General features: G+C 71.4%; 47 protein-coding genes and 2 tRNA genes (1 of these 49 running past the window's edge). 15 read left to right on the top strand and 34 right to left on the bottom strand.

Translation table 11 applies throughout. The features are described from left to right. Nucleotides 1-299, bottom strand: the 5' portion of a protein-coding gene (locus ACIBN2_RS16095; RefSeq protein WP_399134979.1) for a TetR/AcrR family transcriptional regulator. 310 nt of this gene lie to the left of the window's left edge; the window shows 299 of its 609 coding nt (coding positions 1-299); the start codon lies at nt 297-299; its stop codon lies beyond the left edge, outside the window. A 201-nt stretch (nt 300-500) separates the two neighbouring features. On the opposite strand from ACIBN2_RS16095, the gene hisN reads away from it, so the two are divergent. The 3 genes from hisN to ACIBN2_RS16080 all read left to right on the top strand — a co-directional run bounded on the left by hisN (nt 501) and on the right by ACIBN2_RS16080 (nt 2,394). Beyond that, entirely contained in the window at nt 501-1,301 is an 801-nt protein-coding gene (hisN, locus tag ACIBN2_RS16090) for a histidinol-phosphatase (protein WP_399134978.1), read from the top strand. A 178-nt stretch (nt 1,302-1,479) separates the two neighbouring features. After that, the gene (locus ACIBN2_RS16085) at nt 1,480-1,872 is read left to right on the top strand and encodes a cyclic nucleotide-binding/CBS domain-containing protein (protein WP_399134977.1); all 393 of its coding nucleotides are present in this window, start codon (nt 1,480-1,482) and stop codon (nt 1,870-1,872) included. Nucleotides 1,873-1,977: 105 nt separating this feature from the next. Continuing rightward, nucleotides 1,978-2,394 (top strand): Fur family transcriptional regulator, encoded by a 417-nt coding sequence (locus tag ACIBN2_RS16080; RefSeq protein WP_399134976.1) that lies wholly within the window; start codon nt 1,978-1,980, stop codon nt 2,392-2,394. 140 nt (nt 2,395-2,534) lie between these two features. Here ACIBN2_RS16080 and ACIBN2_RS16075 read toward each other — a convergent pair. The 4 genes from ACIBN2_RS16075 to ACIBN2_RS16060 form a co-directional block, all read right to left on the bottom strand. After that, nucleotides 2,535-2,608: transfer RNA gene (locus tag ACIBN2_RS16075), tRNA-Met, on the bottom strand. A gap of 102 nt (nt 2,609-2,710) precedes the next feature. Further along, nucleotides 2,711-4,531: a sel1 repeat family protein gene (locus ACIBN2_RS16070; protein ID WP_399134975.1), complete on the bottom strand. Its 1,821-nt coding sequence runs from the start codon at nt 4,529-4,531 to the stop codon at nt 2,711-2,713. A 204-nt stretch (nt 4,532-4,735) separates the two neighbouring features. Beyond that, a tRNA-Met gene (locus tag ACIBN2_RS16065) sits at nt 4,736-4,809 on the bottom strand. 55 nt (nt 4,810-4,864) lie between these two features. Beyond that, complete coding sequence (locus ACIBN2_RS16060; protein WP_399135264.1) at nt 4,865-7,822, bottom strand: UPF0182 family protein; 2,958 nt, start codon at nt 7,820-7,822, stop codon at nt 4,865-4,867. 164 nt (nt 7,823-7,986) lie between these two features. On the opposite strand from ACIBN2_RS16060, the gene ACIBN2_RS16055 reads away from it, so the two are divergent. Then, nucleotides 7,987-8,529, top strand: a complete 543-nt coding sequence (locus tag ACIBN2_RS16055) for a PPA1309 family protein (protein ID WP_399134974.1) — start codon at nt 7,987-7,989, stop codon at nt 8,527-8,529. Between the two features lie 19 nt (nt 8,530-8,548). Here ACIBN2_RS16055 and ACIBN2_RS16050 read toward each other — a convergent pair whose 3' ends face one another. The 4 genes from ACIBN2_RS16050 to ACIBN2_RS16035 form a co-directional block, all read right to left on the bottom strand. After that, on the bottom strand, nt 8,549-9,643 hold the full coding sequence (locus tag ACIBN2_RS16050; protein ID WP_399134973.1) for a PDZ domain-containing protein: 1,095 nt from the start codon (nt 9,641-9,643) through the stop codon (nt 8,549-8,551). Nucleotides 9,644-9,699: 56 nt separating this feature from the next. Beyond that, nucleotides 9,700-9,864: a hypothetical protein gene (locus tag ACIBN2_RS16045; RefSeq protein WP_399134972.1), complete on the bottom strand. Its 165-nt coding sequence runs from the start codon at nt 9,862-9,864 to the stop codon at nt 9,700-9,702. 121 nt (nt 9,865-9,985) lie between these two features. Next, nucleotides 9,986-10,447 carry a molybdenum cofactor biosynthesis protein MoaE gene (locus tag ACIBN2_RS16040; protein ID WP_399134971.1) on the bottom strand — a complete coding sequence of 154 codons (462 nt, stop codon included), beginning with the start codon at nt 10,445-10,447 and terminating at the stop codon, nt 9,986-9,988. 146 nt (nt 10,448-10,593) lie between these two features. Continuing rightward, nucleotides 10,594-11,706 (bottom strand): SDR family oxidoreductase, encoded by a 1,113-nt coding sequence (locus ACIBN2_RS16035; protein WP_399134969.1) that lies wholly within the window; start codon nt 11,704-11,706, stop codon nt 10,594-10,596. Nucleotides 11,707-11,898: 192 nt separating this feature from the next. Here ACIBN2_RS16035 and ACIBN2_RS16030 point away from each other — a divergent pair, with 192 nt between their 5' ends. Together ACIBN2_RS16030 and ACIBN2_RS16025 are read left to right on the top strand one after the other, a co-directional pair. Further along, complete coding sequence (locus ACIBN2_RS16030) at nt 11,899-13,362, top strand: zinc-dependent metalloprotease (RefSeq protein ID WP_399134968.1); 1,464 nt, start codon at nt 11,899-11,901, stop codon at nt 13,360-13,362. After that, on the top strand, nt 13,359-13,880 hold the full coding sequence (locus tag ACIBN2_RS16025) for an NUDIX hydrolase (RefSeq protein WP_399134967.1): 522 nt from the start codon (nt 13,359-13,361) through the stop codon (nt 13,878-13,880). Before ACIBN2_RS16030 ends, ACIBN2_RS16025 begins: the two co-directional genes overlap by 4 nt. A gap of 65 nt (nt 13,881-13,945) precedes the next feature. Here the strand turns inward: ACIBN2_RS16025 and ACIBN2_RS16020 are convergent, their stop codons facing one another. From ACIBN2_RS16020 to ACIBN2_RS16005, 4 genes are all read right to left on the bottom strand, one after another. Then, complete coding sequence (locus ACIBN2_RS16020) at nt 13,946-14,701, bottom strand: AIM24 family protein (protein WP_399134966.1); 756 nt, start codon at nt 14,699-14,701, stop codon at nt 13,946-13,948. An 18-nt stretch (nt 14,702-14,719) separates the two neighbouring features. Next, nucleotides 14,720-15,400, bottom strand: coding sequence for an AIM24 family protein (locus tag ACIBN2_RS16015; protein WP_266684610.1), 681 nt, complete (start codon nt 15,398-15,400; stop codon nt 14,720-14,722). A gap of 11 nt (nt 15,401-15,411) precedes the next feature. Then, nucleotides 15,412-17,097, bottom strand: coding sequence for a TerD family protein (locus ACIBN2_RS16010; protein ID WP_399134965.1), 1,686 nt, complete (start codon nt 17,095-17,097; stop codon nt 15,412-15,414). Nucleotides 17,098-17,241: 144 nt separating this feature from the next. After that, nucleotides 17,242-17,838, bottom strand: coding sequence for a M48 family metallopeptidase (locus ACIBN2_RS16005; protein WP_399134964.1), 597 nt, complete (start codon nt 17,836-17,838; stop codon nt 17,242-17,244). Between the two features lie 265 nt (nt 17,839-18,103). Between ACIBN2_RS16005 and ACIBN2_RS16000 the strand changes: the two genes are divergently transcribed. Together ACIBN2_RS16000 and ACIBN2_RS15995 are read left to right on the top strand one after the other, a co-directional pair. Beyond that, complete coding sequence (locus ACIBN2_RS16000) at nt 18,104-19,306, top strand: TOMM precursor leader peptide-binding protein (RefSeq protein WP_399134963.1); 1,203 nt, start codon at nt 18,104-18,106, stop codon at nt 19,304-19,306. Next, nucleotides 19,299-20,666, top strand: a complete 1,368-nt coding sequence (locus ACIBN2_RS15995) for an ABC1 kinase family protein (RefSeq protein ID WP_399134962.1) — start codon at nt 19,299-19,301, stop codon at nt 20,664-20,666. Before ACIBN2_RS16000 ends, ACIBN2_RS15995 begins: the two co-directional genes overlap by 8 nt. 110 nt (nt 20,667-20,776) lie before the next feature. Here ACIBN2_RS15995 and ACIBN2_RS15990 read toward each other — a convergent pair whose 3' ends face one another. The 4 genes from ACIBN2_RS15990 to ACIBN2_RS15975 all read right to left on the bottom strand — a co-directional run bounded on the left by ACIBN2_RS15990 (nt 20,777) and on the right by ACIBN2_RS15975 (nt 24,327). Beyond that, entirely contained in the window at nt 20,777-21,100 is a 324-nt protein-coding gene (locus ACIBN2_RS15990) for a hypothetical protein (RefSeq protein WP_399134961.1), read from the bottom strand. Then, nucleotides 21,097-21,465 carry a WhiB family transcriptional regulator gene (locus tag ACIBN2_RS15985; protein WP_399134960.1) on the bottom strand — a complete coding sequence of 123 codons (369 nt, stop codon included), beginning with the start codon at nt 21,463-21,465 and terminating at the stop codon, nt 21,097-21,099. The genes ACIBN2_RS15990 and ACIBN2_RS15985 overlap by 4 nt, the downstream gene beginning before the upstream one ends. A 177-nt stretch (nt 21,466-21,642) precedes the next feature. Then, on the bottom strand, nt 21,643-21,966 hold the full coding sequence (locus tag ACIBN2_RS15980) for a hypothetical protein (protein WP_399134959.1): 324 nt from the start codon (nt 21,964-21,966) through the stop codon (nt 21,643-21,645). Nucleotides 21,967-22,131: 165 nt separating this feature from the next. Further along, the gene (locus tag ACIBN2_RS15975) at nt 22,132-24,327 is read right to left on the bottom strand and encodes an ATP-dependent DNA helicase UvrD2 (protein ID WP_399134958.1); all 2,196 of its coding nucleotides are present in this window, start codon (nt 24,325-24,327) and stop codon (nt 22,132-22,134) included. Nucleotides 24,328-24,511: 184 nt separating this feature from the next. On the opposite strand from ACIBN2_RS15975, the gene ACIBN2_RS15970 reads away from it, so the two are divergent. Further along, nucleotides 24,512-24,754, top strand: coding sequence for a mycoredoxin (locus ACIBN2_RS15970; RefSeq protein ID WP_393865946.1), 243 nt, complete (start codon nt 24,512-24,514; stop codon nt 24,752-24,754). A gap of 97 nt (nt 24,755-24,851) precedes the next feature. On the opposite strand, the gene nudC is transcribed toward ACIBN2_RS15970, so the two are convergent. The 5 genes from nudC to ACIBN2_RS15945 form a co-directional block, all read right to left on the bottom strand. Then, nucleotides 24,852-25,796: an NAD(+) diphosphatase gene (nudC, locus tag ACIBN2_RS15965; protein WP_399134957.1), complete on the bottom strand. Its 945-nt coding sequence runs from the start codon at nt 25,794-25,796 to the stop codon at nt 24,852-24,854. 172 nt (nt 25,797-25,968) lie between these two features. After that, nucleotides 25,969-27,381 (bottom strand): dipeptidase, encoded by a 1,413-nt coding sequence (locus ACIBN2_RS15960; RefSeq protein ID WP_399134956.1) that lies wholly within the window; start codon nt 27,379-27,381, stop codon nt 25,969-25,971. Between the two features lie 10 nt (nt 27,382-27,391). Then, nucleotides 27,392-30,952 (bottom strand): ATP-dependent helicase, encoded by a 3,561-nt coding sequence (locus ACIBN2_RS15955; RefSeq protein ID WP_399134955.1) that lies wholly within the window; start codon nt 30,950-30,952, stop codon nt 27,392-27,394. Between the two features lie 100 nt (nt 30,953-31,052). Further along, complete coding sequence (locus ACIBN2_RS15950) at nt 31,053-34,442, bottom strand: ATP-dependent helicase (protein WP_399134953.1); 3,390 nt, start codon at nt 34,440-34,442, stop codon at nt 31,053-31,055. A gap of 257 nt (nt 34,443-34,699) precedes the next feature. Then, complete coding sequence (locus ACIBN2_RS15945; protein ID WP_399134952.1) at nt 34,700-35,086, bottom strand: MGMT family protein; 387 nt, start codon at nt 35,084-35,086, stop codon at nt 34,700-34,702. A gap of 186 nt (nt 35,087-35,272) precedes the next feature. On the opposite strand from ACIBN2_RS15945, the gene ACIBN2_RS15940 reads away from it, so the two are divergent. From ACIBN2_RS15940 to ACIBN2_RS15930, 3 genes are all read left to right on the top strand, one after another. Continuing rightward, a complete protein-coding gene (locus ACIBN2_RS15940; protein WP_399134951.1) occupies nt 35,273-38,050 on the top strand; it encodes a lysylphosphatidylglycerol synthase domain-containing protein in 2,778 nt (925 codons plus the stop codon). 94 nt (nt 38,051-38,144) lie between these two features. Continuing rightward, nucleotides 38,145-39,695 (top strand): alpha/beta hydrolase, encoded by a 1,551-nt coding sequence (locus tag ACIBN2_RS15935; RefSeq protein WP_399134950.1) that lies wholly within the window; start codon nt 38,145-38,147, stop codon nt 39,693-39,695. Nucleotides 39,696-39,831: 136 nt separating this feature from the next. Next, nucleotides 39,832-41,388, top strand: a complete 1,557-nt coding sequence (locus ACIBN2_RS15930) for an alpha/beta hydrolase (RefSeq protein ID WP_399134949.1) — start codon at nt 39,832-39,834, stop codon at nt 41,386-41,388. Nucleotides 41,389-41,468: 80 nt separating this feature from the next. On the opposite strand, the gene moeZ is transcribed toward ACIBN2_RS15930, so the two are convergent. The 12 genes from moeZ to ACIBN2_RS15870 form a co-directional block, all read right to left on the bottom strand. Beyond that, complete coding sequence (gene moeZ / locus ACIBN2_RS15925) at nt 41,469-42,647, bottom strand: adenylyltransferase/sulfurtransferase MoeZ (protein WP_399134948.1); 1,179 nt, start codon at nt 42,645-42,647, stop codon at nt 41,469-41,471. 63 nt (nt 42,648-42,710) lie between these two features. Continuing rightward, a complete protein-coding gene (locus ACIBN2_RS15920) occupies nt 42,711-43,460 on the bottom strand; it encodes a spherulation-specific family 4 protein (RefSeq protein ID WP_399134946.1) in 750 nt (249 codons plus the stop codon). Then, nucleotides 43,448-44,407 carry an NAD-dependent epimerase/dehydratase family protein gene (locus tag ACIBN2_RS15915; protein ID WP_393865957.1) on the bottom strand — a complete coding sequence of 320 codons (960 nt, stop codon included), beginning with the start codon at nt 44,405-44,407 and terminating at the stop codon, nt 43,448-43,450. Before ACIBN2_RS15915 ends, ACIBN2_RS15920 begins: the two co-directional genes overlap by 13 nt. Nucleotides 44,408-44,582: 175 nt before the next feature. Continuing rightward, the gene (locus ACIBN2_RS15910; RefSeq protein ID WP_399134945.1) at nt 44,583-45,842 is read right to left on the bottom strand and encodes a hypothetical protein; all 1,260 of its coding nucleotides are present in this window, start codon (nt 45,840-45,842) and stop codon (nt 44,583-44,585) included. Further along, the gene (locus tag ACIBN2_RS15905; protein ID WP_399134944.1) at nt 45,839-47,554 is read right to left on the bottom strand and encodes a DUF3492 domain-containing protein; all 1,716 of its coding nucleotides are present in this window, start codon (nt 47,552-47,554) and stop codon (nt 45,839-45,841) included. Before ACIBN2_RS15905 ends, ACIBN2_RS15910 begins: the two co-directional genes overlap by 4 nt. Nucleotides 47,555-47,744: 190 nt before the next feature. Then, on the bottom strand, nt 47,745-49,355 hold the full coding sequence (locus ACIBN2_RS15900; RefSeq protein WP_399134943.1) for a dipeptide ABC transporter ATP-binding protein: 1,611 nt from the start codon (nt 49,353-49,355) through the stop codon (nt 47,745-47,747). Further along, nucleotides 49,352-50,350, bottom strand: coding sequence for an ABC transporter permease (locus ACIBN2_RS15895; RefSeq protein WP_399134942.1), 999 nt, complete (start codon nt 50,348-50,350; stop codon nt 49,352-49,354). Before ACIBN2_RS15895 ends, ACIBN2_RS15900 begins: the two co-directional genes overlap by 4 nt. Further along, on the bottom strand, nt 50,347-51,354 hold the full coding sequence (locus tag ACIBN2_RS15890) for an ABC transporter permease (RefSeq protein WP_399134941.1): 1,008 nt from the start codon (nt 51,352-51,354) through the stop codon (nt 50,347-50,349). The genes ACIBN2_RS15895 and ACIBN2_RS15890 overlap by 4 nt, the downstream gene beginning before the upstream one ends. A gap of 4 nt (nt 51,355-51,358) precedes the next feature. Next, complete coding sequence (locus ACIBN2_RS15885) at nt 51,359-53,077, bottom strand: ABC transporter substrate-binding protein (protein ID WP_399134940.1); 1,719 nt, start codon at nt 53,075-53,077, stop codon at nt 51,359-51,361. Between the two features lie 167 nt (nt 53,078-53,244). Continuing rightward, nucleotides 53,245-53,337 (bottom strand): Ms4533A family Cys-rich leader peptide, encoded by a 93-nt coding sequence (locus ACIBN2_RS15880; protein WP_399134939.1) that lies wholly within the window; start codon nt 53,335-53,337, stop codon nt 53,245-53,247. Between the two features lie 56 nt (nt 53,338-53,393). Continuing rightward, nucleotides 53,394-54,758 carry a DUF3152 domain-containing protein gene (locus tag ACIBN2_RS15875; protein WP_399134938.1) on the bottom strand — a complete coding sequence of 455 codons (1,365 nt, stop codon included), beginning with the start codon at nt 54,756-54,758 and terminating at the stop codon, nt 53,394-53,396. A gap of 8 nt (nt 54,759-54,766) precedes the next feature. Next, nucleotides 54,767-55,792, bottom strand: a complete 1,026-nt coding sequence (locus ACIBN2_RS15870; protein WP_399134937.1) for an alpha/beta fold hydrolase — start codon at nt 55,790-55,792, stop codon at nt 54,767-54,769. A gap of 166 nt (nt 55,793-55,958) precedes the next feature. Here ACIBN2_RS15870 and ACIBN2_RS15865 point away from each other — a divergent pair, with 166 nt between their 5' ends. The 3 genes from ACIBN2_RS15865 (at nt 55,959) to ACIBN2_RS15855 (ending at nt 57,408) form a co-directional block, all read left to right on the top strand. Then, nucleotides 55,959-56,183 (top strand): hypothetical protein, encoded by a 225-nt coding sequence (locus ACIBN2_RS15865; protein ID WP_399134936.1) that lies wholly within the window; start codon nt 55,959-55,961, stop codon nt 56,181-56,183. A 206-nt stretch (nt 56,184-56,389) separates the two neighbouring features. Continuing rightward, nucleotides 56,390-57,034, top strand: coding sequence for a TetR/AcrR family transcriptional regulator (locus ACIBN2_RS15860; RefSeq protein WP_399134934.1), 645 nt, complete (start codon nt 56,390-56,392; stop codon nt 57,032-57,034). A 146-nt stretch (nt 57,035-57,180) separates the two neighbouring features. Beyond that, nucleotides 57,181-57,408, top strand: a complete 228-nt coding sequence (locus tag ACIBN2_RS15855) for a DUF3107 domain-containing protein (protein ID WP_399134933.1) — start codon at nt 57,181-57,183, stop codon at nt 57,406-57,408. Nucleotides 57,409-57,542 lie beyond the last annotated feature (134 nt).

Here is a 57,542-nt window from a genome sequence, read left to right as displayed (position 1 = left end):
ATGGCCCGTACCAGTGCGTTGTCGCGGGCGGTGAAGGCGGTCCACTCGGCGGTCGCGGTCAGCCGCTCCCGGGCGTCACCGTGTGTGGCGAGCGCGCGCTCGACTCCGGCGAGATACGCGTCCGCCTCCCTTCTGACCAGGGCCCGGGCGAGACCTTCCTTGCTGCCGAACTCGTTGTAGAGCGTCTGGCGGGACACTCCCGCCACCGCGGCGACGTCGACCATCCGCACGGCGGACCACGGCCGGCGTGCGAGCGCCGCGTACGCGGCGTCCAGTAGGGATTCCCGCGCTGCAGGCATCTTCGCCTCCCTGGGGCGAGCAGCTCTGCGCCCAGATTTGACGCGCCCGGGGGCACTGTCAAGGGTTCGCGAGCGCGCACGGGGGGCGCCCTTCGGCCACTGTGTGCCCGCGAGATGCCGCGGGGATGCCGACGATGTGCCGCCAAAACGTAAGCGGGGGCCGCTGGCCCCGTCCCAACCTCGGTGGATAGCGTTCGTTCCATGCCGGACTACCTCGACGACCTCCGCTTCGCCCACGTCCTCGCCGACGCCGCGGACGCGACCACCATGAACCGCTTCAAGGCCCTCGACCTCAAGGTCGAGACGAAGCCGGACATGACCCCGGTGAGCGAGGCGGACAAGGCGGCGGAAGAACTCATCCGCGGCCAGCTCCAGCGCGCCCGCCCACGCGACGCGGTCCTCGGCGAGGAGTACGGCCTGGAGGGCACCGGCCCACGCCGGTGGGTGGTCGATCCCATCGACGGCACCAAGAACTACGTCCGCGGTGTGCCGGTGTGGGCCACCCTGATCTCCCTGATGGAGGCGGGCGAGACCGGTTTCCAGCCGGTCGTCGGCGTGGTCTCCGCCCCGGCGCTGGGCCGCCGCTGGTGGGCCGCGAAGGGGCACGGCGCGTTCTCCGGCCGCAGCCTCTCCTCGGCCTCCCGCCTGCACGTCTCCCGCGTCTCGAAGCTGACGGACGCCTCCTTCGCGTACTCCTCCCTGACCGGCTGGGAGGACCAGGGCCGGCTCGGCGGCTTCCTGGACCTGTCCCGCGAGGTGTGGCGCACGCGCGCGTACGGCGACTTCTGGCCCTACATGATGGTCGCCGAGGGCTCGATCGACATCTGCGCCGAACCGGAACTCTCCCTCTGGGACATGGCAGCCAACGCCATCGTCGTCACCGAGGCGGGCGGCACCTTCACCGGCCTCGACGGCCGGCCGGGCCCGCACAGCGGGGACGCGGCAGCATCGAACGGCCTGCTGCACGACGAGTTGCTGGGGCATCTCAACCAGCGCTACTGAGAAGCACGAGGTCACTCCGCGCGCCCTGAACTGGACGCACGCGCCCTCTTGTTGACCCACGCTTTACCTGCGACTCTGAGAGTCCCCACTCTTGTGAACTTGTGAATTCCTGAACTAGCGGACCGGGAGACCGGTATCCGCCGGTCACCGGGGATTCCCTAGGAGGTGGCTCCAGTCCATGCTCGTCCGCGACGCCATGAGCACGGTGGTCCTCACCATCGGCCCTGCCCACACCCTCCGCCAGGCCGCCGCCCTGATGTCCGCCCGTAGGGTCGGCGCGGCCGTGGTCCTCGACCCCGACGCCGGCGGCATCGGGATCCTCACCGAACGGGACATCCTCAACTCCGTCGGCCTCGGCCAGGACCCCGACACCGAACGCGCCCACGCCCACACCACCACCGACGTCGTCTTCGCCGCCCCGTCCTGGACGCTGGAGGAGGCGGCCCGCGCCATGGCCCACGGCGGATTCCGCCACCTCATCGTCCTCGACGGCGGCGAGCCCGCCGGAATCGTCTCCGTCCGCGACATCATCCGCTGCTGGGCACCGGTCCGGCAGCACGTGCCCGCCTGAGCAGGCAGGGGGACCCTCGAACAGGTTGGACTCAGTCCAAGTCGAGCAGAGATCCAAAGTCACACCTGTTCGGAAAATGGTCCCCCTGCTGTTAGGCTGGGCCTCATGAGCGACCTTCTGGATCGGCTGCGCGGACGCGGATGGCGCATGACCGCGCAGCGGCGCGTCGTGGCCGAGGTCCTCGACGGCGATCACGTTCACCTGACGGCCGACGAGGTTCACACCCGGGCCGTCGCCAAGCTGCCCGAGATCTCCAGGGCGACCGTCTACAACACGCTGGGCGAGCTGGTCACCCTCGGCGAGGTCCTCGAGGTCTCCACCGACAAGCGCGCCAAGCGGTACGACCCGAACGCGCACCGGCCGCACCACCACCTGGTCTGCGCCCGCTGCGGCGCGATCCGCGACGTCCACCCCGGCGGCAACCCGCTCGCCGACCTCCCCGACTCGGAGCGCTTCGGCTTCGCGGTCTCGGACGTCGAGGTGACGTACCGCGGCGTCTGCCCGGACTGCGCGGCGGCCTGAGCCCGATCACGGAACTTCACCGGAGCCCCGGCACCCCTTGAGGTGCCGGGGCTCTCCGTTGCCCATGGTGTTGGACGCCGTCGACCACAGACGCACCGAGGGCCGGAATCCATTTCTGGATTCCGGCCCTCGGCCTTCAGTAGCGGGGACAGGATTTGAACCTGCGACCTCTGGGTTATGAGCCCAGCGAGCTACCGAGCTGCTCCACCCCGCGTCGACGAACGCAACGTTACGTCAAGGACGCGACCAGAGGCAAATCCTTTGGACCGCACGCCAAAACCGCACGTCAAGGGGCTGCCCGCAGCACCGGTGAGGGCTACGCCGACAGCTCCTCGCGCAGCGCGTCCCGCAGCCGGGCCGCACGCTGCGACACCTCCGCCGGCCCCAGCGTGACCGCGCGGTCCGCCCAGCGCTGCCCCTCGGCCAGCTCACCCCGACGCGCGTAGACGAGGGCCAGGCGGAGCGCCGCCCGTCCGTGACCGGCGTCGGCGGCCCGGGTCCACCACACGGCGGCCTCGGGCTCGCTGCCCTCGCGGGCCAGCAGCAGGCCCAGGTTGAAGGCGCCGTTGCGGGACCCGGCCTCGGCCGCCTCCCGGTACCAGCGGGCGGCCTCCACCACGTCCCCGCGGGCCGCGGCGAGCATGCCGACCCGCACCTGCGCACGCCGGTGGCCCTGCGAGGCCGCCCGCTCGTACCACTCCTCGCACTCGGTCCGCTCGTGCGCGGGCTCCCCCAGCTCGTGCGCGGGCTCGGGCGGCCGGCGGGCGTCCAGGACCGTCGCCAGCCGGTACGCGGCCTCCGCACTGCCGCCGCCCGCCGCACACCGCAGATGCCGCTCCGCCGCGTGCTCGTCGCCGTCCCGCAGCCGCGCGATGCCGACCTGGAGCGCCGCCTCCGTGTGCCCGGCGGCCGCGGCGCGCTCGTACCACCGGAGCGCGGCCGCGGCGTCCTCCTCGGTGCTGCGCCCGGCGTGCAGGATGCCCAGGTTGAACGCGGCGTCCACGCTCCCGGCCTCGGCGGCCTTGGAGAACCACGGCTCGGCGCCGGCGGTGTCCCCGCCCTGCAGCAGCAGGATCGCGAGCGCGTTGGCCGCCTCGCGGTGCCCGGCGTACGCGGCCCGGCGGTACCACTGCTCGGCCTGCGCGGTCCGCCCCTGGTCGGCGCAGAGCAGCCCGAGGTTGTACGCGCCGTTGTCGTCCCCGGCGTCCATCGCCGCCCGGTACCAGCGCTCGGCGGTCTGCGTCTCGCCGCGCTCGGCGTGCAGCGCGCCGAGCGCGTTGGCGGCGTTGCCGTCGCCGTCCTGGGCGGCCCTGAGCCACCACACGGCGGCGCTCTCGGTGTCGCCGGCGTCCCGCAGCAGGAAGCCGAGCGCGCAGGCGGCGCGCGCCTCGCCGTCCTTGGCGGACGTCAGATACCAGCGGCCGGCCTCCTTGAGCTCGCCGCGTCGCTCCAGGATCGCGCCGAGGTGCAGCGCGGCCCGCCGGTGTCCGCGCGCGGCGGCCTGCCGGTAGAACTGCTCGGCCTCGGCCAGCAGTTCGACACCGTTGTCACCCCCGCTCTCGCCCTCGAGCGCCGCACGGCGATCGATCGCGCGCGCCAGCCGGTACGCCGCCTCACGGTGCCCGTGCTCGGCGGCGGTCCGCATCCACTCCTCGGCCCCGGCGTCCCCGCGGTGCTCCAGCAGATCGGCCAGCGCGTAGGCGCCCAGGGCGTGGCCCTGCTCGGCGGACTGGCGCAGCCAGTACTCGGCGGCCGGCTCGTCCCCGCGCTCACGGTGGTGGCGCCCCAGCGCGTGCGCGGCCGCGGCGGATCCGGCGACGGCGGCGATCCGCCACCAGCCGGCGGCCTCGTCGGCGTACCCGCGCTGGTGGAGGAGGACTCCCAGGTTGTTGGCGGCGGCACGGTCTCCCGCCGCCGTGGCAGCACGCAACTGGGGCTCGGCTCCGTCGAGATCACCGCGGCGCAGCAGCATGGCCCCGAGGACGCTCATCGCCTCGACGTCGCCGGTCTCGGCGGCGAGCCGCCGGCGAAGTTCCTCGACGGCCTCCTCAGCCACCTCCCCGGCTTCGTCCGGTTCGGAAGGCTGCACAAATCGCCCTGTCTCGAACAGAGTTGCCTTGTCCCCCATAACGTCCATCGTCGCACCACCTGCAACCCGGGTACACCTGGTATACCGCAGCCAGTGAGGTCACTTCAGCGTTTTGTCGACATGCCCACAGAGAGACAAGTCAAACACAGATCGCCCAACTCCCCGAGAGGGCACGGCCGTCCCTCGCACCGGCACATGCGTTCGCACACCACGAAGGCCCGGATCCTGATGGATCCGGGCCTTCGACTTCAGTAGCGGGGACAGGATTTGAACCTGCGACCTCTGGGTTATGAGCCCAGCGAGCTACCGAGCTGCTCCACCCCGCGTCGTTGTGTGCCAACCGTACCACGACGCGGGGCGGACTTGATCAGCGGCGGCCGGCTACCCGCTGGGACTGCCGCTCGGTTTCGGGCTGCCGCTCGGCTTGGCGCTGCTGGTGGGCTTGGCGCCGGAGGTCGGCTTGGCGCTGCTGCCACCTGTTGTCTTGTCAGCCTTGGACTGCGCGTCCTCAGCCCTCTGCAGCGCGTCCTGCAGATCCTTCTGCGCCTTCCCGTACGCCTGCCAGTCACCCTTCTTCAGGGCCTCCTGGCCGGCGTCGAACGCCTTCTGGGCGTCGTTCAGCGCTTGCTGGACCGTCGGGTTGCTGGACGTCGGCGGTGGGTTGTTCCCCTGGTCCGACGACGGCGGGGTCGAACTCTCCGCTCCGAAGACCTTGTTGAGGGCCTCGTCGAGGGTGTTCTCGAAGGCCGTCTTGTCGCCGTAGCTGACGAGCACCTTGCGCAGCAGCGGGTACTTCAGTCCACCACCGCGTACGTAGACCGGCTCCACGTAGAGCAGTCCTCCGTCGAGCGGCACCGTCAGCAGGTTGCCGTACTCGATGTCGGAGTCGCCGCCCTTGAGGAGCTTGATGGACTCGGCGATGTCCTGTTCGGAGTTGAACTGGCTCTGGACCTGTTTGGGTCCGTCGACCGTCGTACTCGTCGGCAGTTTCAGGACTCTGATCTTGCCGTAGTCACTGCTTCCCGCCTCGGCGTCGATCGTCATGAACGCGCTGAGGTTGTCCCGGCCGTTGGGTGTGAACGTCGTCGTCAGCGAGAACGCCTGCGACGACTGGTCGGGCATCTTCATGCTCAGGTAGTACGGCGGTACCGCGCTGCCCGACTTGTTGGTCGGGTCGTCCGGCACCTGCCACACCTCGCTGCCGCTGAGGAAGGTGGTCGGGTTGGTGACGTGGTAGCGCGTCAGCAGCTCGCGCTGGACCTTGAACAGGTCCTGCGGATACCGGAGATGGGCCATCAGGTCGGGGGAGATCGCGGTCCTGGGCTTCACCGTGTTCGGGAATGCCTTCATCCAGGTCTTGAGCACCGGGTCCTTGGTGTCCCACTGGTAGAGCTTGACCTCACCGGTGTACGCGTCGACGGTCGCCTTGACCGAGTTGCGGATGTAGTTGACCTGGTTCTGCTGGGCCACCACCGCGCGCGAGTTGTTGTTCGCGGTCAGCGAGTCGGCCGTCGTGTCACCGAGGGTCGTACGGGACGCGTACGGGTAACCGTTCGTCGTCGTGTACGCGTCGACGATCCACTGGATGCGGTGGTTGACCACCGCCGGATAGGCGTCGCCGTCGATGGTCAGCCAGGGCGCCACCGCCTCGACGCGCTCCTTCGGCGTGCGGTTGTACAGGATGCGCGAACCCTCGCCGATCGCACCGGAGTAGAGGATCTGCGGCTCGTTGAACGCCACCGCGTACGCCGCCCGGTTGATCGGGTTGGCGAGGTTGACCCCGCTCTTGCCCCTGTAGCTGGTGGTCTTCTCACCGCTGTCGTCGGAGTAGTCGATCTCCTTCTGGGGACCGCCGACGATCGAGTACGTGGTGGTCTTCTCGCCGTAGTAGACCTGCTGTTCGTAGGTCCCCAGGGTGCCCCTGGACGGCAGGTCGTACTCAGTGAAGACCGGCTGGCCGTTGGCGTCTGCGTCGGTGCCCTTGGCGGCAACCACCCCGTAGCCGTGGGTGTAGCGGAAGTGGTCGTTGATCCAGTTGTTCTTCGGAATGCCGTTGAGGTTCAGCTCGCGCAGACCGATGACCGTGTCCTGGTCCTTGCCGTCCTTGGTGTACCGGTCGACGTCCAGGTTGGTCGGGAACGCGTAGTAGTTCCTGATCTGCTGGAGCTGCTGGAACGTGGGCGAGACGATGTTCGGGTCCAGGATGCGGATGCTCGCCGTGGAGTCGACGTCGTCGCGCAGCGTGGACTTGTCCTTGGTCTTGCTCGTCCCCGAGTAGTCCGTCACCTTGGCGCCGTCGATGCCGTACGCCTCACGCGTCGCCTTGAGGTTCTTCTCGACGTACGGCGCTTCCTTGGCCTGCTCGTTGGGCTGGACCTGGAACTTCTGGACGATCGCCGGGTAGAGCCCGCCGATCAGGATCGCCGAGAGCACCATCAGGCCGAAGCCGATGACGGGCAGCTGCCAGGTGCGCCGCCACAGGGTCGCGAAGAACAGCAGCGCGCAGATGACGGCGATGCAGAACAGGATCGTCTTCGCCGGCAGGTAGGCGTTCGCGTCGACGTATCGCAGGCCCGTCCAGTTGTCCGTCGCCTTGAAGTCGCTGGACTTCACCGCGAGGCCGTACCGGTCGAGCCAGTACGCGACCGCCTTCAGGGCGACGAAGAAGCCGATCAGCACCGACAGATGTCCTGTCGCGGCGGCGGTGGCACGCGCGCCCGGGGAGGTGATCCTGAGCCCGCCGTACAGGTAGTGCGTGACTGCGGCGGCGATCAGGGACAGGATCGCCGCCGCGAAGCCGAAGCCCAGCAGGAAGCGGTACCAGGGCAGGTCGAAGGCGTAGAACGAGACGTCGAGGTGGAACTGCGGGTCCTTCTGGTGGAAGGGCACGCCGTTGACCCACATCAGCCAGGTGCGCCACTGGCTCGATGCCGAGGCACCGGCGATCAGTCCCACCAGGGCGGTGATTCCGAGCAGCAGCCAGGTCTTGTACGGCGCGATGCCCATCCGGTAGCGGTCCAGGCTCTGCTGCTCCATCGACATCGCGCTCAGCGGCGGCCGCATGCGGTGCGCCAGCCAGATGTTGAAGCCGACCGCCAGCGCCATCAGCAGGCCGAAGACGAAGAACAGCCCGATCTTGGTCCACAGCGTGGTGGTGAAGACGGACGAGTACTTCACGGAGCGGTACCAGAGCCATTCGGTCCAGAACCCCGCGAACATGGTGAACGCCATGCCGAGGACGGCCAGCACGCCCAGTGTCATGAGCAGGGTCCGGACACGCCGGGACGGGCGGCCCACTCTGATCCGCGGCCCTGTCGGGCCTCCGCCGCGGTCCGGCATCTGGAAAGCCAAGGTGCGCACCTCGAAGTTCGCTGTCGATACGTCAGGCCCGCGTCTTCACGGGTCTGCCGTGGCCCCCCGTGATCGTGGGCCCACACCTATGCAACTTACTCACCGTTTACTCGGTTCCCGATTCCGGCCATGAACGAGGCAGGATTGTGACCATGTCCAACACTCCCATGGCAGCGAACCCGCTCACCCGGGCCGTCCTCGAGATCGACGAGTACACCTCCGGCCTCGGCTGGGACCAGCCCGCCCGCCTCTTCGCCCTCGTAGACACCGCTCGGCTGCGGTCCCAGGAACCCGCCCTCGCGGCCCAGCTCGGCCTGGAGGACGGCACCGAGGCCGGTGGTCTCACCCCGATCGAGCAGGACGAGATCCCGGCTGGGAAGCCGCTGGACGAGTTCCTCGCCACGATCGCCTGGCCCGACGCGGTGGCCGGCTGCGCGCTCACGGTGGAGCGGCTGATGCTGCCGCCGTCCGCCGAGGCCCAGGTTCCCGAGAACCTCGACGAGGCCGGACTGGCCAAGTGGGTGGCGGACCACCCGGAGCGCCAGGAGGTCCGCATGACGGTCGCGGTGCTGCGCGACGGTGCCCGCGACTCGGCCCTGCGTCTGCGCGAGAAGGACGCACCGACGGAGGTCCTCACGGGCTCCGAGCTGGTGCCGGGTCTGGCGCAGGCCCTGGCGGCGACCTTCGAGGAGTAGCGGACAGCCCGGCGGCGTCCTACTTTGCCGTGCACTTCGGCAGGTCGGACGTCTTGCCCGCGCGGAGGTCCTTCAGCGCGCCGAGGGCATCGTCGATGGTGTTCACCTTGATCAGGGTGAGTCCGCCGGGGGTGTCCTTGGCAGCGGCCGAGCAGTTGTCGGCCGGCGTCAGGAAGTACTGCGCGCCCTTGTCGCGCGCGCCGACCGTCTTCATCTGGATGCCGCCGATCGGGCCGACCTTGCCGTCGTCGTCGATCGTCCCGGTGCCGGCCACGAACTTGCCGCCGGTCAGGCTGCCGGGCGTGAGCTTGTCGTAGAGGCCGAGCGAGAACATCAGGCCGGCGCTCGGCCCGCCGACGTCGGCGAGCTTGATGTCGATGCTGAACGGGAACGTGTGGTCCGTCCCGGCCGAGATCCCGACGATGGCGCGCTTCTTGCCCTTGTCGTCGGAGGTCGTGGTAGTGATCTTGATCTTCCGCGTGCTGGTCGCCGTCTTGTTCTGCTTCTCGGCGGCGGCCTGCTCCTTGGCGGGCACGACGGTGAACACGACGTCCTGGCCGGGCTTGTGCTTGGTCACCAGCTTGGCGACGTCGTCCGGCTGCTTCACGGCCGTGCCGTCCACGGCCTTGACGACGTCACCGGCGTGCAGCTTGCCCTGCGCCGGGGAGCCCTTGACCACCGCCGAGACGATCACCCAGGTCTTCACCGGGACGTGCAGCTCCTTCAGGGCGGCGACCTTGGCGCTCTCCTGGGACTGGCTGAACTCCTCGGCGTTCTCCTGCGTCGACTGCTCCTCGGTCTTGCCGTCCGGGTACAGCGTCTCGTGCGGGACGACCTTGCTGTCGTGGGCGAGCCATCCGTAGACGGCCTCGACGAGGTTCATCCGGTAGTCGGCGCTGGTGACCCGCACGGTGGTCATGTTCAGGTTGCCGCTGGTCGGATAGGTCTTGCGCCCGGAGATCTGCAGCACCGGCTCGCCGTCGTGGTTCCCGAGCGTGTTCACCGTCGGTCCCGGGGACATCTCCGAGTACGGCACGGGGATGAACACTCCCGCGCACAGGAGCGCGATCAGCATCAGGGTGGAGGCGAGCATCGTCGCGGTGCGGCGTGGCATGCCAAGACAGTACGGGACGGCCCTGTCAGCGGACCGTCAGCCCCACCACTGTCGTCTCACGTACCGGAGTCCGACCGCTCCATGGCCTCTCGGAACCGGGCATACCCGGTGAGCTCGGGACCGTCGTTGCGCTGCTTGCGCGTCCGGCCGGCCCAACTGCCCCACAGCCCGGCCCCGATCGCAGCGAACAGCGGGATCAGCAACCAAAGAAGCGCACCCATGCCGACCTCCCAACCCCGGTGAGCGACCGCGCGAACCGACTGATCAGCAGATTAACCATCCGCACTGACAACGCTCACGGCAGGGGTGCGGTTACGCAACCCGAGGACGGCACAAGGGTGTTCAGCAGGCCCCCACCCACTCCTCGGTGCCGTCGGAGAAGGTCTGGTGCTTCCAGATGGGCACCTCGTGCTTGAGGTCGTCGATCAGCTTCCGGCAGGCGTCGAAGGCCTCGGCCCGGTGCGGGCACGACACGGCGACGACGACGGCGAGGTCCCCCACGCCCAGGTCACCGATCCGGTGCACGGCGGCCAGCGCCCGCACCGGGTACTCGGCGACGACCTTCTCGGCGATCCGCCGCATCTCGGCCTCGGCACTGGGGTGGCACGAATAGCCGAGCTGATCTACGTCCGTGCCCCCGTCGTGGTTCCGCACGGTGCCCACGAACAGGGCGATCCCGCCGGCCGCCTCGTCCCCGACGGCCGTGAAGACCTCGTCCAGCGAGAGCGCGGTCTCCCGGACGGCGATCAGCTTGATGGGCTCCTGCGCAGCGTGCTCGCCGGGATGGTCGTTCGTGGGTGCCATACCCCCATCGTGCCGCACGCCGCTGACACCACGGAATAGACGATTCGACCGGCACGCGTGCGTGGAGGCTTGGAGTGTTCTACAGGGGCGGCTGCAGAGGGCGCCTGAAAGGGCACGTCGGAAAGGGCGCGCCAGGCAGGCCGCCCTCAGATGCGGCGCCGCGCCTTCCGCGCCCGGCGCACCACCGCCGCCGCGCCCAGCAGAGCCACCGTCGCGCCCGCCGCGCCCGCCGCCGTCGCGTCCTTGCGTCCGAGGCGGCGTCCGGCGACGGTGTGCCGCCCGGAGACCTCCCCCAGGAGTTCCGCGAGCACCTCCTCGTTGGTCCACCGGGGGCGCCAGCCCGCGTCGTGCAGCCGGCTTCCGCTCACGACCCAGGGGTACATCGTGTACGCCAGGTCGCCGGCCGGGGACGGCGTCAGCCCGATCCGGTGCAGCCGGGCGGCCGCCCCGAGGGCCACCGCGGACGGCAGCTCCATCCGCCGGATCCCGCTGAGCTCCTCGACCTCCTCCTGCTCCAGCCATCCGTCACAGCCGACCGCGAGTTCCCCTTCGGCCTTCTCCAGGACGACGTACTCCAGGGCGCTGCACAGATCCTCGACGTGGCAGAACTGCCAGGCCGGCCGCGAATCGGCGACCACCAGCAGCCGGGGCGACTCGAAGTACCTGGTCAGTGCGGTGTCCGTGCCTCCGACCAGCACCGCGGGCCGTACGACGCTGACGTTGAGCCCCGGGTGCGCTCGGGGGGCACGCCGCGCGAGCCGCTCGATCTCCAGCAGGTCGCCGACGCCGGTGGCCTCGGCCGTCGCCCGCAGCTCGGCGTCCTCGGACAGCGGCAGCTCGTTGTCCGGCAGCGCCCCGTAGACCATCGCAGAGGTGCACAGGACGACCCGGTGGATCCCGGCCGCGGCCGCGGCGGTCAGCACGGTCTGCGTCCCGCGCACGTTGTAGGCCGTACGGGCGGCCGCGTCGGTCTCCAGATCCAGGTCGAGCGCCAGGTGCACCACGACGTCCGCGCCCCGCAGCTTGTCCGCGATGGCCGGATCCCGCACGTCCAGGATGTGCCACTGCGCCGCCTCGCACTCGCCGCGCCGCTCGTCGATGGCGATGACCTGCTTGATCTCGTCCGAGGCGACCAGACGTTCGGTCAGCAGGGCGCCGATGCCGGACGCGGCTCCGGTGACCGCGACGACGGGCCCGCGCACCGTCGGCGGGGTTGACTCGTTTCGCGCTGCGCGAACCTGCGGATCTGGGGAACTCACCGGGCGTCTCCAGCGGTTGTCTTCAGTAAGAACGCGTGTGACGCGTCCGTACCAGGTGGCATCCATCCTGCCGCAGGCCAAGAGTCGGCGAAGCACCGAGGCCCGAACCGCCCATGGTGTCTACGCTGGGTGGTGTTATCGGGCAGTCGTGCCGTCGGAGACAACCGGCGGCCTTACCAGCCGAGGAATCCCGTGAGTGACACCCCATTCGGATTCGGCCTTCCGCCGGAGGAGCCGGAAGACGGCGACGAGGGCAAGAAGAAGGACCAGGAGAGCGGTGGTGGTCAGGGCCCGGCCAACCCGTTCGGTTTTGGCGGGCTGCCCGGCGCGGGCGGCTTTGGCGGCCCCGGCGCGGACAATCCGCTCGCTGCCATGTTCGGATCGCTGAACCCCAACGACCTGGGCGCCGCCTTCCAGCAGCTGGGCCAGATGCTCTCGTACGAGGGCGGCCCGGTGAACTGGGACATGGCCAAGCAGATCGCCCGCCAGACGGTCTCCCAGGGCACCCCTGACGGCACCAAGGACTCGAGCATCGGCCCCGCCGAGCGCACCGCGGTCCAGGAGGCCGTCCGTCTGGCGGACCTGTGGCTGGACGACGCGACGTCGCTGCCGTCCGGCGCCGGCTCCGCGGTGGCGTGGTCCCGCGCGGAGTGGGTGGAGGCGACCCTGCCCGCGTGGCAGGAGCTCGTCGACCCGGTCGCCGAGCGCGTCGGCGCGGCGATGGGCGACGTCCTGCCGGAGGAGATGCAGGCCATGGCCGGCCCGCTGATCGGCATGATGCGCTCCATGGGCGGCGCGATGTTCGGCACGCAGATCGGGCAGGCCGTCGGCGTGCTCGCGGGCGAGGTCGTCGGCTCCACCGACATCGGCCTGCCGCTCGGCCCGGCCGGCAAGGCCGCGCTGCTGCCGGTGAACATCGAGGCGTTCGGCAAGGACCTGGGCGTTCCGCAGGAGGAGGTGCAGCTGTACCTCGCCCTGCGCGAGGCCGCGCACCAGCGCCTCTTCGCGCACGTGCCGTGGCTGCGCTCCCACCTGTTCGGCGCAGTCGAGGGGTACGCGCGCGGGATCAAGGTCGACACGGCCAAGCTGGAGGACGTGGTCGGCCAGTTCGACCCGCAGAACCCCGAGCAACTGCAGGACGCTCTCCAGCAGGGCATGTTCCAGCCGGAGGACACGCCGGAGCAGAAGGCGGCCCTGGCCCGTCTGGAAACGGCTCTGGCGCTCGTCGAGGGCTGGGTGGACGCGGTGGTCCACGCGGCCGCGAAGCCGCGTCTGTCGTCCGCCGACGCGCTGCGCGAGACACTGCGCCGCCGCCGCGCGACGGGCGGTCCGGCAGAGCAGACGTTCGCCACGCTGATCGGCTTGGAACTGCGCCCGCGCCGCCTGCGTGACGCCTCCCGCCTGTGGGCCTCGCTCACGGACGCGCGCGGAGTCGACGGCCGGGACGCCCTGTGGGCCCACCCGGACATGCTGCCGACGGCCTCCGATCTGGACGACCCGGACGGCTTCGTGCACCGGGAGCAGCTGGACTTCTCCGAGCTCGACAAGATGCTCGGCGAGGCGGCCGGCGGCTCCGCGGAGAAGCCGAACCTGAGCAAGGACGAGACCAAGGACGAGACCAAGGACGACGACACCAAGGGCGACGACACCGAGTGAGCCTGTACGACGACGCGGTCCTCGTCCTGAAGGGGTACGAGGGCCAGGAAGAGCTGCGCCAGGCGTACCTGGACCACTTGGCGGCCCGTCCGGACGGCCTGTGGAAGTCCTGCCACGCGGGACACGTCACGGCGAGCGCCCTGGTGGTCGACCCGGAGCGGGGCCGGGTCCTGCTGACCCTCCACAAGAAGCTGCGGATGTGGCTCCAGATGGGCGGCCACTGCGAGCCGGAGGACACCTCCCTTGCGGCGGCGGCACTGCGCGAGGCCACCGAGGAGTCAGGCATCGCGGGCCTGACGCTGCTGCCGGGCGGCCCGGTCCGCCTGGACCGCCATCCCATCCCGGCGCCCTGCCACTGGCACTTCGACGTGCAGTACGCCGTGGTGGCGCCGCCGGACGCCGTCCAGGAGATCAGCGACGAGTCGCTGGACCTGCGCTGGTTCGGCTACGGCGAGGTGGCGGACGTGGCGGACGAGTCGGTCGTACGGCTGCTGGAGGCGACCCGCGCGCGCCTGTGAACCGCCGGCACAACGTAAGGGGCGCCCGCATCTGCGGGCGCCCCTTACGTTTGCTTTCCGAACGCTCAGCTCCAGACGTTCCCCTGGTTCTGCGCCCGCGCTCCGTGCTGCCCCATGCCGTACTGCGCGGAGAGGCCCGAACCGATCTGGGCGTTCTGCGGCGGCAGCAGCTCGCTCGGCTGGACGAGCGCGAAACCGCTGCCCATGAAGCTGAGCTCCCAGCCCTCACCGGTGTTGCCCCGGCGCCGCCACACCCCGGAGGAGTGCGTCTGGGCCTGCATCTGCACCCGCAGGCCCGTCGACCAGGCGACGATCGCGTCGGCGTCGCAGTTGACGTACTTGTCGGGCGTCACCTGCATCATCAGCGGCGCACCGGAGGTCATCAGGGCGACCTGGCCGCGGCCGGTGATGTTCAGCTGGTACTTCCCGGAACCGGAGATGCCGTACTGGCTGTCGACGGCGATCACCTCGTGGTGCAGCGAGGAGTCCATCGCGAGCACGTAGCTGCTGTCGACCGTGAGGCCGTCCTGCTCCACGTCCACCACATGGATGTGCTGGGCCAGGTTGGCGAAGAAGACCGTGCCCTGCCCGTGGCAGCGCATCAGGCTGAGGCCCTCGCCGGTGGCCGCACGCGCGTACGCCTGCTGGGTGCTCTGGTACTCGGCGTCGAACTCGACGAGCCCCTGGTAGGCGACCATGGTGCCCTTGCGGGCCAGGATGTCGTCGTGGCCCTGGAGCGTGACCCGCAGCATCTGCTTGTTCTGCAGGCTGTAGCGCTCCTGGGACTGCGAGTCGTTGAAGGCGAAAAGCGGACTCTGCATGGTGTTTCTGGCTCCCCCTCAGCCCCGGAACCGCAGGCGGTCGGTGCTGTCCTCGCTGGGCTGGACGACGACGATGCCCTGACCGGAGAAGGCCATCTGGTAGGCCTCGCCGCTGCCGCGGCCGATCAGCGACTGCGCCTTGAAGCTGCGCTTGCCCTTCACCTTGAGGTTCGGGGACCAGGCGACGAGCGCGTCCGGGTCGACGTAGGTCTCGTCCTCACCGCCGCCGCAGTCGACGACGATCGGCTTGCCCCGGGAGGTCAGCGCGACCCAGCCCTGCCCCGAGATCTTGGTGTTCCACAGGCCCTGGCCGGCGAACTTGGCGAGCCCCTTGACCCGCTCGACGCCCCAGCTGAGGGACGCGTCGAAGGCGAGCAGGTTGGTGGCGTTGACGGAGATGCCGTCGCCGTTGAGGTTCACCACGACGACGTCGGCGCCGTAGTCGGCGAGGTAGAGCAGTCCGTCGCCGGAGCACTTCATCAGGGGCGCGCCCTCGCCGGTGATCCAGTCGCGGGCGATCTGCCGCACGGCCGGCGGGTTGGGCTCGTACTGGATGAAGCCTTCGTAGGCGACCATCGACCCCACGCGCGCGAGGAGGTCGTTCCCGGTCTGCATGGCGACCTTCAGCATGTTGTTGCCGTGGTTCTCCATGCGCGCGGTGACGGGTGCGGGGGCGTAGCCCGCGAGCGGCTGGTTCATGACGGGCTCCCTCAGACCTCGTAGGGCTGGACGACGACGAAGTTCCCGGGGGCGGCCCGGAACTGGAGGTTGACGCTCTCGCCGGTGTCGCCCGGGTAGGCGTTGCGGCGCATGCGGACCTGGCTGGAGACGATCACCTGGGCGGCCGCCGACCAGGCCACGACGGCGTTGCAGTCGGCGAAGGTGGTCGGCGTGACCGGCAGGACCACGGGCGTGCCGTGTGTCTTGACGACGATCGTGCCGGTCCCCTGGAACTGCATCGTGAACAGCGCGCCCCCGGGGATGCCGTGTCCCTCGATCCGGCGGACCTCGTACTGGAGGCTCTCGTCGAAGGCGAGGACGTTCTCCGCGGAGACGCAGATCGCGTCGCCCTGGAGCTCGATGGGGTGCAGGTGGGTGGAGCTCTCGGCGAGGAACACCTGGCCCTGGCCGGTGCAGCGCATCAGCTGCATCTCCTGGCCGGTGGCGTTGCCGACGATGCGGCCGGCGAACCCGGCGCCCTTGTAGCCGAAGTCGACCTTGCCCTGGTAGAGCACCATGCTGCCCTGCCGGGCGAGCACGGGATGGCCGCCGATGCCCAGGTCGACGCGGACGAGCTTCTTGTTCTGCTGCGTCCAGCGCTGCCCGGTGGGCGTCTCCTTGAATTTCGACAGCGCGGCGGTCACTCCGGCGCCGCCCTGGGGAGCGCCCTGCGGAACGCCGTAACCCTGCTGCGCCGGGACCTGCCCGAAGGGCGGCTGCTGGCCGTAGCCGGGCGGCGGGGCCGGCTGGCCGTATCCGGGCGGCGGGGTCGGGGCCTGGGGCGCGTGCGGTGCCTGGGGCTGGCCGTTGCCGGGCGGCGGCGGGGCGGCCGGAGCTCCGGGCTGGCCGTACGGCTGCTGCTGGGGCGGCTGGCCGTACGGGGTGGGCGCCGGGCCGGGGGGCGGCACCGGGGCGCCGCCGGGCGGGGTCATCGGCGCGATGATCGTGGGCGCGGCGTGGACGTTCGGGGCCGCGGCGGGCGCCGGTGCCGGCGGCGGGGTGTGTCCCGGGGGCGGCGCGAAACCCTGCGGAGCCGGAGCGGCCGGGGCGGGGGCCGGGGCGGAGGGGGCGCCGAACGCGGGCGGGGCGAAGCCGGGCGTGGCGCCGCTCTGCGCCTGCTGCGGGGCGGGCGCCGCGGGCTGCTCCTCCTCGGCGACCTCGCCGCCGAAGTTCTTCAGCAGCGCGTCGAGGCCGCCGTCGAAGCCCTGTCCGACGGCGGCGAAGCGCCACACGTCCTTCAGGTAGAAGTCGCCCAGCATCACGGCCCGTTCGGTGGAGAACTCCGAGCCGTTGAAGGAGTACCGGGCCACCTCCTCGCCGCCTGCGACGATGCGGATGTGTCCGGGAGCGATCTGCGACATCTGGCCGGCGCCGTCGAGGGTCGCGGTGAACGACAGCTTCTGGATCTGCGCCGGGATCCTGTCGAGCGTGACCCGGAAGGACTCCGTGTCCCCGGCCTGGGCGCCCAGGAGCTGAATGGACTCCTCGGGCGACTTCGGCTGGTTGAAGAAGACGAAGTAGCGGTCGTCGGAGAGCCGTTCCTCGGCGTCGAGACCGAAGCAGCTGATGTCGAAGGTCAGTCCGGGGCCGCTGATCTGCACGCCTACGTACAGATCGGTGCCCGCGGTGAGGTCACTGATCCTGGCCTTGTGGCCGCGTTGGAATTCCCTGGCCATGCGTAACGACCGTCCCCCATCCCGAATGTAAGTGCGTCGCGCCAGGCTAACGGCAAACTCGGACACCGGAAGAAGTCGGTACAGAGCCGGTACACAACGGCCGCCCCCTGTGGGAGCGGCTCTCACTCCCGGCGGGACCGGCCCTCACTCCCCGCGGACGCCCGGCAGATGCGGCAGGCGTTCGGCGGCGACCACGCCTTCGAGGTAGCCCCGGGCACGCTCGGTGCGGGGATAGGCCTCCAGGAGGCGCCAGAAGCGGGGTCCGTGCCCGGGGACGAGCAGATGCGCCAGTTCGTGGACGAGCACGTAGTCGACGACGTATTCGGGCATGCCCTGCAGCCGGTGCGAGAGCCGGATGCTGCCCTCGGACGGGGTGCACGAGCCCCAGCGCGTGTTCTGGTTGGTGACCCAGCGCACCGAGGTGGGCCGGGCGCGTCCGTCGAAGTACTGGGCCGACAGCCGCTCGGCGCGCTCGGCCAGCTCGTCGTCGCCCAGGACCCGTTTGCTCTCCTGGGCGGCCAGCTTGTCGAGCATGACGGTCACCCAGCGCTGCTCCTCCGCCTCGGACATCCGGGCAGGGATGAGTACAACGGTGCGATCGCCCTCGCGGTACGCGGAGACCGTCCTGCGTCGACGGGCGCTCCTGCGGACCTCGATCGCGCTCGCCCCCGAGCCGCTCGGCGGCTGGCTCGTCGTACTGCGCTGTGGCGTTCCGGCGCTGTGCAGTGGGTCGGCGGGCACGCCCCGACGTTACCTGTTGCACATGGGGGAAGTCCCGACTCCGGGACGGTTCCGTGCCGATCGCCCACCAGGCGTTTGATTTGTACGACGAATGCTCGCAGGTTGTGGACAACTTTCGACGGCTGTCACCCGGTTTGGGCATGCTGGTTCTCGCCGGGGAAGCCACGACCGGGCTCCACGGACGGGAATGTTCTACGAAGGCTTACGGGGGCCTGTCATGGATGTGATGGACGCAGAGGTTCCGATTGCTCCGGTTGCTCCGGCGATGAAGCCCGCGCTCCGGCGGGGCTGGCGCGACCTCAACACTGTGCAGTTCGGGATGGCACCGGCGCATGCGCTCACGCTCGGCCCGATGGACACGGCGACGGGCAGCTTTCTCGACCTGCTCAACGGCACCCGCGGGCTGCCCCTCCTGCGCGAGGAGGGGCGCCGGATGGATCTGCCCGACGGCCATGTCGACGCACTGGTGCGGCGGCTGGCCCGGGCGGGCCTCCTGGACGACGCCAGGGGCGGCGGACCGGACGCGGACGAGCTGCGCGGCAAGGAGGAGGCCATGGCCCGGCTGCGTCCGGACCTCGCCTCGCTGTCACTGGTCACCACCGGACCCGGCGAGTCGATGCGGCGGCTGGCCGCGCGCCGCTCACTGCGCGTGCAGGTGCGGGGCGCGGGCCGGGTGGGCACCACGCTGGCCTCGCTGCTGGCGGCCGCCGGAATCGGGGAGGTCGACGTGCGGGACGTCGGCCGGGTCGAGGCGGAGGACGTGACACCCGGCGGACTGCCGGCCGGATCCGTCGGCGATCGCAGGGACGAGGCCGCCCGGCAGGCCGTACGCCGGTCCGCTCCGTACCGCCGGCCGCGTCGCCACCGCGGGACTCCGCTCGCGGACGGCGAGCCGGGGTTCTCCCTGGTGATCCTGGCCCCGCGGGACGATGTCGCCGTGCACGCACCCGCACCGTCCACCGCGGAACCGCTCATCGCCTCGGGCACGCCGCATCTCTACGCCGGCGTCGTGGAGGCGACCGGCGTCGTCGGCCCCCTCGTACTGCCCGGCGAGACGGGTTGCGCAGGCTGTCTGCACGAGGCGCGCACCGACCGGGATCCGGCCTGGCCCCGCCTCGTGGCACAGTGGCGTTCGGGGCCGCCGCGTCCGGCGCGGGCCTGCGATGTGACTCTGGCCACAGCAGTCGCAGGGTTCGCGGCGGCACACGCGCTCTCCTTCCTGGACGACCAGGTACCGACGAGCGCAGGCGCGCGCTGGGAAGTTTCCTTCCCAGGTCTGACCTGGCACGCACGGCCGGTCCGGGCGCATCCGGCATGCTCCTGCGGTGCGGCGGAGAAAGGTAAGGGAGAACACACCTCAAAGGACGAGGAGTCACACGGGACAATGGAGAGGCAACGGTCGCCGAAGAAGTTGTGCCGTGAGGCAGACGCGGTGCGGCCGGCACGGACTTGGAGGGCGCATGTCTGATCTTCCGCGCAAGGCGGTCACCCGGACCGCCAAGCTCGCCGCGCTCCCGCTCGGCTTCGCCGGGCGGGCGACCTGGGGACTCGGTAAGCGGATCGTCGGCGAGTCCGCGGAGATCGTCGGCCGCGAGCTGCAACAGCGCACGGCGGAGCAGCTGTTCAAGGTGCTCGGCGAGCTCAAGGGCGGCGCCATGAAGTTCGGCCAGGCGCTGTCCGTCTTCGAGTCCGCGCTGCCCGAGGAGATCGCCGGCCCCTACCGCGCGGCACTGACGCGGCTCCAGGAGGCGGCGCCGCCGATGCCGACCAGCACCGTGCACCGGGTGCTCGGTGAGCGGCTCGGCGAGGACTGGGCCGAGCTCTTCCTCGAGTTCGAGGACAAGCCCGCCGCGGCGGCCTCGATCGGGCAGGTGCACCGCGGGGTGTGGCACGACGGCCGCGAGGTGGCGGTCAAGGTGCAGTACCCGGGAGCCGGCGAGGCCCTCCTGTCCGACTTGAACCAATTGAGCCGTTTCGCCCGTCTGTTGGGTCCGCTCATCCCGGGCATGGACATCAAGCCCCTGATCGCCGAGCTCAGGGACCGGGTCTCGGAGGAGCTGGACTACGGCCTGGAGGCCCAGGCCCAGCAGATCCACGCCGAGGAGTTCGCGGACGACCCGGACGTCGTGGTGCCGGGCGTGGTCCACCAGTGCGACCAGGTGCTGATCACCGAATGGATCGACGGCGTCCCGCTGTCGGAGATCATCTCGGACGGTACCCAGGAGCAGCGGGACCGGGCCGGTCAGCTCCTGGCCCTCTTCCTCTTCTCGGGTCCGGCCCGGACCGGACTGCTGCACGCCGACCCCCACCCGGGCAACTTCCGTCTGCTGCCCGGCGGACCGGAGGGAGAGGACGACTGGCGTCTGGGCGTCCTGGACTTCGGCACGGTCGACCGCCTTCCGGGCGGGCTGCCGACCCCCATCGGCGACTCCCTGCGCATGACGATCGACGGCGACGCGGAGGCCGTCTACGAGCTCCTCTGCGCGGAGGGCTTCGTCAAGGAGTCCATAGAGCTGGACCCGAGCGCCGTCCTCGACTACCTGCTGCCGATCATCGAACCGGCCAGGGCCGACGAGTTCACGTTCACCCGCGGCTGGATGCGCAGCCAGGCGGCCCGTATCGCCGACGTCCGCTCCCCCGCCTACCAGCTGGGCAAGCAGCTGAACCTGCCGCCGGCCTACCTCCTGATCCACCGGGTGACGCTGAGCACGATCGGCGTGCTGTGCCAGCTGGGCGCGACGGTGCGGCTGCGCGAGGAGCTGGAGGAGTGGCTGCCGGGCTTCGTCGTGGAGGAGGACGAGGACGAAGGCGAAGCCGTGGAGGCGTGATCCGCGCCGCCTGAACACGCCGCGGGGGCCGGTCCGTTCGGACGGACCGGCCCCCGCGAGGAGCTTTCGCCTCCCCCGTGGGGAGAGGCCACCGCTTCAGGTGTAGTCGATTACTGCATGACAGCCGCGGCCAGCGCACGGCGAGCGCGGCGCGAGGCGCGCTCGGCCCGGCGCTGCATCCGGCGGGCGACCGCCAGGCTCACGGCCCGGCGTTCCCGCTCGGCCTCATGCAGCCGGTCGTGCATATGCGCACGAGCCAGGGCTTCTGGGATGAGTTGCATCTCTCGGGTCCTGTTCTGGCGCGAGCCGGTCACGCCGGTGGTGGTGAAATCTTCGATCGCGGAGCCGGTGGGCTCGTTGGTGGACGGCTTCATCGGGGCCTGCTTCTTGGGGTCGTTCGTGAGGGGACGGTCGATCGTGCCTGCGGTGTTCATGCCGTGACCGGGTTCTTGCGCGGGCGGCCACGCGGCCGCTTCCGGGCGACGACGACGCCCTGGACGAACAGCTCGCCACCCCAGACGCCCCAGGGCTCACGCCGCTCCTTGGCGCCGGCGAGGCAGGCCTCGATCAGCGGGCAGGTGCGGCAGAGGGCTTTGGCGTACTCGACGTCGGCCGGCGTCTCGGCGAAGAAGACCTCCGGGTCGTTCGAGCGGCACGGGACGGGTACACCGAGGTTCTCGATGGCGTCGTCGAGCGCGGTGAGCGCGGTGAGCGGGATCAAGGTGGAGTCCTCCGTGGGGCCGGGCTTGGGGATCGCGTCTGAAGGCGGGACGGACGGGGCGTGCGCTTCGAGATGCACGGTCGGTCTTCCTCGTCTGGTCGTTCCGGCCCTGTTGGGCCGGTGGTCGGCTGGTACCGGGTTCTTTTCTTGTCCCGGGGCCCCTTCGCTCCGTCGTCCCCTGGTGAGGGACAAACAGAAGGGCCGCGGATCCCGGATGGGGTTCCGCGGCCCTGAAGGCGCCGGCCTGATCAATGATCAGGCTGGATCACTCCAGGGATCTGGCCCACGGAAGGCCCACATCAGGTGGTGCTGCGTCGTCTGCTTCCGGCTTCCGGCACCGGCCGCCGTAAAGGCATAGGCCTGTGCCTGTGCCGCTACTGCTTCCAGTGCCTTGATCGGTCGCTCATTGCGCTCACGGACGGGAAGGCCCGCGAGAGACACGGGGGCGGACGCCGGACCGGCGGCAGGAATGCCGGACAGAACGGTGCCCTGGTGGGAAACGCCGAGCATGCACGCGGAGACGACCGAGCGATCGGTCAGTTTGGCGGTGCTGACGGAGCTGTTGCTGATGCTGATCACTTCAATCGCCTCCTCTCGGCGTCTCGGGGGACTGGGATGAACCAGTCCGGCGGAAATGCAAGTAGAACACGGAATCGGGGCCTCCGAGAAGGCCTCCGTCCCCGTGGACAAGAACCTATGGGGATTGCTGGGGCATGCGCAAACTATTTTTTCGACGAGTTTGAATCAGTCGCGTTCGTCGTCTTCCGCGAGCTCGCGGCCGGCGCAGAGGGCCAGGACCTCGGGCCCGTAACGGGTGAGCTTGCGCATGCCGACCCCGGGAATCCGCGCCAGTTCGCGCTCGTCGTCGGGGACGGCCTCGGCGATCGCCATCAGTGTCTTGTCGGTGAAGACGCAGAAGGCAGGCTGCCCGCTGCGCTCCGCCTGGACCGCGCGCCATTCGCGCAATCGCTCGTAGAGCCCCTCGTCCATGTCGGAGGGGCAGTCCTCGCAACGCATCAGCTTCATCTCGCCCGCGTCGGTGAGCGTGCGCCCGCACACCCGGCAGCGCGCCGGGGTGCGCTCCCTTCGCCGCGGCACGGCGGCCGGTGCTCTCGTGAAGCCGCGCTCCACTCCTCCCGCGCCACCCGCGACGGCGCGGCCGGCGGCGCCGGTGGAACCCGGGCGCAGCCCGTCCAGGAACCGGCTGGGCCTGCGGTTGGGGCGGCCACCGGGCGAGCGGGACAGCGACCAGGAGACGTGCAGGCGCTGCCGGGCCCGGGTGACGCCCACGTAGAGGAGGCGGCGTTCCTCCTCGATCTGCTCGTCGGTCTTCGCGTAGGTGATCGGCATCATGCCCTCGGCGACACCGACCAGGAAGACGACGTCCCACTCGAGGCCCTTGGCCGAGTGCAGGGAGGCGAGGGTGACGCCCTGCACGGTCGGGGCGTGCTGCGCGTTCGCCCGCTCGTCCAGCTCCGCGACGAGGTCGGCGAGGGTGGCACGCGGTGTGGCGGCGGCGAAGTCGTGCGCGAGGTTCACGAGGGCGGCGAGCGACTCCCAGCGCTCGCGCACCGCCCCGGAGCCGGCCGGAGGCTCGGACGTCCAGCCCTCGCCGGACAGCACGGCGCGCACCTGGGAGGGGAGGTCGACGGCGTCGTCGAGGAGGGAGTCGTTGCCTCCGAAGCGGGCCGCGCCGCGCAGCGCGACGCCCGCCTTGCGCACCTCGGGGCGGTCGAAGAACCGCTCGGCGCCGCGCAGCTGGTAGGGGACTCCGGCGTCGGCCAGAGCCTGCTCGTAGGTCTCGGACTGGGAGTTCGTACGGAAGAGGATGGCGATCTCGCCGGCCTGGACGCCCGCGTCCATGAGCTCACGGATGCGGTGCGCGGCGCCCTCGGCCTCCGCGGGCTCGTCCGTGTACTCGGTGTAGACGGGCTCGGGGCCCGCTTCCCGCTGGGAGATCAGCTCCAGGCGGTGGTCGGCGGCGCGGCCGTGGGCCTGGGCGAGAAGGCCGTTGGCGAGATGGACGACCTGAGGGGTGGAGCGGTAGTCGCGGACCAGCTTGACGACGGTGGCACCGGGATGGCGGGTGCGGAAGTCGAGCAGATGGTCCGGGGTTGCTCCGGTGAAGGAGTAGATGGTCTGGCTGGCGTCGCCGACCACGCACAGGTTGTCCCGCTCGCCGAGCCACAGGTCCAGCAGGCGCTGCTGGAGGGGGCTGACGTCCTGGTACTCGTCGACCACGAAGTGCTGGTACTGGGCGCGGACCTGGTCGGCGATGTCGTGCCGGTCCTGGAGGACGGCGACGGTCAGGAGCAGGACGTCCTCGAAGTCGATGACGGAGCGATCGCGCTTGAGGTCCTCGTAGACGGAATAGAGCTGGGCGATCTCGGCCGGGTCGCGGGGGGACTCACGGCCGGCCTTGGCGGCGGCGGGCGCGTAGTCGGCGGGGACGGTCTGGGTGACCTTGGACCACTCGATCTCGGCCGTGACGTCCCGCAGCTCGCCCCGGTCGAGGCGGATACGGCAGGCGGCGGCCGCGTCGGCGACGAGCTGGATCTTGCGGTCGACGAGCCGGGGCATGGAACCGCCGACGGCTTTCGGCCAGAAGTACTGGAGCTGGCGCAGGGCGGCCGAGTGGAAGGTGCGGGCCTGGACGCCGGACGCACCGAGCTGGCGCAGCCGGCCACGCATCTCGCCGGCCGCGCGGTTGGTGAACGTGACGGCCAGCACGGTGGAGGGCTGGAGGATCCCGGCGCGCACCCCGTAGGCGATCCGGTGCGTGATCGCCCGGGTCTTGCCCGTGCCGGCGCCCGCCAGTACGCACACCGGGCCGCGCAGGGCGGTGGCCACCTCGCGCTGCTCGGGGTCGAGCCCTTCGAGCACCGCGTCGGCCGAGTCCGGTACCTGCGGGAAGAGCGTGGAGTGCGTTGCTGCTGTCACACGGCCATGCTGCCAGGTCGCCGGAGACGAGTGCGGCGGTTGTCCACAGGCAGGCACCCGCAGTCGTACTAATGCGGCAGGCGTCACGTCCGGCGGGGTACCGCCCGGGGGAATGGTGGCGCTTTCAAGTACGTTCCTCCCACTGCGAGCACCGATCCCCTAGCCGCCAAGGAGCACGAGAGACATGCCGGGCACTGTGACGATGTACAGCACCACGTGGTGCGGCTACTGCCGCCGGCTGAAGAGCCAGATGGACCGCGAGGGCATCACGTACGACGAGATCAACATCGAGCAGGACCCGGACTCCGCGGCCTTCGTCGAGAAGGCGAATGGCGGAAACCAGACGGTCCCGACCGTGCTGTTCCCGGACGGATCGACGCTGACCAACCCGTCGCTGGCGCAGGTCAAGCAGAAGATCGGCGCGTAGGCGCTCCGCACATTCGCCGGAAGGCGGCTCCTGAGGCAACTCAGGAGCCGCCTTCCCGCGTTACGTCCGGCTCGTTCGTCCGGCTCGTTCGTCCGGCTCAGACGAAGCTTCGCGTCGGCAGCGGCTTGCCGTACCACATCTCGATCAGCCGGGCCGCGATGGAGATGCCGTAGGGAGGCAGGACCTCGCCGGCCTCGAAGGCGGCGCCGAGCTCGTCCCGGGAGAACCAGCGGGCCTCGTGGATCTCGTCGCCGTCGACGGTGATGTCGATCGAGGTGGCGTGCGCCATGAAGCCGAGCATGAGGCTGGACGGGAAGGGCCAGGGCTGACTGGCGACGTACTCGACGTCGCCGACGATGACGCCCACCTCCTCGAAGACCTCGCGGCGCACCGACTGCTCGATGGACTCGCCGGGCTCGACGAAGCCGGCGAGGGTCGAGAAGCGGCCCTCGGGCCAGTGCACCTGGCGGCCGAGCAGGATGCGGTCGTCCTGGTCGGTGACGGCCATGATCACGGCCGGGTCGGTGCGCGGGTAGTGCTCGGCACCGCAGGCGGGACAGCGGCGGATGTGGCCGGCCGCGGCGATGACCGTGCGCTCGCCGCAGCGGGAGCAGAAACGGTGGGTGCGCTGCCAGTTCTCCAGGCCGACCGCGTGCACCATCAGGCCCGCGTCGCGCGGCGACAGCAGCAGACCGGCCTCGCGCAGGCCCGCGGGGCGCGCGGACTGATCGATACGGCCGGGCAGCCCGTCCTTCTGGAGCGCGAAGTAGCTGACGCCGTCCTCGTCGGTGCCCAGGAAGTAGCGGTGTGCCTCGGTCAGGGGGGCTTCGAAGGAGGGGGTCATGACGAGTTCGGTGCGGCCGTCAGCCGTCTCGTCGATGAGGACCTGGCCGCCGGAGACCACGAAGCAGCGGGTCGTGGGGTGGCTCCAGGCCGCCGCCAGCCATGCCTCGTCGAGCCGGTGGTGGGCCGCGCGGTCGATGCCGCTGGGGGCGGTGAGCGAGATGGGGCGGTCGGCGATGTGGTCGGTCCTGGTGGTCACGGGTGCTTCCAACTCCCCCGGTGGAACGGATTGTTTCGGCGGGCGGTTCGGCGGGACGTGCGTCACGGGGTGACCCGACCCGGTCGGGCCGGGCGGTGCGGGGGCGGGCGGTGCGGGGGCGGCTTCTTCAGTGTGCCCCTCGCTCGATCCCCCTCCGGACGGCTCGGGGCGCTCAGGGCGCATGGCGCCAGGTCTCGGCGAGGTCGCCCCACAGGTACGCGCTGGTCTCGACGCCTTTGAGGAGAAGGTCGAGCTCGACCTTCTCGTTCGGGGCGTGCCAGCCGTCGGACGGGACGGAGATGCCCAGGAAGAGCACGGGCGCACCGAGGACTTCCTGGAGGTCGGCGGCCGGTCCGGAACCTCCCTCGCGCGTGAAGCGGATCTTCTGGCCGAAGGCGCGGCCCATCGCCCGCACCACGGACTGCAGAGCCGGGTGGTCCAGCGGCGTCAGGCACGGGCGCGTGGCCGCGCCGAAGGTGATCTCGTGCCGGATGCCGTCGGGCACCTGCTCGGCGGCCCACGCGCGGACGGCCTTCTCGATGTGGTCGGGGTCCTGGCCGGCGACCAGCCGGAAGGAGAGCTTCACCACCGCCGAGGACGGGATGATCGTCTTGCTGCCCGGGCCCTGGTAGCCGCCGCCGATGCCGTTCACCTCGGCCGTGGGGCGGGCCCAGACGCGCTCCAGGATGGTGTGCCCGGCCTCGCCGTGGCCGGCGTACGACTTGGCGGTGCGCAGCCACTGCCGCTCGTCGAAGGGCAGCTCGGCGAAGAGCGCGCGCTCGGCGTCGGTGAGTTCGACGATGCCGTCGTAGAAGCCGGGGACCGCCACGCGTGCGTGCTCGTCGTGCAGGGCGGCGACGAGGCGGGCCGCGGCGGTGGCCGGATTGGGGACGGCGCCGCCGAAGGAACCGGAGTGGATGTCCTGGTCCGGGCCGTGGAAGTGGATCTCGCACTCGGCGAGGCCGCGCATGCCCGTGCACACCGTGGGGGTGTCCTCGGACCACATGCCGGTGTCGGAGACGATCACGGCGTCGGCGGCGAGCCGGTCCGCGTGCTGCTCGACCAGGGCGCGGAAATGCGGGGAGCCGGACTCCTCCTCGCCCTCGATCAGCAGCTTGAGGCTGACCGCGGGGGCGCTGCGGCCGGTGGCGGCGAGGTGGGCACGGACGCCGAGTGTGTGGAAGAACACCTGCCCCTTGTCATCGGCGGCGCCGCGCGCGTGGAGACGATTCTCACGGACGACGGGCTCGAAGGGGTCGGTGTCCCAGCCGTCCTCGCGGGCGGCGGGCTGCACGTCGTGGTGGCCGTAGACGAGGACGGTGGGCGCCTCGGGGTCGGCGGAGGGCCACTCGGCGAAGACGGCGGGGGCGCCCGGAGTGTCCCAGACCTCCGCGGTCGTGAAGCCGGTCTCCTGGAGTTTGGCGGCGAGCCAGTCGGCGCTGCGGCGCACGTCGGGCGCGTGATCGGGCTGGGCCGACACGGACGGAATGCGCAGCCACTCGGCGAGGTCGTCGAGGAAGGCGACGCGGTGCTGCTCGATGTACGTACGGACGGCGCTGACGGCACTGTCAACGGGCTGGCTCATGGTCACGAGCCTATCGGCCCCCACGGACATCCTCGTTGGGCGGTTCCTCACAGTTTGCTTGCGCGGCCGGGTCCTCGAGCAGCAGCCGCTCCAGTGCGGACCGGTCCGGCAGGTCGTCCGGTCGTACAACCTCACCCGTGCGTACGTAGACGAACGCCGCGTTGACGGTCTCCAGGGGAACGCCCTGCTGCTCGGCCCAGGCGAGCCGGTACAGGGCGAGCTGGAGGGGATCGGCGGAGCGGGTCCGGCTGGTCTTCCAGTCGACGATCTCGTACGTCGCCCGGTCGCCGTCGCCCTCCTTGTAGACGGCGTCGATGCGGCCCCGGACCACGCGGCCGGCGATGGCGAGCTGGAAGGACGCCTCCACGCGGTGGGGCGTGCGGTGGGCGTACTCGGTGCGTTCGAAGGCGTCCTTGAGCGCCTCCAGGTCGCGTTCGTCGGCGATCTCGGCCTCGGTGCCGGGCAGCTCCTCCGGTTCCAGCACGGGCAGGGTCAGCTCCTCGAAGCGTGCCTCGACCCAGGCGTGGAACCGGGTGCCCCGGCGTGCGGCGGGTTGCGGAGGGCGCGGCATGGGGCGCGCGAGTTCCTGCGCGAAACCGTCGGGGTCGGCGGCCAGGCGCAGCACCTGGGACGCGCTGAGCGACGCGGGGAGGGGGACGTCCGTGACGGCCTCCCGCGCGCGCAGGAGCTCACCGGTGAGGGCGTCGAGGTCGCGGTCCCAGGAGGCGAGAGTGCGGGCCTCCTCCGGGGTGAGGCGGGCGGGTCCGCGCGCCTGGTGCGGGCGCGCGCTCCCCCGGTGTCCGGGGCTTTCCGGGGGCGACGCCTGGTGCGGGACCGTCGGGCGGGCGGTGGCCCAGCCGTCGTCCCAGTCGGACGGGTTCCCGTCCGCGAGGACCTCCTCCTGCACGAAGGGGTCGTAGTCCGCGAAGGCGTCCTCGTCCGCGAACGGGTCCTCGTCGTCCGGCGGTACGTCGCCGTACGGCGGTTCGTCGTCGTCCGGGGGCGGCGGCCAGTCGGGGTCCCCGTGGTTGGCCGGGTCGTGCGTGGCCGCGGGGTGGCCCTCCTCGTGCGAGGCCAGGTCTTCCAGGTGGGCGAGGACCGTCTCGGCCGCCGCCCGGCGCCGGGTGAGCGACGCCTCGTCCAGGGGCAGGGGCCAGGCCTGCTCGGCACTCGCCGTGTGCAGGGCCGGGTTCTCCTCGTCCTCGGCCGGCTCGTCCGCCCATGCCTCGATCTCGCCGTACCCGGCCTCGCAGTGCTCGTACAGGGCCTGGAGGAAGTCGGAGGGACCGCGGGGCTTCTTCTGGGTGGGCCCCCACCAGTGGCCGGAGCCGAGGAGCAGGGAGCGGGGGCGGGTGAAGGTGACGTAGCCGAGGCGCAGTTCCTCGGTGTGCTGGTGCTCCTTCATCGCTTCCTGAAAGCCCTTCAGGCCCCGGGAGTCCCAGCTGCCGACGTCGGGGAGGGTGGCGGCGTCGCCGCGCAGCTCGTGCGGCAGCACCTTGCCCTGGGCGGTCCACCGCTCGCGGCCCCGGGTGCTGGGGAAAGTGCCGGTGACCAGCCCGGGAACGGCCACGACGTCCCATTCGAGGCCCTTGGACTTGTGGGCGGTGAGGACCTTCACGGTGTTCTCGCCGCCGGGCAGGGCGTTGTCGAGGCCCTTCTCGTACTGGGCGGCCGTGCGCAGGAAGGCCAGGAAGGCGAGCAGGGTGGCCTCTCCGTCGCCGGCCGCGAACGATGCTGCTGTGTCGAGGAAGTTGGAGAGGGTCTCGCGGCGGCGTGCGGCCAGGGCGTGCGGGGACGCCGACAACTCCACCTCGAGACCGGTGACGGCGAGGACGCGGTGCAGGACGTCCATCAGCGGGTCGGACAACGACCGGCGCAGGTCACGCAGTTCGGCCGCCAACCGTGCGAACCGCACGCGCGCGTCCGGCGAGAAGGGCAGCCCGTCGTCCTCGTGCCCGGTGTCGAGCGGCATCTCCAGGAAGGTGTCGAGGGCGTCCGCGAGCGAGGTCACCTCCGAGGGGTCGATCCCCTCGACGGCCTCGGCGAGCCGGCGGTCCCGGTCGTCGTCCTCCACGCGCGCGTGGGCGACGAGGAGCCGCGCGCGCCGCCCCAGGAGCGCGAGGTCGCGCGGGCCGATGCGCCAGCGTGGGCCGGTCAGCAGGCGGACCAGGGAGGCGTTGGCACCCGGGTCCTGGAGGACCTCGCAGACGGCGACCAGGTCGGCGATCTCGGGCAGGTGCAGCAGCCCGGACAGACCGACCACCTCGACGGGGACGTCCCGGGCGACGAGCGCGCCCTGGATCTCCGCGAAGTCGGTGGCCGTGCGGCACAGGACGGCGATCTCACCGGGCGCCTTCCCGGTGTTCACCAGGTGGGCCACGGAGTCGGCGAGCCACTCGATCTCCTCGGCATGGGTGGTCAGCAGCGCGCAGCGCACCGTGCCGTCGCGTTCGGCGCCGGGGGCGGGGCGCAGCGCCTCCACGCCCGCGTGCATGGCGCGCAGCGGCTCCGCGAGGCCGTTGGCCAGGTCGAGGAGGCGGCCGCCGCTGCGGCGGTTCTCGCTGAGCGCCTGCCGGGCGGCGGGCCGGCCGTCGGGGTGCGCGAAGTGCTGCGGGAAGTCGTCCAGGTTCGCGACGGATGCGCCGCGCCAGCCGTAGATGGCCTGGCAGGGGTCGCCGACGGCGGTGACCGGATGGCCCGTGCCGCCCCCGAACAGGCCCGCCAGGAGGATGCGTTGGGCCACCGACGTGTCCTGGTACTCGTCGAGGAGGACCACGCGGAACTCGTCACGCAGGATGCGGCCGACCTCGGGAATCCGGGCGAGCTGCGCGGACAGGGCGATCTGGTCGCCGAAGTCGAGCAGGTCCCGTTCGCGTTTCGCGGCGCGGTAGCGGACGACGAGCTCGGCGAGGTCGCGGCGGGCGGCGGCCGCCTTGGGGACCTGCCGCAGGGCGTCGTTGCCCAGCTTGACGTTCTCCAGGACACGCAGCAGTTCGCTGTCGTACGCACGCAGCTCGCCCGGTCCCACGAGGTGTTCGGAGAGTTCGGCGTCGAGCGTGAGCAGGTCGCTGACCAGGTCCGCGAAGGAGCGGGTGAGCGCCGGGTAGGGGCCCGGTGCCTCGCGCAGCACGCGCGCGGCGAGCTGGTAGCGGGTCGCGTCCGCGAGCAGGCGGGAGGTCGGCTCGAGGCCGATGCGCAGGCCGTGGTCGGTCAGCAGACGGCCCGCGAAGGCGTGGTACGTCGAGATCACCGGCTCGCCCGGCGGGTTGTCGGGGTCGATGACGTCCGGGTCGGTGACGCCCGCCTTGACCAGCGCCTTGCGGACGCGCTCGGCGAGTTCGCCCGCCGCCTTGTTGGTGAAGGTGAGGCCGAGGACCTGTTCCGGGGCGACCTGGCCGGTGCCGACCAGCCACACCACGCGCGCCGCCATCACCGTCGTCTTGCCCGACCCGGCACCGGCCACGATCACCTGCGGAGCGGGCGGCGCGATGATGCAGGCCGTCTGCTCGGGGGTGAACGGGATCCCGAGGAGCTCCTTGAGCTGATCGGGATCGGTGATACGCGGTGGCACGTCAGAGAGGCTAGCGGCGGCCACTGACAGTGAAGTCCCGATCGGCCCCGGATCGAAGAGAAGCGCAGGTCAGCATGCGTGGTGTGATGGATCACCCGCGTCACTCGACCACGTGCCGCCCCTCGGGCCGGGCGCTGCAGGACGCCTGGAACGCGCAGTGCGCGCAGTGCTGTCCGGCGGTCGGCGTGAAGCGTTCGTCGAGGACCTTGCCGGCGGCGGTGGCGAGCAGTTCGCCGACCCACTCCCCCTCCAGCGGTTCCTGCGCCTGCACCTTGGGCAGGGTCTCGCCGCCGTCGCGCTGGGCGGCGCCCTGGCGCAGCTGCACCAGTTCGGCACCTCCGGGCTCGGGGCGCGCTCCGTCGAAGGCGTCGTCGACGGCGCCCTCACGGACGGCGAGCTGGTAGACGGCGAGCTGGGGATGGCGTTCCACCTCGCGCGCGGTGGGCGACTGTTTGCCGGTCTTGAAGTCGACGACGTAGGCGCGGCCCTCGCCGTCGGCCTCGACGCGGTCCATGGAGCCGCGGATGCGGACCTCGTAGTCGCCCGCCCCGAGGGTGACGTCGAAGCCGTGCTCGCTGGCCACCGGGGTGCGGCCGGTGCGGTCCATGACGTGCCACTGCAGGAAGCGTTCGAGAGCCACGCGCGCGTTCTCCTTCTCCTGCGCCGACTTCCAGGGCGCGTCGAAGGCGAGCGCGTTCCACACGGAATCCAGGCGTTCCATGAGGACGGCGAGGTCGGCCGGGGTGTGTCCGGAGGCGACCTCGTCGGCGAGGACGTGCACCACGTTGCCGAAGCCCTGGGCGGTCGTCGCGGGTGCGTCGGCCTTCACCTCGCGGCCCAGGAACCACTGCAGGGCACAGGTGTTGGCGAGCTGGTCGAGGGCGCTTCCGGAGAGCACGACGGGCTGGTCGCGGTCGCGCAGCGGCACTTTGCTCTCGGTCGGCTCGAACATGCCCCACCAGCGGTAGGGATGGGCCGACGGCACCAGTGGGCGGCCGTCCTCGTCGGCGAGCGCGGCGAGCCGGGCCAGCCGGTGGGCGGCGGCCTCCCTGAGGGTGTCCGAGACGCGCGGGTCGACCGTCGTGGCGCGCAGTTCGGCCACGAGCGCGGCGACGGACAGGGGACGGCGCGGGCGGCCGGTGACGTCCCTGGGTTCGACGCCGAGTTCGGTGAGGAAGCGGGAGGGCTGGTCGCCGTCGTCGGCGGGGGCCTTCACGGCGGTGACGACGAGCCGTTCACGCGCGCGCGTGGCGGCCACGTAGAACAGACGGCGCTCCTCCGCCAGCAGCGCGCCGGGGGTGAGCGGTTCGGCGAGTCCGTCGCGGCCGATGCGGTCGGCCTCCAGGAGCGAGCCGCGGCGGCGCAAGTCGGGCCACAGGCCCTCCTGGACACCGGCGACGACGACCAGCCGCCACTCCAGGCCCTTGGAGCGGTGCGCGGTCATCAGGCGTACGGCGTCGGGACGTACGGCACGCCGCGTGAGGGTGTCGGCGGCGATGTCCTCGGCCTCGATCTCCTCCAGGAAGTTGAGGGCACCCCGGCCGCCGGTGCGCTCCTCCGCGCGCGCGGCGGTCGCGAACAGCGCGCACACCGCGTCCAGATCGCGGTCGGCATTGCGTCCTGCCGCACCGCCGCGACGCGCGGACCGCTCCAGGCGGACCGGCCACGGCGTGCCCTCCCACAGGTCCCACAGCGCCTCTTCGGCCGTGCCTCCGTGGGCGAGGCGCTCGCGGGCCCTGCGCAGCAGCGCGCCGAGCCGCTGGGCGCCACGCGCGTACGTGGGGTCGTGGACGGCGAGGCGCTCCGGTTCGGCCAGCGCCCGCGCGAGGAGCTCGTCCGAGGGCGGCGGCAGGGGGTTGCCCGCGGCCCGCTCCTCGTCGCGCAGGGCCCGTCCGAGGCGGCGCAGGTCGGCGGCGTCCATGCCGGCGAGGGGCGAGGCGAGCAGGGTGAGGGCCGTTTCGGTGCCGAGCCACGACACGGTCCGGTCCGCGGGCGGGGCTTCTCCCGCATCTGGCTCCCCCTCGCCCTCGGAGGGCGCCGCCTCGGAAGACACGAGCTCGGAAGACACCGGCTCGGACGGCCCCGCCTCGGAAGTCGCCGCCGCCGCGGCCACCGCCCGTAGCGCCGTCAGCAGTGGCGCCACCGCCGGCTCATGCCGCAGCGGCAGGTCGTCGCCGTCTATGTCGAGGGGGACGCCGGCCGCGGTGAGTGCGCGGCGGACCGTCGGGATGGTGCGGGATCCGGCGCGCACCAGGACGGCCATCTCGCGCCACGGGACGCCGTCCTCCAGATGTGCCCGGCGCAGGATGTCGGCGATGTTGTCCAGCTCCGTGCCAGGCGTGGGGTACGTGTACACCTCGACGCGGCCGCCGTCCCGTACCGGGGCGAGCTCGCGGTGCGCGCGTACCTTCTCGGCCGGCAGGCGGGTCAGCGGCATGCGCCGGGTGAGCAGCCGGGTCGCGGCGAGCAGCGCGGCGCCGGAGCGGCGCGAGGTGCGCAGGACCTCGACGGGGGCCGTGCGGCCGTCCGCGCGCGGGAAGGCGCCCGGGAACTCCAGGATGCCGCCCACGTCCGCTCCGCGGAACGCGTAGATCGACTGGTCGGGGTCGCCGAAGGCGACGAGGGTGCGGCCGTCGCCGGCGAGCGCGTGCAGCAGCCGTACCTGGGCGGGGTCCGTGTCCTGGTACTCGTCCACGAAGACCGCGTCGTACCGCGCGGCGAGCTGTTCCGCGACCTCGGGGCGGCGGGCGAGGAGGACGGCGCGGTGGACCAGTTCCGCGTAGTCGAGCACGCCCTGGAGGTCGAGCACGTCGAGGTACTCGGCGAGGAATGCGGCCGCGGCACGCCAGTCGGGGCGGCCGATGCGGCGGGCGAAGGCGTCCAGTGCCCCCGGGTCCAGGCCCAGTTCACGGCTGCGGGCGAGCACCGCGCGGACCTCGTCGGCGAAGCCGCGGGTGGTCAGGCAGGCGCGTAGGTCGTCGGGCCAGCGCACGTGCGCGAGGCCGAGCCGCTCCAGGTCGGTCTGGCCGGTGAGCAGCTCGCGGACCGTCACGTCCTGCTCGGCGCCGGACAGCAGCCGCAGCGGCTCGACGAACAGGTCGCTGTCCTGGTGGGAGCGGACCAGGGCGTAGCAGTACGAGTGGAAGGTGGTCGCCTGGGGCGCACGCGCCGCCCCTATGCGCAGGGCCATGCGGTCGCGCAGTTCGACGGCCGCCTTGCGGCTGAACGTCAGCACCAGCATGCGCTCGGGGTCCCCGCCACGGGCGATACGCGATGCCACGGCCTCGACGAGCGTGGTGGTCTTGCCGGTGCCCGGACCTGCGAGAACGAGGAGCGGGCCGGCACCGTGGTCAACCACCGAGCGCTGTGACGCGTCAAGACGAGGGGGATCCGGCCGGATCTGCGGGGTACGCACCAGCCGGTAAGCGCCACTGTTCCCCTGCCGCACCTGTGCGTGCGGTAGGCGCCTGGTGGAGGAAGAGGAGCTCACGTGGTTCGCCGGTCCTGGTGGTTGTGCTGGTTGTCGGACCACCGTGCGTGCAGGACGGTGGTCGGGGGGTGAGGGGGACTGGTGCAGGCGACGCTACGCCGACGGATGGTGCGGAAGCAGGGCTTCCTCTTCTTCCCTGTCGGCACTCGCGGCCCACGGGCCCCTCGACCCACGAACGTACGGCATGCCACAAACGTGCCCTGGTTCCCCCGTACGGATCACGGGTCACACGCGGGCCCGCCGTATGGCGGAAGCTGTCAGGTGTGACCCTCCGCGCGTCCGCCGCCGTCCCACCGCGCGCGCCTCATGTCGAGGCGCGGGAGGTGGCCCTCGGCGGCCCTGCCGGCCTCCTTCAGGGGTGTGCCCTCGGTGCGGTAGTGGTCGAGGGCCCGCAGTTCGTGGCCCGGCAGCAGCACCCCGTCCGCGCGCACGACGCGCCACCAGGGAACGGCTCCGCCGTAGAGGGCCATCACACGGCCGACCTGGCGCGGGCCGCCCTCCTCCAGCCATTCGGCAACGTCGCCATATGTCATGACACGTCCGGGCGGGATCAGTTCGGCGACCTCCAGGACGCGCTCGGCGTACTCCGGGAGCGCGTCCGGGGGCTCCGGGCGGGCGTCGTACGGAAGGCTCTCCTCACTCATCCGGCTCATCCTGCCCCATGCCACCGACAGCGTGACGTCGTCGCGACTGTGCGTACGTCTCGCCCCGGGGCGGCGCTTCCGGCAGACTGTGCGCCCCCGCATGTGCACCCTGACACCCCCGCGTGTCGGTGGGGCATGCCACCATCATGCGGGCGGTGACTGGTGATACGAGATCAAGAAGAGACGATGAAGCAGCAGGGTGCGCACCCAGAGGACGCGGAGAGCACCTCTGACGCTTCGTCGCGCCCGGACAGCGGCACCGCCTCCGGATCCGGAGGCAGGACAGCCGCTTCGGGAGACAAGGGAGACAAGGGCACCGCGCCGAAGGACCCGAACAAGAGCAAGGACGACTTCCTCGACGAAGTGCACATCGACGAGGTCGAGGGCGACGAACCGCTGCTCCCCGCGCGCGTGCACCGCCCGTCGGACCTGATGCGCCTGCTGGTGGGCGTGCTGGCCGTCGCCGTGCTGCTCGCGATCGCCGCGTTCGCGCACGGCACCACCTCGGGTCTCGAACAGGACATCAACAAGGGCACCGGCCAGGCGCCCGACCTGCTCATCAAGATCGCGGGCCTGGCCTCCAGCATCGCGATCCTGCTCGTGCCGGTCGCCTTCGCGATCGAGCGGCTGATCAAGCGCGACGGGCTGCGCATCGCCGACGGCGTGCTCGCGGCGGTCCTCGCCCACGGAGTGACACTCGCCACGGACCTGTGGGTCGCCAAGGCCGCCCCCGGCTCGATCCAGGAGGCGCTCACCCAGCCCTCCCCCGGCGACATCCACGCCCTCACCGACCCGGTGCACGGCTATCTCGCGCCGGTCATCGCGTACATGACGGCGGTCGGCATGTCCCGGCGGCCGCGCTGGCGCGCCGTGCTGTGGATCGTGCTGCTTCTCGACGCGTTCTCGATGCTCGTCACGGGCTACACGACACCGTTCTCGATCATCCTGACGATCCTGATCGGCTGGACCGTGGCCTACGGGACGCTCTACGCGGTCGGCTCGCCCAACGTCCGTCCCACGGGACGCACCCTGATGGCGGGCCTGCGGCACGTCGGCTTCCGCCCGGTGACCGCCTCGCGCGAGGAAGTGCCGGAGACGCCGGAGACCGGCGACCGCGGCCGGCGCTACTTCGTCACCCTGGAGGACGGCCCGCCGCTGGACGTGACGGTGGTCGACCGCGAGCAGCAGGCGCAGGGCTTCTTCTACCGCGCGTGGCGCAATCTGACGCTGCGCGGCTTCGCCACCCGCAGCAGCCTCCAGTCGCTGCGCCAGGCGCTCGAGCAGGAGGCCCTGCTCGCGTACGCGGCGATCGCGGCCGGCGCCAACGCGCCCAAGCTGATCGCGACCTCGGAGCTCGGCCCCGACGCCGTGATGCTCGTCTACGAGCACACCGGCGGGCGCACCCTGGACAACCTGCCCGACGACGAGATCACCGACGAGTTGCTGCACGACACCTGGCATCAGGTGCGGGCCCTGCAGTCGCGCCGCATCGCGCACCGGCGGCTGGTGGGCGACGCGATTCTGGTGGATCGTTCCGGCACGGTGATCATCACCGATCTGCGCGTCGGCGAGATCGCGGCCGGCGACCTGCTGCTGCGCATGGACATCTCGCAGCTCCTGGTGACGCTGGGACTGCGGGTGGGCGCCGAGCGCGCGGTGGCGTCGGCAGTGGGCGTGCTCGGCCCGGACGCCGTGGCCGACTGTCTGCCGATGCTCCAGCCCATCGCGCTCAGCCGCACCTCGCGCGCGACCCTGCGCAGACTGGCCCGCGAGCGGGCCCAGCGCGAGCGCGACGCGGTCCTGGAGGCTTCCCGGCAGCTCAAGCAGGCCCGGCTGGAGGAGGCCTCGGAGGACGGCGAGGCCGTCGTGGCCGAGAAGCCCGACAAGAAGGCCGTACGCGCGGAGCAGCGGGCGGAGAAGCGGGCTCTCGACGAGGCGCTGGACGAGGCGCGCGAGGAGGATCTGCTCGCCCAGATCCGCAACCAGGTGCTGCTGATCAGGCCGCAGGCACCGGTCGAGCCCGCCCGTCTGGAGCGGGTGCGGCCGCGCACCCTGATCAGTTTCATCGCCGGCGCCATCGGTGCCTACTTCCTGCTGACGCAGCTCACCCACATCGAGTTCGGTCCCCTGGTCGCGAACGCGCAGTGGGGCTGGGTCCTGGCGGCCGTGGCGTTCTCGGCGTGCAGCTACTTCGCGGCCGCGATGGCGCTGCTGGGGTTCGTGCCCGAGCGCGTGCCGTTCCCGCGGGCCGTGGCCGCGCAGGTCGCCGGTTCGTTCGTCAAGATCGTCGCCCCCGCCGCGGTGGGCGGCGTGGCCCTCAACACCCGCTTCCTGCAGCGCTCGGGGGTGCGTCCGGGTCTCGCGGTGGCGAGTGTCGGCGGCTCCCAGCTCTTCGGCCTCGGCTGCCACATCGTGATGCTGCTGTCGTTCGGCTATCTGACCGGTACCGAGAAGACGCCGTCGCTGTCGCCGTCCCGGACGGTCATCGCGGGCCTGCTGACCGTGGCGGTGCTCGTCCTGGTGGTCACCTCGGTGCCGTTCCTGCGGAAATTCGTCGCCACGCGCGTGCGATCGCTCTTCGCCGGTGTCGTACCGCGCATGCTGGACGTGCTGCAGCGGCCGCAGAAGCTCGTCAGCGGCATCGGCGGCACCCTGCTGCTGACCGCCTGCTTCGTGATGTGTCTGGACGCCTCGATCCGCGCCTTCGGTACCCAGGGGGCCTCGCTCAGCATCGCCAGCGTCGCCGTCGTGTTCCTCGCCGGCAACGCGCTCGGGTCCGCGGCCCCGACCCCGGGCGGCGTGGGCGCGGTGGAGGCGACCCTGACGGTCGGGCTGATCGCCGTGGGCCTGCCCAAGGAGGTCGCGGCCCCGGCCGTCCTGCTGTTCCGGCTGCTGACCCTGTGGCTGCCGGTGCTGCCGGGCTGGCTGGCCTTCAACCACCTCACGCGCAAGGGCTCGCTCTAGTACGACCGCCTTCTCGTACGACGGCTGTACGCGCGTGTACCTCGTACGGCCCGTGCCCCGAGCGCCCGGCCCCGCGCCGCAGCAGGATGGACCCATGCCGAAGCCATCCCGCTCGCGCGCCGTCGCCGTGGCCGTCTCCACCGTGCTGCTGTGCTCCGTGCTGGCGGCCTGCACCGACAACGGCTCCAGCGGCGGTGGGAATCTGTCGGCGCAGAAGCTCGACTGGAAGGACTGCCCGGCGCCGTCCACCGCGGAGGGCGGCGGTGACTCGCCCTCACCCCTGCCGCACGGCGGCACCTGGCAGTGCGCCACGATGAAGGCGCCCCTGGACTGGAACAAGCCCAAGGGCGACACGATCGGCCTCGCGCTGATCCGGGCGAAGGCGAGCGGCGCGCAGAGCAGGCGCATCGGCTCGCTGGTCTTCAACTTCGGCGGGCCGGGCGGCTCGGGCGTCACCACGCTGCCCTCCTTCGGCCAGGACTACGCGACCCTGCGCACCCGTTACGACCTGGTCAGCTTCGACCCGCGCGGAGTCGGCCGCAGCGCTCCCGTGAAGTGCGAGGACGACCAGCAGCTCGACGCGTACTTCCAGCAGGACGCGACCCCGGACGACGCCCGTGAGCGCACCGATTACGTGGACAACACCAAGGAGTTCAACGCGGCCTGCGAGAAGAACTCCGAGAAGGTGCTGCCGCACCTGCGCACCACCGACGCGGCCCGCGACATGGATCTGATGCGGCAGGTCCTCGGCGACGACAAGCTGTACTACTTCGGCATCTCGTACGGCACCGAACTCGGCGGCGTCTACGCCCACTTGTTCCCGAAGAAGGTGGGCCGCGCCGTCTTCGACGCGGTCGTGGACCCGACGCAGGACGCCGAGCAGAGCTCGCTCGGGCAGGCGAAGGGCTTCCAGCTCGCGCTCGACAACTTCGCCGAGGACTGCACCTCCAAGACCACGGAATGCCCGGTCGGCAACACCGCACAGGACGTGAAGGACCGCATCGCCAAGCTGCTGAAGGACCTCGACAGCAAACCGATCTCCGGCATCTTCCCCCGCCGGCTGACGCAGACCGCCGCGACCAACGGCATCGCGCAGGCGCTGTACTCGAAGGACTTCTGGCAGTACCTCACCGAGGGCCTGGTGCAGGCCTACCAGGGCGACGGCCGGATTCTGCTGGCGCTGTCCGACTCGCTGAACGGGCGCAACGAGAACGGCGGGTACAGCAACATCGCCGCCGCCAACGTCGCCATCAACTGCGCCGACGACAAGGCCCGCTACAACCCGGGCTTCGTGCAGCAGAAGCTGCCCGAGTTCCGGTCGGCCTCGCCGCTGTTCGGCGACTTCCTGGCCTGGTCCATGGTCAGCTGCACCGACTGGGCCGTTCCGGGTGCCGCCGACCACCCCGACGTGAGCGCACCGGGCGCCGCGCCGATCCTCGTCGTGGGCAACACCGGCGACCCGGCCACGCCCTACGAGGGCGCGAAGAAGATGGTGGACTCACTCGGCCCGGGTGTCGGCGTCGAGCTGACGTACAAGGGGCAGGGGCACGGCTCGTACGACAGCAAGAACAAGTGCGTGCAGGCCGCGGTCAACGGCTATCTGCTGAACGGGAAGGTGCCGAAGGCAGGGACCGTCTGCTCCTGAGACACGAGCGAACGTCGGGGAAACTTGCAGGTCAGAACGTTATCCACACGCTCCGGCAGGTTTGGCTTGATCCGCCTACCATGGCCTGACCGCCGTTTGCTGCACGACGCGGACGGCCCACGAGGGGGGAAGGCACATGGCACGACTCGTACGGTGGGCGGCTCTGGGCGCCGCCGCGGCGCTCCTGGTGGGCGGCTGCAGCAGCGGCTCGTCGTCCGACGACGGCAAGGACAGTGCGAGGTCGACCCCACCTCCGACGCCACCGTCCCGCTCCTCCGGGACGACCGCCGCACTGCCCTCCTCACTGACCGGGCAGAAGCTCGCCTGGGGCCCCTGCAAGGCCACTGCCGGCTCCCCCGCGCCGGGCAGCGACTGGCAGTGCGCGACGCTCAAGGCGCCCTTGGACTGGTCGAAGCCCGAGGGCGACACGATCGGGCTCGCGCTCATCCGCGCCAAGGCGAACGGCGGCAAGCGCATCGGCTCGCTCCTGTTCAACTTCGGCGGCCCCGGCGGCTCGGGCGTGTCCATGATGCCCACGTACGCCCCCACGGTGTCCGCGCTGCGCGAGCACTACGACCTGGTGAGCTGGGACCCGCGCGGGGTCGCCGCCAGCGAGGGCGTGCGCTGCCGCAGCGACAAGACCATCCAGGCCGCCGAGGACGTGGACGCCACACCGGACACCCCGGCCGAGGAGAAGACGTACTTCCAGGACGCCGTGAACTTCGGCCAGGGCTGTGAGAAGGCCGCCGGAAAGCTGCTCGCGCACGTGTCGACGACGGACACCGCGCGCGACATGGACCTGATGCGCCAGGTGCTGGGCGACACGAAGATGCACTACTTCGGCATCTCGTACGGCACCGAACTCGGCGGCGTCTACGCCCACTTGTTCCCCAAGAAGGTGGGGCGGTTGATCCTCGACGCCGTCGTCGATCCGAGCGCCGACACCGTGGGCCAGGCGAAGAACCAGACCAGGGGCTTCCAGCGCGCCCTGGACGACTACCTCAAGTCCACCGGCCAGGACCCGAAGCAGGGCACCCGGAAGATCGCGGACCTGGTGCAGGGGCTCGACGCGAAGCCTCTGCCGACCTCCTCCGGGCGAAGGCTGACGCAGTCGCTCGCCCTCACCGGCATCGTCCTGCCCCTCTACAGCAAGGAGGGCTGGCCGACCCTGACCAGCGCCCTGAACGCGGCGGAGCAGGGCGACGGTTCCGAGCTGCTGGCACTCGCCGACGGTTACAACGAACGCGACGCCTCGGGGCACTACGCCACGACGACCCACTCGCAACGGGTCATATCGTGCCTGGACGACAAGGAGCGGCCGACCGCCGAGGAGACGAAGAAGAGGCTCCCGGCGTTCGAGAAGATCTCGCCCGTGTTCGGGGACTTCCTCGGCTGGGACACGGCGGGCTGGTGTCACAACTGGCCGGTGGCCGGGCAGTTCGACACTCCGGAGGTGAGCGCGCCCGGTGCGGCGCCGATCCTGGTGGTCGGCAACACCGGCGACCCGGCGACGCCGTACGAGGGCGCCCGGAAGATGACCGACGAGCTGGGCAAGGGCGTCGGTGTCGAGCTCACCTGGAAGGGCGAGGGGCACGGTGCGTACGGAAGCGGGAGCGACTGCGTCGACTCGACCGTGGACGCGTATCTGCTGAAGGGGACCGTGCCGAAGGACGGCAAGGTCTGCGCCTCCTAGCGGGGACAGCGGAAAGGGGCCCGGCACCAGTGGTGCCGAGCCCCTCCCGGAAAGGCTTGCGCCTCGTGGACCGGTGCGGCCTAGTAGACCGGCTTGTCCGGCTCGATCTGGTTGACCCAGCCGATCACGCCGCCGCCGACGTGCACGGCGTCGGAGAAGCCCGCGGACTTCAGGACCGCGAGGACTTCCGCACTGCGGACACCCGTCTTGCAGTGCAGGACGATCTTCTTGTCCTGCGGGAGGCTCTCCAGGGCGGTGCCCATGAGGAACTCGTTCTTCGGGATCAGCTTGGCGCCCGGAATGCTGACGATCTCGTACTCGTTGATCTCGCGGACGTCGATGATCTCGATGTTCTCGCCGTCGTCGATCCACTCCTTGAGCTGCTTGGGAGTGATCGTCGAGTCGGCGGCCGCCGCCTGGGCCTCCTCGGACACGACACCGCAGAAGGCCTCGTAGTCGATGAGCTCGGTGACGGTCGGGTTCTCGCCGCAGACCGCGCAGTCGGGGTCCTTGCGGACCTTGACCTGGCGGTACTGCATCTCGAGGGCGTCGTAGATCATCAGGCGGCCGACCAGCGGCTCACCGATGCCCGCGAGCACCTTGATGGCCTCGTTGACCTGGATGGAGCCGATGGACGCGCACAGCACGCCCAGCACGCCGCCCTCGGCGCAGGAGGGGACCATGCCCGGCGGCGGGGGCTCCGGGTAGAGGCAGCGGTAGCACGGGCCGTGCTCGGACCAGAACACCGAGGCCTGACCGTCGAAGCGGTAGATCGAACCCCAGACGTACGGCTTGTTCAGCAGCACGCAGGCGTCGTTGACCAGGTAGCGCGTCGCGAAGTTGTCCGTGCCGTCGACGATCAGGTCGTACTGGCTGAAGATGTCCATCACGTTGTCGGCCTCGAGCCGCTCCTCGTGAAGGATCACGTTGACGTACGGGTTGATGCCCTTGACGGTGTCACGGGCGGACTCGGCCTTGGAGCGGCCGATGTCGGCCTGGCTGTGGATGATCTGGCGCTGCAGGTTCGACTCGTCGACCTCGTCGAACTCCACGATGCCGAGGGTGCCGACGCCCGCGGCAGCCATGTACATCAGCGCCGGCGAGCCCAGGCCGCCGGCGCCCACACAGAGCACCTTGGCGTTCTTCAGCCGCTTCTGCCCGTCCATCCCGACGTCGGGGATGATCAGGTGGCGGGAGTACCTGCGAACCTCGTCTACGGTGAGCTCATCAGCCGGCTCGACCAGGGGTGGCAGCGACACGGGGACTCCGTTGGTCGGTCAATCACTACGGGTGTTCTCCCTGCAACATTGCCACGGCCTTTTTCATTCCGAGACACCCGTTCCGATCCGCGAGACGATGTCGTCCCAGTAGCCGGGCATGGCCTCCCACGGGTCGCTGCGGCCGCCCTGGTCCGTGCGGTCGGTGAAGTAGATCGTCGCGGCGCCCTGCCAGCGCGCGATACGCAGCGCCTCCTCCAGATGCGGCAGGGGCACTCCGTGGACGAAGTGGCAGAAGCGCTCGGGCGGATGCTCCGCCGTCCACTCCGCCACCTGCGACCACCGGTAGTCGCTCCAGGGGCCGCAGAAGGTGACCAGCTGGTCGGCGCACTCGAGGTAGCCGGGGTGCGGGTGGGTGCCGTGGCCGAGGACGATGTGAGCGTCTTCACAGAGCGCGCGGAGCGTGGTGACGGTGCGGCGGATCTCGGGGAGCGAGACGCCGTCGGTCGGGCAGCGGTCCAGGAGGAAGCCGTCGACCTGGTACCAGTCGATGTGGCGGTGCGCGTCGGAGATCACCTCGCCGAAGGTCCGGGCCCCGGACGCGCACCCGAGGTGGCCGAGGACCCGCACGCCCATGTTCCGCAGCCGTCCGGCCGCCTCCAGGCAGTGCGGATCGGGGCGGGTGCCGGGGCCGTCGGCCACGTTGAGCACGACCCAGTGCAAGGGGGTCCCGGGACGGGTGAGTTCGCCCCACTCGGTGGGCGCGACGAGGGGGTGCGCGTAACCGGGGATGCCGAACCCGGTGCGGACGTCGGTGCTCGCGTTTCCCGCTCTGGTGCTGGTCACATACGGCATGCCGCCTCCATCCAGATGTCGGCGAGGGACTCCTCGAGGTTGATCCTCGGCCGCCAGCCGAGCCGGTCGCGTGCGGTGCGCACGTCGGCCTGCTGCCAGCTGCCGCAGCCGTCCGGGTACGGGTACGCCATCGGGGCAGCGTGGTCCGGGTCGGAGCGCTGGTGGCCGACGGTCGGCCGCAGCGGGCCGGGCGGGCCGTCGAGTTCGTGGAGGGCGCCGCCGTATCCGGCGACGCGGGCGAGCACGGCGGCGGCGTCGCGCAGCCGGACGGCGCGGCCCGAGCCGATGTTGATGACGCCCTGCGCGGCGGAGAGCGAGGCGGCGTGCACGGCACGGGCCACGTCGCGTACGTCGACGAAGTCGCGCTGGACGCCGAGGCCGCCGAGCTTGAGCTCGCCGTCGCCGGACTGCATGGCGCGGCGCATGGCCTCGGCGAGCCGGCCGAGCGGCGAGCCCGCGGGGGTGCCCGGACCGGCCGGCGAGAAGACCCGCAGGACGACAGCGTCCAGGCCGGAACCCAGGACGAGTTCGGTGGCGGCGAGTTTGCTCACGCCGTACGGGCCACCGGGGCGGGGCACGGCGTCCTCGGCCGTGGACGAGCCGGGCTGGCTGGGGCCGTACTCCGCACTGCAGCCGATCTGCACCAGCCGGGCGTCACAGCCGCTGCGGCGCAGGGCTTCGCAGACGGTGGCCACGGCGACGGTGTTGTGGCGGGTCAGATCCCGGGCGCCGCCCCGGGTGGCGCCGGCGCAGTTGATGACGACACCGGGGTGGACCGCGTCGAGGAAGCGGGTGAGGGCACCGGGACTGCCGGACGCGAGGTCGAAGCGGACGTCGGCGTCGTCGCCGCGGCCGAGCGCGGTGAGCTGGACGGCCGGGTCGGCGAGCAGGCGGTCCGCGACGAAGCGGCCCAGGTAGCCGTTGGCTCCGATCAGCAGGACTCTCATCGGACGGCTCCCGGGGCCGAGGCGTCGGATCGGGAGGTGATCATCTCGGGTTCTCCTTCGGAGGGAATGAAGCGGTTGCCTGGGGCGGCGGGTCCTGGCGCCTGCGGCGGGTTCGGGGCCGGCGTGGGCCGGGGTGCGGGCGACGCGCCCGGGCGCACCGGGGACGGCTGCGGCGTCAGCACGGCCGGTCCGCGGGTGCGTGGGCGGAGGCCCGGGCGAGCGTGCGGGCCGCGTGGATCAGCAGGGTCAGCGCGGCCGCCGCGCAGGCGAGGGCAGGGACGCTGCCGGCGCCCCAGGCGTCGGCGACGGTCTCCACGGGGGTGGCGAGGAAGCCGCACCCGGGCAGACGGGCCGCGAAGACCGATGCCAGGGCGGTCGCCTCCGCGGTCGCCGTGGCCGTGACGACGAACGCGGGGGCGTGGGAGAAGCCGTGCGCGGTGAGGAGGCGGGCGAGGAACAGCAGGGCGCCCAGGGTGACGGTCTGGGCGTAGGCCGCGCTCTCGCCCAGGACCGCGCCGCACAGGGCGCTGAGAGCCGTCAGGGAGGACAGGAACAGGGCGAACGTACCGAGCATCAGCGGGCGGGCGGAGGCGGTGAACTCCTCCAGACCGCGGCTGGCGCCCAGTCTGCGGCGGGTGCACACGGCGAAGAGATGCGCGCACCAGGCGGCGGGGGCGCAGGCCAGGGCGAGCGCCAGAACGGGGGCCGTGGCCAGCGGCCAGGGGCCGTCGGCACTGACGGTGGGCGGGCCGTCGGGGCCACCGGCGACGGCCACGCGCAGGAGGCCGTCGCCGAGGAGGGCGTAGGCCACGAGCCAGCACGTCCACATCCGGCCGGCGGAGGCGCTCTGCGTTGATCCCGGGGGTGTGCGGTCCGTGGCGCCGAGAGGGCCGCGCGAGAGGGCCGAGCGCAGGGCGAGGGCCGCCGCGAGGACACCGACGGCGACCGCGGTCGTGCGGGTCCGTCCGTACGTGAGGTGGAGGGCGGCGACGGTCGCGGCGCACAGGGCTCCGGGCAGCAGGGTGAGCACGATCCAGGCGGGGCGCGCCCGCGGGGCCGCCAGGGCCGTGGAGTGCGGTGCCGTCTCCTCGTCGTGGGCGGCGCGCGCGTACATCTCCTCCGCGAGGGAGAACACGTCCCGGTGGCGGAAGCGGGCCGCGGTCCGGTCGGTGACGCCGTGGGCCTCCAGGCCCGCCGCGATCTCCAGGGGGTCCACGGCCCGTTCGCACAATTCGCGGTGCCGGTGCATCAGCGTCTTCACGGGGTCGGCGGCGGTACGCCGGAGCTTCGGCAGGCGGCCAGGGGGCTGCGGGTGGGGGCCGGCCGCGTCGTCCGGTGCCTCCGTCTCCACCGCGGTCCACCCCTGCGAGCGCTCGTCCCACGCCTCCGCGCCGCCCGGCACGCCGGGCCTGTCGAGTTCGCCGAGCCCGCTCATCGCGCCCCCTCCGTGGCCGGTGTCGAGGACCCGACGCGCACGGGGACGTCCGTCGCCCAGCCGGGGCCGCCGCGGGCCACCACGCGCGCGGCCGGGTCGGTCCAGCGTCCGGGGACATGGGCCTCGGCGGGGGCGGCGAAGGGCAGCGGTTCCCCGGTCTCGTCGAGGACGACCCGGCGCACCGGGGTGTGCGAGACGATCTCCAGGTAAATGCCGTGAAATGCCGTGGTGTTCTGCTCGACGGTGAACAGTTCGAGCGCACGCGCGCGTGCGGCGGCACCCAGGCGCTCCCGGCGCTCGGGGTCACGCAACAGCGCCAGACATGCCTCGGCGAGCGCTCGCGGGTTGCGCGGGGGCACGACGAGCCCCGTGCCGCCGATGACCTCCACCACCGCGCCGACGTCCGTGGACACCGTGGCGCGACCGCAGAACATCGCCTCGACCAGGCTGATCGGGAAGCCCTCGACGACGCTGGAGAGCACGGTCACACCGCCGGCGGCGTACGCCTCGGCGAGGGTCGGCAGCTCCGGGCCGCCGATCTCCTCGAAGGAGACGGGGTTGTCGCCGACCGAGTGCCGCCCCTCGGCCTCGTCGGGGAAGAGCTGCGCGGCCAGCGCCCGGCAGTGCCCGAGATAGGCCTCGCCCTCGGGACCGGCCGGGGCGCCGACGATCCGCAGCCGCGCCGTCGGCTCCTCCTTGCGGACCTCCGCGAAGGCGTGCAGCAGCGAGATCAGGTCCTTGGCGGGCTCGACCCGGCCCACCCAGACCAGCGCGTCGGGGTCGGCGCTCTCGGCGGACTCGCCCACCTCGGCGAAGCGCGCGGCGTCCATGCCCGGGTAGACCGTGCGGAGCTTGGCGCGGTCGGCGCCGCAGCGTTCCTGCCAGCGGCGGGCGTGCGCGTTGCCGGGCGTGATGACCGCGGCCCGGTCGTAGATCTCGATGGCGAGCCTGCCGTGGAAGGCGGCGAGCAGGGAGCGCACGGCGGGCGGCGCGTCCGTGGCGGCGAGGTAGTGCGTGCGCAGCCGGACGCCGTACTCGGTCACCAGCAGGGGTACGCCGTGGAAGTGGCGGGCGAGCAGCCCGGGGAGGGCGGCGGGGCCGCCGGACGTCGCGTGGCACAGGTCGACCGAGCCGAGTCCGTCGTCCTCGTACCAGTCCAACGACAGGGGGCGCAGAGCGCGTTCGAGGTGCGCCGCGACGGCGAGCAGATCCGGCACACGCGCCTCACGCGCCGCCCGCAGTGCGCCGGGTGCGCGACAGGCGCGCTCCAGGGCGCGTACGGCGGTCTCGGAGCGGAGCGCTCCCACCAGCCCGCCGCTCTCACGGGCGAGTTCGGCCAGCCCGTACAGCGCGCTGCCGAAACGGTCCGCCTCGGCGGCCGGAATGTGCTCTCCGAGAGCCTCGGCAGGGTCCCCGGCGTTCCCCGCGCACAGCGCGGCCGCCAGCTCGCCGTAGCACTCGGCGAACCGCCGGCGGGCCCGCCGCCCGTACCCGGCTCCGCCGTCCTCGGCCGTCCACATCGGCGCCGTACGCACCAGTGCGACCTGCGGCGGCAGCGGGACCCAGCCCTCGCTCTCCTGCCGCTCGGTGCGGCTGAGCGCGTAGATGTCGAACTCGTGCTGCCCGAGCCCGCGCACGAGCCGGTCGCACCAGAGCCTGGCGTCACCGCTCACATACGGATAGCCACCCTCCGTAAGCAGTCCGATGCGCACGAGCGCACCCCCGATCTCCCGTATGGAGAGCCGCCGTTGACCCGGCGGCTCGCAGCGGGAAGAACGTATGCGGACAAGGCGGTGGCGCGACGGACGGTTGTCCGTCGCACCACCAAAAGGGGTGAACGGTCGTAACTTTCCTGTGCGGTTCGCGTTCGATCGCGCTAAGAGATCATGCAGTCACGTTCCGTCAGGCAGCGGCAGGCTCTCGCCGTGCGGCCCTGCGGCTCGCGGCGACCTGCGGGTCGAGTGCCGGTACGGCGGCCAGGAGCTCCTTGGTGTACGGGTCCTGCGGGTTGTCGTACACCTCGTCGGCGGGGCCGCACTCCACGATCCGGCCGCGGCGCATCACCGCGACCCGGTCGCTGACCTGACGGACGACGGCGAGGTCGTGCGCGACGAAGACGAGCGCCAGGCCGAGTTCGCGCTGGAGTTCGCCGAGCAGAGCCACCACCTGGGCCTGTGTGGTCACGTCCAGCGCGGAGACGGGCTCGTCGCAGACGATGACGCGCGGTTCGGCCGCGAGCGCCCGCGCGATACCGATGCGCTGGCGCTGTCCGCCGCTGAACTCGTGCGGGTAGCGGTCGAAGTGCGCCCCTTCGAGTCCCACGCGCTCCAGCAGTTCCGTCACGCGCCCCCGGATGCGCTTCTCGTCAGGTTCCCCCCGGGCGCGGAGCGGGTCGGCTATCGACTCGCCCACACGGCGGCGGGGGTTGAGGGAGGAGACGGGGTCCTGGAAGACCATCTGGACGGCAGGGCGGACGCCCACGCGCGCGTGCCCGTCGTGCAGAACCTCGCCCGACGTCGGCTCCAGCAGCCCGACCAGCATCCGGCCGAGCGTCGTCTTGCCACTGCCGCTCTCGCCGACGACGCCGAGGGTCTCGCCGCGGTGGATCGTCAGTGACACGTCGTCCACGGCCGTGAACGCGCGCGTGCCGCGCCCGAAGTCACGCCGCAGGCCCCTCGCCTCCAGCACGACCTCGCCGGACGTCCGCGAGGGGGCGCGCGGCGCGTCCACACGCGGGACGGCACCGAGGAGTTCGCGTGTGTACGGCTCGGCGGGCGACGCCAGCACGGTGCCGGCCGGCCCGTGTTCCACCACGCGCCCGTGCCGCATGACCAGCACCTCGTCGGCGCTCTCCGCGGCCACGCCCACGTCGTGCGTGACGAGCAGCAGCCCCATGCCGGTCTCCTCGCGCAGCGTGTGCAGCAGGTCGAGGATCTGGGCCTGCACGGTGACGTCGAGCGCGGTGGTCGGCTCGTCGGCGATCAGCAGGGCGGGCTCGCACGCGAGCGCCATCGCGATGAGCGCGCGCTGGCGCATGCCGCCGCTGAACTCGTGCGGCCGAAAGCGGGAGCGCCGCCGTGCGTCCGGAATCCCCACCCGGTCGAGCACCTCCACCGCACGCGCGCGTGCCGCTCGCCGTGAGGCGCGCGTGTGCACGCGGTACACCTCGGCGATCTGGTCGCCGATCGCGTAGTACGGATCGAGGGACGACAGCGGGTCCTGGAAGACCATCGCGGCCTTCCCGCCGCGCAGCCGCCGCAACTCGTCGTCGGACGCCCGGCGTACGTCGGTACCGGCGACCTCGATCGAGCCGCCGAGGCGCGCGCCCGTGCCGCGGTGCAGGCCCAACAGGGACGCGGCAACCGTGGACTTGCCGGAGCCTGACTCGCCGACCAGGGCCAGGGCGCCGCCCTGCGCCAGGGCGAACGACAGACCGTCGACCGCCCTCAGATCGCCGAACTCGACGGTCAGACCGGTGACTTGGACCAGATCGGTGACTGGGACGAGACTCACGTCAGTACCACCCGTCGGTCGGCCACCGCGTACAGCACGTCCGCGACGGCGTTGGCGAGGACCACGAAGAAGCCGATGACCAGGACCATGCCGACGACGACGGGCAGGTCGACCATGTCGACCGCGTGGACCAGTTCCTGTCCGATGCCGGGCAGTCCGAAGAGGGTCTCGGTGAGGACGGCTCCGCCGATCGCCGAGCCGACGTTGTTGGCGTTCAGCGCGATCACGGGCGCCAGGGCGCCCCGCAGCGCGTGCCGTCCCACGATCGTCCGCTCGGCGACGCCGTAGGCCCGGAAGGTGCGGATGTGGTCCTCGGCCAGCGTCTCCAGCATCGACGCCCTGGTCAGCCGGGCGAACGCGGCGGCCTCGACGAGGGCGAGCGAGAGCCAGGGCAGCAGCAGGTTCCAGGCCCACTGCTCGGGGTCGTCGGTGAACTTCACGTACTGCGGGAAGGGCAGCAGCTGAAGTTCGCCGCAGACGACGATCATCAGCACCAGGCCGATGACGAAGACCGGGGTGGCCCAGCCCGCCAGGGTGAGGGCGGTCAGCACCCGCTCGGTGAACCGGCCGCGCCGCCACGCGGAGAGCACCCCGGTGCCGACGCCGAGGACCAGCCACAGAACCATCGCGCCGAGGACGAGCGAGAGGCTCACCGGGAGCTTGGTCAGGATGATGTCCATCACCTGGCGGTCGGTCTGGTACGAGAGCCCCAGGCAGGGGGCCGGGCAGTGCTCCACCGAGGTGCCCGTGGAGTAGTCCTGGCCGGCGAACAGGCCGTGCAGGAAGTGCCAGTAGCGCACGTACAACGGGTCGTCGAGCCTGAGTTGCTGCGCCACCTGGTGCACCTGCTCCGGGGAGCAGCGCGGGCCGCAGGTGATCTGGGCGACGTTGCCGGGGGTGGCGTAGAAGACGACGTAGACGATGACCGAGATGGCCAGCAGGGTCAGGACGGTGGCGAGGGAGCGCCGGACCAGGAAGCCTCCGAAGCCGTTCATGCGGACCCCTCCTTCGCGCCCGCCCTGGCCTCGCGCTTGCGGCCTGTTCCGACGCTCAGCCGGGAGGCGGCGCGGGGGTCGAGGGCGATGCGGACGCCGTCGCCGAGGACGGTCAGTGCGAGCACCGTGACGAACAGGGCGCCCGCCGGGAGCAGCAGGTACTGCGGGGCCGCCTGGTACCAGACGTCGGCGGCGGTGAGCATCTGCCCCCAGGACGGCGTCGGCGGCTTCACGCCGACGCCGAGGAACGACAGGGCGGCCTCGATGCCGATGTTGACCGGCATGAGGATCGCGGCGTAGGTGATGACCGGCGCGGCGAGCCCGGGCAGCAGCTCCCTGCGGGCGATGCGCCAGGTGCCCCAGCCGCTGAGCCGGGCCGCGGAGACGTAGTCGAGCCCCTTCAGGGTGAGCGTCTGGGCCCGCACGATCTTCGCGATGTTGCCCCAGGCGATGAACCCGATGACCAGCGTGACCAGGACGGGCCGCGGGAAGCTCGACGGGACGATCGCGAGCAGCGCCAACGACATGATCATCAAAGGCATGGCGACGAAGACGTCCGTGAGCCGGCTCAACAGTTGATCAACCCATCCGGCGCCGATCGCGGACGCGATCCCGATCACCACGCCCAGGAAGACCTGGATCACGGTCGCCGCCAGCGCGACGCCCAGGGAGACCCTCGCCCCGTAGACGAGCCGGGCGAACAGGTCGCGCCCGGTCTGCGGTTCGACGCCCAGCCAGTGGTCCGCGCCGACGCCCCCGATGGAGCCGATCGGCACGCCCCCGCGCGCGGAGTCGACGAGCGAGGGGTGGTACGTGGTCGGGTCCTGGCCCTCGAGGGCGGTGAGCAGCGGCGCGGCGAGCGCGACCAGGACGAGCAGCGCGACGACGGACGCCGCGACGAGGGCGGCGCGCTGCGTGCGCAGCCGCCGCCAGAACTGAACGGCCCCCGAGGCCCCCGAGGCGGACACCTCGGGGACCTGGGTGGCGACAAGTGCTTCGCTCACGGCGCTACTTCACCGCGACCTGCGAGATGTCCAGCACGCCGGTCCAGTCGCTGATCACGACGTTCTTGATGTCGCTGCCGACCAGGCGCTTGTAGACGGGGTGGAACAGCGGCACGGTCAGGGCCTGCTCGCCGATCTTCTTGTCCAGTGCACCCCACCTCTTGGCGGCCGCGTCAAGATCGGTCAACTTGTTGATCGCGTCAATCTCGTCATTGACCGACTTGTCGTTCAACAGGCCGTTGTTGAAGTTCGCGCCGTCCTTGACGATCTGCCGGCCGTCGAAGATCGGGGCGAGGAAGGGACCGCCGGAGGGCCAGTCGGCACCCCAGTGGGCGAGGAAGAAGCCGGGCTCGGTCTTCACGCCGTGGATCTTGTCCCGGTAGTCGTTGTCCTCCAGGCCCTGCAGCTTGACCGTGATGCCGGCCTTCTTGAGCGCGTCCTGGATCGCGGTCGCGATCTCGGGGCTGGTCTCGAAGTCCTTGGCGTTGGAGTGGGTCAGCGTGACGGTGAGGCCGTTCTTGTATCCCGCCTCGGCGAGCAGCGCCTTGGCCTTGGCGGCATTGCCCGTCCCGCCCGCCGGGAAGAGGTCGTAGGGCGTGTAGCCGAAGGACTTCTGGTTCGGCAGGAAGGTGGTGGCCGACTCGGCCAGCGCGGAACCGCCCGCCGCGTTGATCACGGACGACCGGTCGACGGCGCAGGAGATCGCCTGCCGCACCTTGATGTTGTTGAACGGCTTGACCGTCGGGTTGAAAGCTATGTAGTTCGTGTAGCCGAAGTGGCCCGTGCCGACGCGGACGGCCAGCTCCTCGTCACCCGTCACCTTGGCGAGCTCGGCGGGGCCGAGGTTGGTGTCCGTCGTGACGGCGGAGGCGTCCGCGCCCTGGGACGCGGACAGCCGCTGGTTGATCACCGAGGAGTCCAGCCCGGACCGTACGTCGACCTTGTCCGGGTAGGCCTTGCGCTCGGCGTCCGTGGCGGCCGACCAGTACGTGTTGCGTTCCAGGACCAGGTGCTCACCGTCGTTCTCGTTCCTGACGACCTTGTACGGGCCGGACGAGACCGGGTGCTCCTCGTACCTGGTGCCCGTGTCCTTGCTCTTCGGAACGGGCGTGAACTGCGTCTGCGTGGCCAGGTACGGGAACTCGCCCTCGGGCTTGTTCAGACGGAAGACGATGGTCCGGCTGTCCGGCGTCTCGATCGCCGACAGGCCCTTCTTGTCCTTGTACGGCCCCTGGTAGCCGGCCGCGCCGACCAGCCAGTCCCTCAAGTAGGGGGCGCCGCCGGACAGTTCGGCGGCGAAGGAGCGCTCGATGCCGTACTTGATGTCGGCGGACGTGATCGGGGTGCCGTCCTCGTACTTGAGGCCCTTCTTCAGGGTGTACGTCCACACGGTCGCGTTCTTGCTGGGGCGCCCGGTGTCGGTGGCGAGGTCCGGGACGACCTTGGCGCCGGCAGCGCCGTTCTCGCGGTTGCGGGTGGTGAGCGTACGGAAGACCAGGGACGGGACGTTGCCGCCGCCGGAGGTGTACAGGCGCGCGGGGTCGAAGTCCGTCTGGGCCTCGGAGTTGAGGACCGTGAGGGTGCCGCCCTTGTGGGGCGTGGAGTCGCCGCCGGCGCCCTTGGCATCGTTGTCCTTCGGCCCGCAGGCGGCGGCGCCCGCTGCCAGAACCAGGCCTACGGATGCCGCGGCCACGCGGCGCGCTGTGACGGACGGTTGGCGCATCGGAATGACGACCTCTCGAATGATGAGACGGAATGACGAGGAGTGAGACAGAAGTGGGCAGACGTCTGCCTGGGCGCCAGGTCGTCGAAAGCGGCCGCCGGGGCACGGCACAAGGCCGTGTCAGGGCAGGAGAAGGAGATCGCGACGCGAACGCCCGGGGGCGGGCGTCAGCGACAGAGGATGTCGGCCACGCAGAGCGCGGTCACGCCGATGAGCGCCAGCTCGATGGCGGCGCGTGCGGAGGCGTGATCGGTCGACATGCCCAGAAATATGAATCAACTTTCTGCGCATGTCAACGTGACGTCGGAGACGCCCGTCAACTCCTGGGATAGGGCCAGGGGTTGGGCAGACAGTGGATCCCGTCGTGGTCGAGGAACTTGGTCTGCTGCTGCATCACCGGCGCGAGCTGGCCGTTCTTGGTGCAGGTCACATGGCCGTGGCCGAGGCGGTGGCCGACCTCGTGGTTGATCAGCATCTGCCGGTAGGCGTGAATTTGATCACCGTAGGTCTTCGACCCCTGGGCCCATCTGTAGGCGTTGATCATCACTCGCTCGGTGGAGGCCGAGTCGCAGGAGACGTTGTCCTCGGTGGTGTCGAGGCCGGACTTGGCGCACCACTTGGCCGTGGTCCCCGGGCTGGCGAGGGTGATCACGAAGTCGGGCTTGCCGGAGTCGACGCGCTCGAAGGTGCGGGCGCCGTCGTGGGCCCAGCTCCGGTTGTCGTTGAGCGTCGTCTGAACGGCCTGGGCGAAGAGTTCGCCGTCGAGCCCGAGCCCCTGCTCCACGTCCACGCGGTAGGTGTACTTCTGGCCCTTGCCGGGCGCCTTGGCGCCCCCGGGGACCGCGGCGAACTTCCCCGACCCCTTGAGCGTGGCGCTGAGCGGATACGTCTTCCCCATGGCCTGCGCGTACGTCAGCGTCGCCACGCTCGGCGAGGCGGACGGCGACGCGCCCGGGTCCCGGGCGTCCCGCGCCTGGCCGGTGGCCGACCGCGTCCCGATGCCGCTGTCGTCGCGGCCGTTCGCGACCTGGCCGGCCACGACGACGGCCAGCACGGTGGTGACGGCGGCGGCCGCGATACCGGTGAACGTCCGCCCCTTGCCGCCCCTGGACTGCGCCGGCACACCGGTCGGCGGCGCGTCCTCGTCGGCCTCGGAGGGGACGCCGACGACCGGGCCGTGGTCCCATTCGGTGACGGAGGCGTACGGGTCCGAGGCGTGCGCGGACCCGCCGCCGCGGGACGTGAAGACGTCGGCGTCCTCGTCGAAGGCGTCGACGTACTCCTGCCGCGGCCCGCCGGGGGGTGCCTTGCGCTGGCGCGGAATGGTCGCCCCGGACTGCCTCAACTCACCCCATCCACCGCCGGCTTCACGCTGCTCGGGGTGACCGCCGCGGACTCGGGGGGTGCCGTGGGCGGGCGTGCCGTCGACGGGACGGGGCATGCCGTGCGGGGGTGTGCCGTCAGGGAACTGCGGCGCCCCACGCGCGGGCGTGGGGAACTGCGGCACCCCGCGCGCGGGTGTGCCGTCAGGGAGACGCGGCACCCCGCGCGCGGGTGTGCCGTCAGGGAGACGCGGCACCCCGCGCGCGGGCGTACCGTCCGCCCTCCCCGGCGCTCCATGACCCGCGTCCTTGGCGTCGCCCTTCGCGGCATCGGCCCCGCGGCGGCTGTGACGTCCCACGTCGCCCCTCAGCTCCCCGCGCTCTTCGCGGCGGTCCCGGCGTCAACGGCCGACTCGACGGATCGAAGGGTATCAACCAACTCGCCCCGCTCGGACAGGAGTTCGCAGACGGCGCGGGCGACCGTGCCGGGGTACTCCATCATCGCCACGTGCCCCGCGTCCGGCAGGGTGAGCAGGCGCGAGTCGCGGAAGGTGCGGGCCGCCTTGCGGGCCATGCGGAAGCCGACGAGCTGGTCCCGGCCGCCGTAGACGAGCAGAGTCGGGGCCAGGACACGCTCCGCCTGGCGCCACAGCCCGTGCTGGCCACCCAGGGTGTAGGCGTTGACGATGCCGCGCGCGGAACGCGTCATCGCGTCCCAGAGATACGGCAGTTGCATCCGCCGCTCCATCTCCTCCACGGCGTTGCGGAAACCCTCCGGCGACACCTGTCCGGGATCGCCGTAGCAGAGCGCCAGCACGCCGCGGACGCGCTCCTCCGCGGTCCATCCGCCGGTGTACCGGGTGAAAAGGCCGGCCACTCCCGGCAGTGCCAGCAGCGCGGTCGGCACCGCGCTGCGCTGGACGAGGAGTTCGGGCAGCGCCGGCGACACCAGCGTCAGCGTCCGCACGAGGTCGGGCCGCAGGGCCGCGACGCGCGTGGTGACGGCGCCGCCGAGCGAGTTGCCGAGCAGATGCACGGGCCCGCGCCCGGACGCCTCGAGAAAACGGATCACCGCGCGCGCGTGCCCGGTGATCGAGTAGTCGCCGTCGTCCGGCGGCGGCGAGTCGCCGAAGCCCGGCAGGTCGACGGCCTCGCCGTCGACGACGCTCTCGAGCTCCTGCATCAGCGCCGACCAGTTCTGCGAGGAGCCCCCGAGTCCGTGGACGCAGAGCGCGGGCGGCAGGCCCTCGCGCACCGGTGGTCTCGACCGCACCGTCAGCGTGATGCCCGGCAGCCCGACCGACCTGAGCCGCTCGCCCTCCGCAACCCTGACGGGCGTCACCTTCGGGAGCACGGTGGTCGCCGGAACGGACGGCAGCTCGGTCGAAGACATGCGGCAATGTTACGAGACGATCACGTAGTGGCTCATGTGTTCGCCGTCACAGATTGCGCGTACACCGCATAGCATCCGGATCCGGTGTCTCCTAGGCTCGTATCGAGGGCACCCGCTGTGGCACCTGCTTCACTCAGGCACGTTCGTAGGAAGGGAGCCCACCATCATGGCCGTAGACCCCACCGACCCCGAGACGTTCGAGGACGACGGCGCACAGGAACCTCGGGAGATCGACGTCGAGGCACCCGAGAACGACGCGGCGGAGCAGTCCGCCGACCTGGCGGCGGACCGCGACGACCCGCTCGAGGACGTGGACCCGGCCACTGCGAACGAGGCCGACATCGTCGAGCAGCGCCGCGTCGTCCCCGACGACGAGGACGACTACCGCTGACGGGGGCGCACGGAAGCACCGGAGGGTGCCGCTGAGCTGGAACGAGGCGATTCGCTGCCCGCTTCGATCCGGTTTGAAACGGCCTGGACGGCTTTCGTCGCCGTCCGGTCCGTGAAATTCTGCGCTCGCACCGCGCACACCCGGGTTACCGAAAAGTACGATGGCGGCGCGGCGCACACCGCATGTGGACGAAATTGGGAGGCGGCGTGACAGCCATCGAGCAGACAGAGGCGGCACGCCCGCGGGGCACGCGCCTGCCGCGACGTGCCCGACGGAATCAGCTGCTGGGAGCCGCCCAGGAAGTCTTCGTGGCGCAGGGTTACCACGCGGCCGCCATGGACGACATCGCCGAGCGCGCCGGCGTCAGCAAGCCGGTGCTCTACCAGCACTTCCCGGGCAAGCTCGACCTCTACCTCGCGCTGCTGGACCAGCACTGCGAGTCACTGATCGGGGCGGTGCGCAGCGCGCTCGCGTCGACGACCGACAACAAGCAGCGCGTCCGCGCGACCATGGACGCCTACTTCGCGTACGTCGAGGACGACGGCGGCGCCTTCCGCCTGGTCTTCGAGTCGGACCTGACGAACGAGCCCGCGGTGCGCGAGCGCGTCGACAAGGTCACGAACGAGTGCGCGGAGGCCATCTGCGACGTCATCGCCGAGGACACCGGCCTGTCGCGCGCGGAGTCGATGCTGCTGGCCTCCGGGCTCGGCGGCCTCGCCCAGGTGGTGGCCCGCTCGTGGCTGCACAGCGACCGCAGCGTGCCGCGCGACCAGGCGGTGCAGCTGCTGGCCTCGCTGGCCTGGCGCGGCATCGCGGGCTTCCCGCTGCACGGCAGCGAACAGCACCACTGACGGCGCCGTGACGGGCACGTGTTCCCGTCCCGTGTTCGCTCTTGGCGTTCGGGGGCGGAGCGTGCGCGTCCCCTCACCGGGCTAATGTGTGCAGGGTACGGCGCGTAAAGGTCGCGCACTTCACTGACCGTCGGAGGGACATAGCCGTGGAGGTCAAGATCGGCGTGCAGCACGCGCCCCGCGAGATCGTTCTGGAGAGCGGTCAGAGCGCCGAGGAGGTCGAGCGCATCGTGGCCGAGGCGCTGGCCGGAAAGGCGCAGCTGCTGACCCTCGTGGACGAGCACGGCCGCAAGGTCCTCGTCCCGGCGGGGCGCCTCGCCTACGTCGAGCTCGGCGAGCCCGCCCCCCGCAAGGTGGGCTTCGGCGCGCTGTAATCACCGGATCACGAGAGGGGCCCCGGGGGGGGGGGGGGGCGGCCCCCCCCCCCCCGGCCGAACAAAGTAATAGAACGATTTGGGGACCCAGGGGGCCCCCCTCCGGTCGAGAGAAAGCCCGAGAAACCCAAAGA

The organism is Streptomyces sp. NPDC050534 (genome assembly GCF_044457745.1).
Lineage (GTDB): Bacteria > Actinomycetota > Actinomycetes > Streptomycetales > Streptomycetaceae > Streptomyces.
Note: the sequence above shows the minus strand (reverse complement) of the source record. Positions and strands in the feature narration are given on the sequence as shown.

Coding starts and splice junctions, on each gene's coding strand:
- hisN (WP_399134978.1), top strand. CDS start 501: ATGCCGGACTACCTCGACGACCTCCGCTTCGCCCACGTCCTCGCCGAC.
- ACIBN2_RS16085 (WP_399134977.1), top strand. CDS start 1,480: ATGCTCGTCCGCGACGCCATGAGCACGGTGGTCCTCACCATCGGCCCT.
- ACIBN2_RS16080 (WP_399134976.1), top strand. CDS start 1,978: ATGAGCGACCTTCTGGATCGGCTGCGCGGACGCGGATGGCGCATGACC.
- ACIBN2_RS16070 (WP_399134975.1), bottom strand. CDS start 4,531: ATGGACGTTATGGGGGACAAGGCAACTCTGTTCGAGACAGGGCGATTT.
- ACIBN2_RS16060 (WP_399135264.1), bottom strand. CDS start 7,822: ATGCCGGACCGCGGCGGAGGCCCGACAGGGCCGCGGATCAGAGTGGGC.
- ACIBN2_RS16055 (WP_399134974.1), top strand. CDS start 7,987: ATGTCCAACACTCCCATGGCAGCGAACCCGCTCACCCGGGCCGTCCTC.
- ACIBN2_RS16050 (WP_399134973.1), bottom strand. CDS start 9,643: ATGCCACGCCGCACCGCGACGATGCTCGCCTCCACCCTGATGCTGATC.
- ACIBN2_RS16045 (WP_399134972.1), bottom strand. CDS start 9,864: ATGGGTGCGCTTCTTTGGTTGCTGATCCCGCTGTTCGCTGCGATCGGG.
- ACIBN2_RS16040 (WP_399134971.1), bottom strand. CDS start 10,447: ATGGCACCCACGAACGACCATCCCGGCGAGCACGCTGCGCAGGAGCCC.
- ACIBN2_RS16020 (WP_399134966.1), bottom strand. CDS start 14,701: ATGCAGAGTCCGCTTTTCGCCTTCAACGACTCGCAGTCCCAGGAGCGC.
- ACIBN2_RS16015 (WP_266684610.1), bottom strand. CDS start 15,400: ATGAACCAGCCGCTCGCGGGCTACGCCCCCGCACCCGTCACCGCGCGC.
- ACIBN2_RS16010 (WP_399134965.1), bottom strand. CDS start 17,097: ATGGCCAGGGAATTCCAACGCGGCCACAAGGCCAGGATCAGTGACCTC.
- ACIBN2_RS16000 (WP_399134963.1), top strand. CDS start 18,104: ATGAAGCCCGCGCTCCGGCGGGGCTGGCGCGACCTCAACACTGTGCAG.
- ACIBN2_RS15995 (WP_399134962.1), top strand. CDS start 19,299: ATGTCTGATCTTCCGCGCAAGGCGGTCACCCGGACCGCCAAGCTCGCC.
- ACIBN2_RS15990 (WP_399134961.1), bottom strand. CDS start 21,100: ATGAACACCGCAGGCACGATCGACCGTCCCCTCACGAACGACCCCAAG.
- ACIBN2_RS15970 (WP_393865946.1), top strand. CDS start 24,512: ATGCCGGGCACTGTGACGATGTACAGCACCACGTGGTGCGGCTACTGC.
- ACIBN2_RS15960 (WP_399134956.1), bottom strand. CDS start 27,381: ATGAGCCAGCCCGTTGACAGTGCCGTCAGCGCCGTCCGTACGTACATC.
- ACIBN2_RS15945 (WP_399134952.1), bottom strand. CDS start 35,086: ATGAGTGAGGAGAGCCTTCCGTACGACGCCCGCCCGGAGCCCCCGGAC.
- ACIBN2_RS15940 (WP_399134951.1), top strand. CDS start 35,273: ATGAAGCAGCAGGGTGCGCACCCAGAGGACGCGGAGAGCACCTCTGAC.
- ACIBN2_RS15935 (WP_399134950.1), top strand. CDS start 38,145: ATGCCGAAGCCATCCCGCTCGCGCGCCGTCGCCGTGGCCGTCTCCACC.
- ACIBN2_RS15930 (WP_399134949.1), top strand. CDS start 39,832: ATGGCACGACTCGTACGGTGGGCGGCTCTGGGCGCCGCCGCGGCGCTC.
- ACIBN2_RS15920 (WP_399134946.1), bottom strand. CDS start 43,460: ATGCCGTATGTGACCAGCACCAGAGCGGGAAACGCGAGCACCGACGTC.
- ACIBN2_RS15915 (WP_393865957.1), bottom strand. CDS start 44,407: ATGAGAGTCCTGCTGATCGGAGCCAACGGCTACCTGGGCCGCTTCGTC.
- ACIBN2_RS15910 (WP_399134945.1), bottom strand. CDS start 45,842: ATGAGCGGGCTCGGCGAACTCGACAGGCCCGGCGTGCCGGGCGGCGCG.
- ACIBN2_RS15895 (WP_399134942.1), bottom strand. CDS start 50,350: ATGAACGGCTTCGGAGGCTTCCTGGTCCGGCGCTCCCTCGCCACCGTC.
- ACIBN2_RS15885 (WP_399134940.1), bottom strand. CDS start 53,077: ATGCGCCAACCGTCCGTCACAGCGCGCCGCGTGGCCGCGGCATCCGTA.
- ACIBN2_RS15880 (WP_399134939.1), bottom strand. CDS start 53,337: ATGTCGACCGATCACGCCTCCGCACGCGCCGCCATCGAGCTGGCGCTC.
- ACIBN2_RS15870 (WP_399134937.1), bottom strand. CDS start 55,792: ATGTCTTCGACCGAGCTGCCGTCCGTTCCGGCGACCACCGTGCTCCCG.
- ACIBN2_RS15865 (WP_399134936.1), top strand. CDS start 55,959: ATGGCCGTAGACCCCACCGACCCCGAGACGTTCGAGGACGACGGCGCA.